A 43,121-nucleotide genomic window follows, 5' to 3' on the forward strand; every position below is an offset into this window, starting at 1 on the left:
TTGAGATTTTTTATGAAAAACATAGATTTTTTATTATGCTAGAATTAGCCTAGATATAAGTACTTTTTTCATAAATAAAGTCATTTATAAAAAAATCACCCTGCTCCGATCACCCTGCTCCGATCATTTTGCTCCCCTTTGCCGGTCTCATTTTCCGGACATTTTCCAAAATCACTCCCCTAAGCCCTAAACTATGAACACTCTCTGTACTCTTTACTAGATACAAAAAAAAACACCTGACCCGTTCCGCCATGCCGATCTCATTAACAGGTAACATAAAACGGGATACCGTCTCCGATATCCCGTTTATGTTCTGACGCTCTATAATCGCTTCAGATCGTCGATAGCCTCCCCAAGCTCATTCCATACCATTTCGCTGATTGTGTCGTGTACAGAGGCGCGTAGCTCGTCTAGCGTCATCTTAGGTGACTGCTCCCCGAGTGCTTCCTCGTATAACCAACGCTTTACCCGTACCCCGATATCCGCGTCCAGTCCGTTCTCGCAAGCTGTGCCGTGATCGTCTAGCCAAGTCTCGATATACGCGCGCTGTTTCTTTGTGAGCATATTAGGCGGTGAAGTCGTCGGGAGTAATATCAGTAAACGTGTCCGCCTGATCGTCATAATTCCAGCCCGTAAGTCCGTCCATTTCTTCCTTGTAAGCGTGGCGCACAAGGCACACGCGGATACGGGGGCTGTTCTTTTTGTTGAGGCAAGCCTTGGCTACTTCCGCATGTTCTAGCGTGTCGTACAGTTCCTTGTTATCCTCGACGCTATCCACGACAAAGAAAAGGCGCGTATCCGTTTCAAGTGCTGGGTAAAGTTGCTTCGTCATATTGATTTCTGTCATGGGGTAGATAGTTCCACCCTCGCAGAAACGGCCTAGAGCGATTCTAAGCCGTTCTGTGCGAGTTTGTGACCGGTGCTAAACAATCCACTCCCCATGTTCGTTGAACCGCCAACCGAGAGAGTCAAACACGGTTGCAGGGGAAATGTCTTTTTTATCCGTTCCCGTTTCTTCAAAATCTAGCAGTTCCGCAATATACTCCTGTACGATTTGATCGTCGCCATATCGTTGCACCACGTAATCTTGCCCGCGCTTGTCCAGCTCGTCGTATTTGTATGTTTGCATATTATTATAGAAGTTCTCGGATATAGAACATGCCTTTTATGTCATTGATCTCCTCGAGCTCAGTCGTCGCTTTCTCAAAACGGTCGAGAGTGTTATCAAGGTTTTTGAGAAGATTTGAAATGTTTACAATGGCTTCATCTGTCCCGCTAATGCGTGCCTTGATTCCCTCGATCAAGTCGGGCATGTCTGCAAACCAAATTGTTGACCGTTCGGCCCATTCGTTGTAAACGGTCAACGTATATTCTCGCTCGCCATAATCTTTTTTTTCTAGCGTTGCGTAGATACATGGGTAAGCTTCTGATTTTGTTTCGTTTTTTTTCGTCTCGCTGTCCCAACGCGTCACCTCTCGAAAGCGTTGGCCGGATTTTTCTTGGATAAACGTACAGAGGCGTTTGTTAATCTGCTTGCCCGTGTACTGCTCAACGATCTCTAGCGTCTTTTCTAGCGTTTTGCGTTCGTTACGGGTCTTTTGTGACTGGGTTTCAAGGGCTTCACGCACTTTTAGCCTGTCTGGTGGATATCGCATAAAGGTATATTTCGGCCCTTTAGATTTGAGCCAAGGGATAAGCCGGAGAGTGTTTCCGGCTTACTGCCTCGGATCACATGGTCGATAACGCCCATGTGCCAGCGGCGACATATTGTGTCCATACTTAGCGCATGAACGCGGGGACAAGTTCCATGACTTCCAGAACGTCGATCTCTGCCATTTCCTCTGGAGACGCTACAAGTTGCCAAGCAACGCCGTCGAGTAAAGCAGCAACGATCTGGAGTTTACGATCTTGTGACATATGAGAATGTGCTAGAGGGCTTAATTTTGCCCTTGTGCGGTGGCCTAGCGAGTAACTAGGCCAACGAGTCAAGAGCGACGATGTGACGGCGTGTCCGTCCGCGTAGAGGCTTCAGCGCGTTCGCGCTTGGCGATCTGCGAGGGGCGGACTTCCGATCCAAGCTGGTCGGTGTTATAGACGTTGTCTTCATCGTCGAAGATAGAGGGAAAGAGCGTATCAAGGGCTTCAGTCATGCTGTTCATGGGTTGTCTCCTTTGACCTCTATATTAAACCATATCTATTAAACCCTGTCAATAGTGTTATCTTAGCCAAGAAACAGGGATAATGTGGATAAGTATTTATCCTATTAAACATAACCCATTTATAGCGTCGTAAAATAACCCCTTTCATGCGTCGTAAAAGACCAGTTATGCGACGCATGCCAAGGACATAGCACAGCATAAGCAAATCCAAACAATAATCTTTTACGACGCATCGCATACATAAACAAGCATGCGTAGCATATCGATATACCCTAGCTTGTGCCCTGCTATGTGACCCCCCCTATTGAATAGATGTTTACTCCTTACTCCCCCTCCCCTACTCCCCTAGTGGCAAAAGTTAGTAAGATGTTTTCTGTATATAAAAAATGGGGGCGGCATCCCCTCTTCTTTTTCCTTCGCCCCTAGTAACGTCAAAACTTAGCCACTTATCTCCGGACACGTCACAAGTTAGTCAAGCAATATGCTACAATCTTTCAATGGAAGCGAAACTCCTAAATATCCCAGTCATCCCGAAAGACAAGATCCTTGTGGAACTCCCTCCCCCGGATCCCAAGTTCTTTTTGTCGGTCTCTGAGGACGATCTACCGCCACCGGAGATCATCGCTGAAACGATCCTCAAATACTTTTGGAGACGTAAGAGCGGTTACGAGGATGTCGAGATCATTTCCCCATCCGGTGAAAAGAAAACACAGACTCAATTCGTCCGTTCCCGTGTCCCTCTTCTCTCCGAAGTCTCCCGCCTCTTTGGTCTCACGAAGCATGAGCTGATCCTCCTCGCGAAAAAATATCCTGATACAATCGGTCGGTCTATTGATGCCGCTCTCGATGTGACGGACGAGAACATGATCCACAACACCCTTGAAGGCGTGTACCACCCGTCCTCTGCTGCACTTGTCGCTCCTAACATCTCACGCATCGTCTCCAAGCAACAGGTGAAGATCGAAGAGCAAAAGAAAATCTCCCCGATCCTCGATCAGATTGAAGCGAACAAAACCCCATATGGAGATCACTCATAGCGAAACAGAAATCGATCCCCGCCTTCTCGATAAGAGTTGGCGGTTAAGGAATCTCTACTGGATCAAGGATCGAAACGGTCTAGTAATCAAGTTTATTCCAAATGAAGCGCAGGATCTCTTTTTCCTGAACCGGCATACAAGAGAAATTATTTTGAAAGCTCGCCAGCTCGGCTATAGCACAGCGACGGCGATCGATATTCTCGATGACGCTATTTTTACTAAGCATCTTGCAACAGCAATCACGGCAGATAAGTTGGAGAACGCGAAAAACATTTTCGATAAGATCGACTTTGCATGGCAGATGTTTCCAAAGGAGTTGAAGGAATATCTTAACATCGAGTCCGAGTCTGATTCTTCCACGGAAATCTCTTTCACGAACGGTTCCTTCATCAAGGTAGGCACGAGCTTGCACTCCGGAACCTATCAGCGTGTTCATGTATCCGAGTACGGCCCTTTGTGTGCGCAGTTTCCAGACAAAGCAGAGAACCTAAAGAAATCTGTCTTTCCTACCGTTTCAGAACACGGACGTATCACAATCGAATCCACGGCAGAAGGTGAAGGAAACGACTTCCACGATCTTTGCGTTGAGGCAGAAGCCAGAGCGACAAAAATCGTGAATCAACCTCTCCATCCGCTTGAGTTTAAGTTTACCTTCGCTCCGTGGTACATGAACACGGAATATCAGACTCCTCCGAGTAGCGTCGATATCCCTGATCGTCTCACCCGCTATTTCGATGATCTCGAAAAGAAAAAAGGTATCGTCATTACACCGACACAAAGAGCATGGTATGCCCTCACGGAACAGAGCCAGAAGGCGAGAATGAGAGAACAGTATCCAAGCACTCCGGAAGAAGCGTTCTTGAGTTCCGGTGACCGTCTGTTTGATGCCGATCTCATTAAAGCGAAACTCGAAACCGATGTCCTCGCACCCGTTCAGATCCTCATGGAAGGGCGACTCCTGATCTATAAACCTTTTGTTCCAAGACATCGCTACGCCGTCTCCGGTGATCCGAGTCAAGGGATCGGGCGCGACTCGGCAACAGCCCAAGTCATTGACTTCACGACGAATGAACAAGTAGCGACGTTCGAGGATCCAAACATTTCCCCGACAGAGTTTGGAGATGTATTGCAGTACATCGGACACCTGTACGGAACGGCCCTCCTTGCACCAGAGAGCAATAATCATGGACACGCGACCGTTGCCCGACTCATCGAACTTGGATATCAGAACCTCTATCGTTTCGTTGTGAAGGGTACTCTCGATGAACATGAAACCGAGCGTATCGGTTGGCTGACAACGATGGTGACGAAGCCGAGGATGTTCTTTGAACTCTCCGAAGCTCTCTCCGATCCCCATTCCCCTCTTCTTGTACGCGATGAAGCGACGTTGAAAGAAGCTCAGTATTACCAGAAAGGCGAGACAAACATCATTTCCCCTCTCTCCCGCAAGAAGCTCTCCCGTCACTATGACCGCCTGACAGCGTTGGCTATTTGCTATCAGCTACGCGATGAAGCGACCGCATCAAACACGATTAGCGAGAAGCAAGATAAGCGCGTGAAGGAACGTAGACAGCGGAACCGGTCGATGCACTAGTAAAAATACCGTAAAATGAAAGCATGGTACAATAAAGGCAATTTTATTATGCCCAACTATAAACCGGCAGAGCGCGAACGCCGCCAAGACGTACAAAATCAAGCTGGACAGTTTGATCCGACGAAGCCTATGCAGTCGCAGGGTCTCTTGAACTTGATCCACGACATGCGCCGTAGCTACGTTGAAGATGATATCCAGATCGTCGAGGGTCTTACATGGAATCAGCGGAAGCTCCTGAACAATATCCATTATTATCTCTTGAGCAAGTTCGAGAGTGGACAGACCGATGAGAACGGGAACGAGCGATATTTCCATAACATCATCAATTCGAGAAACGCCCACGCAAGCAAGAACATTGACCTTGATACGAAGGATATTCTCCTGACCGCCGACTCCGAGAGCGGATGGTTCTTTAGCTTCATCCTCCGGAACGAGATCCGTAGCTGGATGGACAAGAGTGGGTTCGCCTCCCTCCTGAACGATCTCTCCGAGAACCTCCCTAAGTTTGGAAAAGTTATTTGGGAGAAGTGCTATGACGAGGACGGGAACATCAAGATTAAAGAAGTCGATATTCGCGACTGTATTTTTGATCCAAGCGCAAAGACAATTTATCCAAAAGACTCCGGCGCATTTTTGAAGCGCACGATCCTTGCTCCGTGGGAGATCATGGAGAAGGTAGAATACGGGAACTGGGATCGAGATAGCGCAATCGCCCTCATTAACGCCGCTCCGATCAAGCAGGACAAGTTTATTTCAAGCAACGGTTCCGGTTCTTTCGCTTCAACGACGTACTCGATGACAGACACGATCCCGTCCATCGACGTTTATGATTGCTGGGGCTTCTTTCCGGCAAGCGATCTACGCGCGGCCGGTTGCAAGATGAATGGTGAAGAGGACATGGAGGACGGTAAAGACGGCATGGAGACTCCGGAATATCTTTACGCTCACGCGGTTATCGGCGGCATTGAGTCCGGTGCAAAAGAAGGGAATATCCTTTTTGCTGAACTCGCAGAAATGGAAGATTTCCCGTTTAAGGAATGTAACTGGCATCGCAAGATCGCCGGCCGATCTCTCCCGATCTCAAATAGCGAACTCTTGATTGACCTTCAAGCGCGAATGAACGAGTTGATTAACCGCTTCTTCTCCGCGCTCCGCATGGGATCTCTCCATTTGTTCCAGACACGCGGAATGACGGGACTTTCTAACCTATTGCAGGACGCGCAAGACGGAGATGTGTTCGAGGTAAAGAGCGAAATCACGCCTATCCCGACGGAACTCCGCGCGTTTCAGCAGTACGCCGTTGAAGTACAGAACATCGAAGCGCAAGCTGATCGCATCTGTAACACCGTTGAAGTCGTGACGGGTGAGGCTCTCCCGACAAACACGCCGTTCCGACTCGGCGCACAACTCACCGTTTCCGCACAAAAGATTTTCGATAAAGTCCGTGAAGATTGCGGAATCTTTATCACGGAAGTATTCACCGACTGGATTCTTCCGGAGATCATTAGCGAACTTTCCGAAGAGCATGTCCTTGAACTTGTCGGATCCGTCGATGAACTTCGCACGTTCGATGAAATGTACCGCAAGTATCTTCTCGCCCAATCCGTGAAGGATTATGTTTTGCAGATCGGACGGCTTCCGGCTGACGAGGAACTGAAAATGGTTGAACAGACTCTTGCCGACGAACTAAAGAACGCTGATCGCAAGGTAAAGATCGAGAAGAAATACTTTACATTAGAGAAGATCAAGTCCATGCGATTGAGCTTCGACGTGACCGATGAGCGCAAGAACTTCAACGCGCAATCGGAAACGATGAGCAACTTGCTACAGATCATCGCAAGCAATCCGGCAATCATGCAGGATGAAACGGCGAAAAAGATCATCGGTTCGATCCTCGAAGCAAAGGGCATCTCTCCGATCCAGTTCGCAAGCCTTTTGAGCAAACCCGCTGACCCGATGATGGGAGCAGGAGCCGCCGCTCCCGCCGCAAAAGCCTTCTCCGAGAATCCGGGGGACGCGAACAACGGACTGAACACGGAGAACGTCACAAAGAACCTTGAACGCGCCGCCGCATAAATCAATAAATAAAATATGGTATGATACCCAACGGAGATCTTGACATCCAAGCTGTGCAGGAGTTTGTCGCCAAGAACCCCGAGCATCCAGTCGTTCGCGGGATGCGAAAGGAAGTAATGGCCTGTCTCGCTGACTTAGAGAGTGTGCGGAACATTTCTCCGGATGGCGATATTGCAATGCAAGCTCTAGGCAAACAGTATGCTCTCGTGCGGCTCGAAGAGTTGTTCGATCATCTCGGCTTCGGTGTCAAGAAATCTCCGTCCCAAAAGCCTCAATCCTTTCGCTAATTCTTTTTCTATAATCTTATGAAGATGAAATCTTCCAAAGTGCTTTCCAAGGCATCGCCGCGCTCAACGAATTACGAGGGCATGGCTTCCAACATGGGCAAGCATGGTAAGGCCGCTACCGGCGGCAAAGAGGCTCGTACCACCTCATACAGCAAATAATCTCTTCGTCACAAAAGACGGTAAAATGACCTAAAGTCACAAAAGACTCTAAAATGACTAAACCCTCACAGTCACTAAAGACTATAAAATGACCCCATTATGTCTGATGAAACAAAGACAACCGAACCCACGGAAGAAAAGGATGATGAACTCGAACTCGATGATTCTGATCTCGATGAACTCGACCTCGGTGACGAGGAAGAAGAACCGGCAGAAGGCGACGACGATAAAGATCCAGCCGACGGGGACGGAGACAAAGAACCTTCCGATGAGAAGGATCGAACCGCTGCATTAAACATTCAGCGAAAGAAGTTCCGTGATCGCGCTTTGAAAGCCGAAGCTCGTGTTGCAGAACTAGAGAAGAAACAATCTAAACCCACCTCGAAAAAGTCCGACGTTTCCGCCGACAAAGCGGATCGTATGGACTTCCGCTTCGACCATCCGGAACTTTCCTCAAAAGAAGTAGACGAGATTGAAGCGATTGCCAGAGCAAAAGGTGTATCGCTCGAACAAGCGATGAAGTCACCGGTCATCCAAGTCTTTCTAAAAGCGTCAGCGCGAAAGCGTGAACACGCGAAGGCTTCACCGGAGACACGTCATCGTGCCGCGCCGCGTATCAAGGGTAAAGACCCTATGGATATGTCCCCCGAAGAATTTGAAAGCTTTAAGCGTCAAGTGAAATCAGGGCAGTTCAAGCCATAGCACTACTGGCATGAGAGGTTTTAACTAACCTACTATGCCTATTCAAACATCCTCAACAGTCGCACACGCCGTAAACAACTATTACGATCGTGTCATGCTTTCCCGCGCTTTGCCTCACCTTGTTCACACATGGTTCGGTCAGGTGCGCGACATTCCGACCAACAACTCGAATGTCATCAAGTTCCGCCGCTACAACAGCCTCACGGTCTCGACTACGGCTTTGACCGCTGGAACGACCCCTTCGACGGCTTCCCTTTCTGTCACCGACGTAACGGCCACTTTGGCTCAATACGGTAACGTGATTGAAACGTCCGACGAACTCATGCTCACGACCCTTGACCCGTACACAACGGAAGTCATGGAACTCTTGGGCGAGAACGCCGGTCAGACGCTCGATCAGATCTGTCGCGAAATTCTCGTTGCCGGCACAAGCGTTCAGTACGCTTCGTCAGCCACGTCCCGCGTCACGGTCAGCTCGGCCATGAAGCTCACCGCCGCAGAAGTCCGTGAAGCTGTCCGTACTCTGAAAAATAACAACGCTCGTAAGATCGCTTCGATGATCTCTCCGAACCCGAATGTTGACACCGTTCCTGTCGATGCAGCCTTTATCGGCCTCATCCACCCGAACACGACATACGATTTGAAGAGTGATGCCGCGTTCGTCCCTGTCGAGAACTACCCATCACAAGCCAACGTCATGCCGGGCGAAGTCGGAAAGATCGATGAAGTTCGCTTCATTGAAACGACCTACGCTAAAGTATGGACGGCTGCCGGAGCCGCCGGTATCGATGTGTATGGAACGCTGATCCTTGGTGCTGATGCCTACGGTGTCACCCGCCTTGCCGGTCACGCGATGGAAGTTATTCAGAAGGCCCTCGGTTCAGCAGGATCCGCAGATCCTCTCAACCAGCGCGCAACAGCCGGTTGGAAAGCATGGTTCACGTCCGTCATCTTGAACAACTTGTTCATGACCCGCGTGGAACACGCAGCCTCGTAGTCGTAAACGGCTTGTTAATTCAAGGGGAGGTTAAAATCTCCCCTTAAAAACAAACCTATGTCCACTAAAAAAGAACTCGAACTCGACAAGATCCCGGAATCCACAGACGAGGAATCTGCTCCTGAAAAGGAATCGGAAGCTCCTAAGTCTCGTGCGGTCTCTCCGAGGAATGTCGAGGCTCAAAAGAAACTTGCAGAAGAAAAGGTCATCTCTGATGCCGTCATTCCTTCCGGACAGTTTCTCGTAGAAAAGGGTCGTCAATTTATTGCCGCCCTTGAACAGCAACCCCTCATGCCAACGATGGTCATGGCCTCAGCCAACGATCAAGCTGGTATGCGTCAATTTGAAATTCAGGGCGTAAAGATCAATGTCCCAACGGGCAAGCCGATCAATATCCCTGAATCCGTTGCTTCGCTAATTCGTGATAACTTCGGTTACTAACTATGTCTCTTCCTAACCCGGGGGCTGGTCTTTCCAACAAGGATCTGATCGGTCTCCTCAAAACTGTTAAGTGTCGTGGCCTCGCCTCTGCTGGCGTTGTCATCGGTACGTCTTCTGCCGCGCAGGTCAAGTGGGGTTCCTCAATCGTCGCATCTATCCTTGGCAAAATTGTCACGGTCACGACGGATGAAGTCGCCTTTACTGCCACCACGCATGATATCCCTGCATCAGCATCTGCTGTTCAGGAAGCCGTGTACGCCGTTGAAGTCGATGCCGCCGGAACTGTTACCTTGAAAATGGGTGCAATTTCCTCTGGCTCTGGTACGGCTCTCTGGCCTGCCGCTTCGACGGATAAGGCCGTCATCGGTGGCGTTCGCGTCGCTGTCGCCGCTGGCTCGACTCCGTTCGATGCCTCTACCGATCTCTTGTCGGCTAGTCACATTACAGACACGTTCTATAATGTCACTTGCTCTCCGACGGATCTTGGTGAAGTTCTCGCCGCCTAGTCGTGTTATAATACGGGGGACAACTGAAAAGTTCTCCCTCGTACTTACACCATGACATTAACCGAATTACGCGCGATGGCGCGCAGGAAGATCAGCTTCCAGTCAACGGCTTCTGCAAAGTACGGAGATACCGATCTCGATGCTAATTTGAACATGTGGTACCGCATCCTGCTCGGATGGGTCTTTGAGAGTACCGGAGTCTGGGAGTTTAACGGAGAAATGAGTACGACAGGTCTTGTTTCTGGACAAGAGGAATATGTCCTTCCTTCCGATTTTGTGATCTTGAACCGAGTTGAGATTCTGTATCCCGATGCAACGGACTACGTTAAGGCGAACCGTATCGACGACAAGCAAGTAGACGGTAGCGCATTTGGTAATGATGAGATTGCTTTCGGTTCCGCCGGATCTCCCGTTTACCGTACCTTTGGCAATTCCATTTTTATTTACCCATCGCCAACAGCTGCCGTAACAGCCGGACTTCGCATCGAATACCTGACGGATATTACCGAGCTTTCAGCATCCGGCGATGTCCCCACTCTGAATACTCTCGTTCATCATGTCATGGCAATCGGCGCGGCTTACGAATACTGCTTGACAAACGAGCAACCTAGAAAGGCTAAGATGCTTTCCGATCAACTGTTTGGCCGGCAAGGATCTGCCGGAGGCGAGTCATTAAAAGCTCAAGTTCAGTATCTTGCCGCGCAACGTGATCGTTCCGTGAAACAACGTATCATCCCACGTTTCGCTTCATTCCGATAATACCGTGGTATAATATCCCTATGGAAAGAATCTTTGAACATGAAGGAACCAAATATGTTAGAATCAACAAGCACCTAGCTGCGCCCTTTAATGACGTTAATGATAATGGTGTGCCTATCATCAAGTCTGAGAGCGAAGACTTTATTAACGAACACGGCGTGCCAAGCAAACGCATCAAGGTGAACTGCTTAACTATTTCTCCCGCATCTATAAACCCTAATATGGCCTCTGGAATCTATAATCGCTTCAAAGCGAACCTGATGAACAAAGAGTGCGATCTTGAAGCCGACACAATCAAGGTTGCTCTCGTCAACAACAGTCACTCGTTTACGGCGACGCATAACGGGTATTCTGATATTTCCGCGAACGAACTCGCGGCAACCGGCGGCTACACGACCGGTGGCGCGGCTCTTGCTTCAAAAGCCGTCACGCAGGCGGCGACGACAAAATTTGATGCTGCCGACACTTCTTGGACTTCTGCCACGTTTACCGCGTACCACGCAGTTATTTACGATGATACTCTTGCCGGCGATGACCTTATCGCTTCCATTGACTTCGGCGGAGCGCAAGCAGTTTCCTCCGGTACGTTCACGATTCAATGGCACGCTGACGGAATCATCACCTTGGCGTAATAGACTGAGCCGTGGGACGGCCTAGTAATAAAACAATACCTATGCCTTGTTCCGCATATTCAAAGAGGGGCGAGGTTCTCGATTGGATCCAGTCCTCCAAAGAAGATCACGAGCAGTGGATGTCGATACATCCACTGTATCGTGCATATCTAACGGTCGCTCCGGTGTTTATTGTCTCCGTAATCATCGGTGTGTTCGCGTACCTGTACCTGATTTAATATGGCTATTGCCTTTCTACAAGACGGCGAGACATTCGAGCCGGGAACTGGCACATCGATAACGATCGCTTTTGATTCTGGATCAACTGGAAGCGATCGTTATCTTGTTGTAGCTATTTTGGTGCAACAACCGACAAGGTGACAGGTGTCACCTATAACGGCGATGCGATGACGTTGCTAAAAAAACAGGTAGGAACCGCGCAAGGTGGTCTCTACATGTACTTGTACGGCCTCGCGAATCCAGACACGGGGACAAATAATATCGTAATTTCAGCGAGTTCATCTATTGCGAATCCGCCTACCTGGTACGGAGTCTATACAGGTGTTGACGCAACGCAACCTGACGATGATGCGTACAATTCTCGAGGTTCCGGAAGCGGATCGTTTGCTGTCACGCTTACGACGGTTGCTGATAACAGCTGGATTGTTGCGATGGAAATGGATAATAACGGAGCCATGGCAGCAACAGCGGACTGTATAAAGCGTATTGGCTGGTCAAGTGGATATGGAACGCAGGTTTTTGATTCAAATAGTGCAAAAACTCCAGCAGGATCAAATGCTCTTACAGTTACAGGCTCTAACGGAGGTGCCCAAGATCTTTTAGGCATCTCGCTCGCTCCAAAATCCGCCACAATCGTCACTCCGTCCGCATCGCACTCTGCCACTCAACGCTCCAGACCGAACGGGTTATCACGGATACAGTCGCCCCGTCAGCGCAAGCTCTTACGGTCGCTGTCCTCGCTCCGTCTCTAAAAACAGACGATTCTTTGCTCGAGCGCACAGGCTCTCACGCTCACTTCAAGTTCCGAACATCCTTGCGGGAAAGATCGCAACTCCTTCCGCTCTTGCCCTCATCCGCTCTTGCTCCCACGTCTTCGCTCCGGCCGGACAGCGCCAGTTTCAGCAGTCGCTCTGACGAGCGCTGTTTACGGAGTCACCTTTGTCCTTGGGCAGACGGTCTCCCCTAGCCCGCTTGAACTTGCCCTTACGTTGAAGTTGATCGCCGGACGCTGGAACAATCGCGTGAAGCCAACCTCGACGTGGACGAACAGGACAAGACCATCTTAGTCTTGGTCAGATCGCACTCCCCCGACAACAACTTGGTCTTGATTCGTGGTATAATCTAATCATATGCCTTTACTTATCCCCCGAGATGACAACGACGCGATTATTCAACTTGTTCCTCCTGTTGCAGCACTCGCAAGAACTTTAGACACAACGATCAGCTCTGCTACGTCAGTAACGCTAAACGCAGCGACTACGTTGATCGAAGTCACGGCTTTAACGCAAGGTATTTATATGCGCTATTCGGCCGGAGCCTCGAACTCAAACTTCGATGAGTACATCCCTGCAAACAGCACACGACATTATGTTAAGCCTAGCGGAGTAACGGTTGTATCTTTCTTGGAAGCCGCGGCATCAGCAACGTTGATCGTGATCGAGAAGTAAAATTTATGCTGAACCTGAATACCATCGGTTCATTTGGAAGCCTTGGCGGCGGAGATCGCGCCACGGCTTCTTTGCCATTGTTTTCAGGCGGCACCTTCACCCGAAGCACCGAAGGTTCATATCTAACCGGCGCACCGACCGACGGATCGACGGCGTTTTTAGCGTGGGCTGCGGTCGATGCCCGTCGTATCGAGAATCGCGGTGACGGACTTGGGAGCATGTTGTTGTTGGAGGGAGCAAGAACGAACCTCCTCATCCAGTCGCGCGATATAAATACCACTGGCGGTTGGGCTGCCGGCTCAAGCGACACGCCGACGCTAGATGCAGGACCAGGCCCCGATGGAGCAGCACTCGCAGATCGTGAACAGGTATCGTCTGCTGGCTATGGAAGATACAAGGCCACGACGGGAGGCGGGACGACGGTTGAGGTTTCCACCTCTGTCTACTTGAAGCGGATGCCATCTGCCGGTTCAGGCACAGCGCAAGTAAACCCTTACGACTCGGCCTACCGCACCGTACAGTTTGCTATTGACGAGACATGGAGCCGCGCGTCGATTGTTAGGATCCCGTCGTTCGCGACGATTTCGTACATTCCGTGGGAAGGCCGAGTCGGTGCCGCCGGCGTTAACATGGCACTCGACTATTTGTGTGATCTCCACCAGATCGAACAGGGAGCGTTCCCATCCTCTCCTATCCGTACGACCACAGCCGCAGTAACCCGCTCTGCTGACGCTCTTTCATACGCAGACACCGCTTACCCCGCTTCGTTCTTAACGCGCGGTTTCCGTGTTCAGTTCGCTCCTGACGCATCAAGCGCGGAGGTAGTAACGGCTGGTGGAATGAACGTTGTGTATTTCGCCGGAGGAGCGACAAGCCGTCTTGAGTTCTCGTTCTCGGGCGCGGACTGCCAGCTCTATAGCTACGATGCCGGAGGCGCACAGCTCATCGCTACGGTTACATTTTCTCGTGGTCAGCTAATCACAATCGACTGGAAAGAAACGGAGGTCATCATCAGCGGTTGCACCACGGGAGACGGTACTTATCCAAAGACAACGGGAGCGATGTCAGGCGGAACGATGCACATCGGAACGTCGCTTACTTCCCATCCCTTCTTCGGCCGCTTCGGTCAAGCAATCACGGCATTGTAAAAAATTAGTGATATAATAATAAACATATGAAACTCCCTCAACTTCAAATCGCCCCCGAGACAAAGAAGAAGATCATCAAAAGTTTAATGATCGCATCAGCCGGTTTCGCGGTAGGACTCGTCGGTATCCTCATGGCCGACCCGAACGTCATCGCATGGCTTTCGCAGCATCCGATCTACTCGCTCGCGATCGCGACGTACCTACCAATGGTGCTAAACGCTGTGAACGAATGGCGCAAGAACGCGGAGCGTGTTGGAAAACTGTAATCTCCTATGGCATCGAAGACCGCCGACGCTATCGCCGCTCGAGCCGCCTCCGCAGAAACGGCGGCGGCGGCCGCTATAGCTCTTGCGGAAAAGGCGGCACGAACGGCAGACGCTCTCGCTTCTGCTAAGGCTGCAACCGATACCGCGTCAGCTCTCCTCGCTGCTGACCTTGTTAGAATCAAAAATGACTTGGCCGAGATCAAGACGGCCCTTCAAAGCGGGTATGTAACGCAGGAGAGGTTTCGCGCCGTAGAAGCGGACATCTCTGCCAACCTAAAGTTAGCAGAACTCCATGCGGCGCGTATTACGGCCCTTGAAAACTCAAAGTTTGAGAACGTGGGAAAAGGTGATGGGATGAGAGCGATGTGGGGTTGGATCGTCGCGGTCATCTCACTCGTGATAATGGTAGGTGGATTCCTTATTCAAAATTTGAGACTTAAGTAGACCCTCGCTATGAGCTTCCAGCTCGTCCTAGGCCAAGATGACCGCAGGCTCTATGCAGAGGTCGAGATCGTCTACGAAGACGGTTCTACGGTCTTTCGCAGAGTACCCGCCAACAACCGTGTCACGCTTCACTTCGACGAGGTAGCCCAATGCGAGTCCGACTCCACGGTTCAAAATCCGTTGTGACGCTCAAGCACTTCACGATAGTGTAAGGAGCATGTTATAGTAGGTGTATATGCCTACTAGAAAAAATGAGTATCGTCTCCTCTTAAGGAGGGGTGACAAAGACGTTGTATGTAGAGTCGATGCTGATAGTCTACCAATCATCGCTATCTGTGAGTGGACGGTCGGCAACAACGGTTACGCTACAGGATCAATAAGAGGCAAACCTGTGCTTCTGCATCGGTTAATACTTCGTTCAGGGACAGGCGAACAAGTCGACCACATCAACGGCGATAAGCTCGACAATCGGTATTGCAATTTACGCATCGCTGACCAGAGGCTTAACAGCCTCAATAGGCCTCTGCGCAAAGACAACAAGACTGGATATCGTGGCGTAACCTTCACAAGTAAGGGTCGGTATCGGGCCAATATAACTTCGAACAAGAAGACTACATGGCTTGGATCATTCGATACCCCAGAACAGGCCGCCCATGCTTACAATGTCGCCGCGTTGAGACTCAATGGTGAACACGCGAGACTAAATCTTCTCAATCCTGCTGAAGCCGCCTGACAAGAACATATCTCCCTCCTCGTAGGGAGATATGTGTTATAATACTGGTGGACTAACTCCACATATTCATATGCAAACTAAAGTATCCCCACTTTTGAGCAACGGTATTACCGCGCTCATCACAGCTTTTCTCGCCGTCGGTGCAACCGTTGGTGTCATGACAGTAACGACTGCTACGATTACGACAGGGACAATTACCACTCTTGCTGCCGGAACGGTCGCAATCGGAGGCGGTACAGCCGTTGATTTCACGAAGATTCAATCTTCCACAATCGATGCCGCTAGCATCGGCCCCGGATCCGGCACAAGTTCCGCTGTCGCGTTTACCGGAGCCGCACTTGGAGACAACGTGGATGTCGGACTCACCGGGAACTGGGCTGCTCCATCTTCGTCTGTTGTTGTCACGGCTTCCGTGACCGCCGCCGATGTAGTCACGATTCTCTTCCAGAATACTTCCGGAACCGCCGTTAACCTGACAAGTGCTGCTTACAGCGTCAAAGTCACATCACCGTAATAGGTATGTCTTTTCGCTATAAGCTAGAGCTTGTAAGCGAACAGGGAAACCCAAAAACTGTTTCCGCTATCGCTTCTGCAAGCGAGGAAGAAACACTCGCACAAGCAAAAACTCGCGTGAAGCAAGTCGTTCGTAAGATCTACGATAACTATTTGCAACGCGCTTCCACAGACGAGGAGTTCACTAACGCACTTATCGAGGAAAAAGTATGACCACTAGACCCGGACTAATCTTAGACTCACCTATCGCAATTTCCGAACTCCCTGATTTCGAGATCTTGTCTGGCGGATCTGACGAGGAATCCGGGTCTTGGCTTTCCTACGTTCCGAGATTCCGATCACAAGGCCCAACGAGATACTGCACAGCTTTTGCCGGTACCGCGATCGCTTCGATGTTCAATAAGAAAGAACATCCACAAGGGACAGAAGCAACCTTCTCTCCGGCGGAACTGTTCTTTCGTTCCGGCGGTTCTCTCATGGGGAACTCGCTCTTGAACACGATGCTTGCGATGCGGGATACCATGATCTTTGAAAGCGATGTTCCTACCGAAATTCCTGACGGCTGGGGACAAAGCGTTTACAATAGACTTAAGAAGATTTCCTATTCATCAGCGGCTCAAAAAGAGGCGGGGAAGCCTTTTGCAATCAAGTCGGTATCAAACGTCACGCCTACGGATAAATGGCTTAGAGCGGCTCTCAAACAGTCTCCGGTCATGATCGCTATCCCGATCGGTAAGGGATACTCATTCAAGGTTGCGCCTAACCCGACGACGGTAAACGACTATCACGCTGTTGTTCTATTACACATCGAGAACGATGGGACGAAAGTTATCTTCGATTCTCTATCTTTTGCCGGCGGCTTCGACGGTGTCCACAGACTCGCGCCGGACTACGATATCTTGTATGCGCTTTCGAGCATTGATCTCCCGAATGACTGGTACGAGACGCAGCAAAAGGCGAAACAATACCCGTTCATGCACGCGCTCAATCACTACGGTCTACCGCGTAATTACTTTGCTGAACTTGAGAAGGCAAACTTACTCAATGTCACGTTGAAGAGTCATCCGACACTTCTTGCCGGAGCTGGAAAACTTTGGACGGTACTAATCAATGCTATCGTATACGGTTCGTACTCAATACAAGACATTTTGAACGCACTTACGTCTATCCGACGGACAGGTAAAAACCCGTTTGACTTTAATAGGTTGAGAAGCGATCAATGATATGCAAGTAGAGAGAGAGTGTCTATTCTGTAAGAGCAAGTTCCAAACGCGATCTTCAAGCGTTGGTCATTATTGTTCTCGGTCATGCAACAACAAGAACAGGAAACCTCGGGGCAAAAAAAGCCTAGAACGTAGAGAGTGCGGTGTATGTTCCAAAGCATTTTTTGACTTTCCATCTCAAGCAAAACGTTTTTGTAGTGTGGAGTGTGGATATCAATCAAAACGAAAAGGTGATGTGACAAAGAAATGTCTCAATTGCGCTAAAGATTTTATCCTAATCCGAACACAACACAGAGTGAATGATCGTATCTTTTGTTCTAGAAGATGCTCCGGTGTCTCTAAACAGTATCAAGGCGAGAACGTTAGCGCTTCTGGTTATAAGATGTCTGGACATGGTAAATCCATGAAAAAACTTCATCGCGTTTTAGTTGAGAACCTTTTAGGCAGAGAATTGGCCACAAGAGAGACAGTCCACCATATCGACGAGGATAAAATGAATAACACATTAGGTAATCTTTTTCTCTTCCGTCATAAATCCGCGCACCAACGCTGGCACAAATTCCTAGATAGGCACAGTCTGGATGGTAAAATACTAGAATCGAATCTTAATCTTCTAGCCTCTTAATCATGCCCCGCATTACTCTTGATGCCGCTCTCTGGTTTCGAGGTGCAAGCACTTCCGATAACCTTGCAGACGGAGGATTCTCGCCTGACGACAAGGGCGTGAGTCTTTTTATTACAGAAGGAGTATTGAAGCCGGGGCCTCGTGATCTCGGAGTCGGAAGCATTTTTGATGCTAACGGCGTGATCGCGTGGAACGTAGCAAAGACTCTTCTCTCAACGGAGTATGGCTATGCGCTTACAGCGAACGCATCAAACGATGGCGAGGTCATGGCTCTGAACACCGGAGGCGCGGCATCGCATACAAGCAAGTACGGGCCGGATACCGGACGTGACTATAAGGCGGGGATCAGCGATGTCATCAGCTATAAGTCGGGGATCATTTGGACGAGTACCGCCGATATCGCTCTTGCCGGAGACTATGATTGGTGGACAGCGACCCTAAGCCTTGGCGCACTAGCTTCATCGAACGAGGTCACGCACCGCATGTTGATCTACGGAGATATCCTGTACATCGCTGACGGTCGCTATATCCATTCTTGGGATGGAACGACAGGAACGTACAACGCTCTCGATCTTCCGGCTGACTACAACATTACGGATTTTTGCGTATCAAACAACGTGATTGTCATTTCAGCAGAATACTTCTCCAGCAATACTTCCGGAGATCGTTATGGTAAATCAAAGATCTTTACTTGGGACGGTTTCTCGCCTTCATGGATTGATGAAACAGATATCTTTGAACACATCGACTGTCTCTTTCCGTTTGGAGGAACGCTCTACGTTACGACGAAAGACTATTTTGGATACTTCAACGGAAGCGCAATCGCTCCGTTACGCAAGCTCACGTCGCAAGTACGCCGTCACCAGATCACAGGATTCAAGGATCGTATCATGATGATTCAGGGGGACTCGATCCTCTGTTACGGAAACCCGATTCCGGGTCGTCAACGCTTCTTCTCGTACCCGTGGAAGCATGAGGACGGTACATTATCGAGTATCTTTAGCTTTTACTCGACGCAGTTACTTGCATCTCGTGGTACAACTTCCATCGTTATTTCAAACTTCGATACTACAAGCGACGGAAGTGACTTTGTGCGGTATTTCAAGGAGAATCGTATTCCGCTCGGAGACTATGCCTATATCAAGAAGTTCACGTTCGAGCTGGATGCGGCGGTTGCTTCCGGCGATACGCTTGATATCTACTATTTGAACTCGAACGGAGATACAAACACCGTTGGATCAATCAACAATACAGACCATAACGGTAGACGTGAGATCGTCCTTGATGTCGAGAACGATTTTCCGACGTACACGGTACAGCCTCGCTATAAATGGACAGACGGTTCAATCGGGATCCGTCGCGTACACATTGATTATGAGTTCTCCGAAGACCGCCCAACGAAGTAGCCATTACTCGGCTTCTTCCCTTGATCGACGTAAGTTCGAGCCTCTTGCCGATCCGAATTACACGCCGGAAGCTTCTCCCGAAGGTATCCACGGAGAAGCGAAAGATGAGCGTGGCCTGACGTTATCCCGCCACGCTCACACCGGAAGAGGCGACGGAGTTCCGATTAACGTCCTCGATTTAATCGGTCTTATTGAAACGGTCGCGGCTGTCCCGACGATCGTTCCTAAAACACTTTGGGAGTCGATTAAGTTTTATTCCAGCGGCGGGACACGACGTTTGTATGTCTATGTTAATGATTCAGCCGGTACGGGAGCTTGGCGGTATTGTGTTTTGATGTAGGGCGTTTAGATATCGTGTTATAATAAAGCTAATTTATGGCTACAACAACGCAAGACGGCTACGCCTCGAAGGATCCAGACGTGCAAGCACAAATAGCCCTGATGCAAAAAGCCGCATCCGGTCAAGGTGCTTCCCCCGATTCCTTCTCTCTGATTGATCCGGGGGTTTTGCCGTACTCTCCTCCAAAGACTCTCTCTCCGGAAGATGCCGCGAACGCTGCGAAATACTCGACTCCGCTTCCGCCGAATGATCCGGCTTCTTTGCGTGGTTCAAGACAGGATCCTAATTATCTCGGCCCGACGAACTTTGGCAAAATCCAGCAGAGCTATACTCCGTATCAGATCGAACAGGCTACAACGAGGAATGAGAACGGAGATATTTTTTGGAAAGAGGGTGTAGACATTAACAAGATTCCACCGGCCGCGAATGGTACGGGAGCATTGACCCCACCAAAAACAACGGATCCTTTGAGTACGGATAACGCTTCCACATCGGGAGTGAACATGAGTTCAGGCGGTCTTGACTCTACGTTTGGTCGTCAGCAAACGGAAGCCGCCAGCAAGTACCTTGTCGGTATTCAGTCCACGATTGACGGGCTTCTAGCGACCCAGCAGAAGATGTACGAGGATCAGAAGAAGGAATCCGAAATAAAGGTAGGCAGTCTTATGGATCGCTTGCGTGCGAGCCTCGATGGGACGCAGTACAAGAAACAACTCGATCGTGACCGCCAGCTTTTCGAGGTCGAGAAGAATATCAATACATTGAACGTGATCCGCGAGAAGCTATCCGGTGCTACAAGTGCTTTGGAATCCGGTCTCATTTACGAGGAAGGCCGTCCGGTTCGTATGGCGCTCCTTACGGGACGCATGAGTGAGTTAAAGAAGCAGGGCATCGCGCAAATCAATGCTTTGTCGAGTGCTGCAGAAGTCGTGAAGGGAAACATCGATATCGCTCGGGCTTATGCAGATGATTCCTTGAACGCGATCAAGGCTGACAATGCGGAGAAGAACGCCGCCTTGAACACGCTTCTTGATCTTGAGAACGCGAAACTAATTAAGCTCACGGCCGCGGAAAAGGATACAATCGACTCGCGTCGCAAACTTCTTGAAGATGAATCCGCGAGACTTGAAAAAGATAAAGACTCACTTTTCGATCTCGCCGTTAAATATCCATCAGCATTTGCCCAGGGGGGTGTCTCATTCCTTGATGATCCGGCGACAGCTCTCAAGAAGATGCTTCCCAAAATGGCCGCAGATGAGAAGCAACAGTACGATTTGGATATCGCGCAAGCACAGGCGAGTCTTGCCGCGACGAACAGAAGTAATCGTGGCGGATCCGGAGGAGCGGCGGGAACCGGAGGCGTGAGCGAGGCTTCTGATTATATCGCTTGGTTGAAGACAATCGAGGTTCCTGATGAAGAAGCGGCGAAACGCGGATTAAGCAAGGCTCGCAAACTTTCACCGGAAGAGATTAAAGCGGATGTCTATAAAACATTTGGCAGCTCTCTAAAAACAACGGAGATTGATCGCGTGATGACGGATATTCTCGGAAAAGAAGCAGTCCAGAAAACGCTTAGCGCTTCACAACAAGTAGCCGAGATCAAGAATCAAACATGGCTCGATCAATATAATGCCGGAGAAATCGATTACGATCCTAGCTTGAACATGACGATCCCTAAATAACCTATGGCAAGTCTCTACGACCGATATAAGCAGGAGAAAACTCTAGCCCCTACGGTTGCAAAGACAAGTAGTACGGGGGGAGGGGATGGCTCTTTGTATTCTCGCTTCCAGCAGGAACAGAATCGTGCAACAGATGAAGCGAAACGAAAAGAGGTAGCGAGTAAAATGAAGTACACGGAACCGGCTCCGGTAAAAAAGATCGAGCCGGGGCCGATGTCTAAGGCCCCGATCAAACTCGCCGCTCCCGATAAGCCGGATGTCGGCAAATGGTTCACGTCTACGGACACGATGCCAAATATTCCTTCTCCGTCGGATCTGCCAGAGCCGGTGAAGAAGATAGCAAAAATCGGAGCAGGGTTTATTGCGAAAGGGATCAACGAGAAGTTTTTGAGTGGAGGCATGGAGATTCCCGGTATGTCGGCTTCACCGGAACAATACGGTCAAGCTATCAGCGACTCCGTGAAACAGGGCGTGACACAGTATCAACGTTTATTCGGGCGACTGAAAGATTTTGCAGGAGTGTATACGGAAGATATTGATAATACAGAAAAAACGAAACGTTCACTCGACGCGGCTTCTTCTGTTTTGATTGACGCGGGAGGCGCGATTTTCTCCGGCGCATTGAACGTAATTGGATCGACCCCTGCCGGTAAGATTGGTGTAGAAAACTTTGGTAAGTTGCTTGAAGGGACGATGGACGTAGCGGGAGGTGCCGCGTCAAAGGGTTTACAAGCCCTACCGATTGACAATGATTTCAAACAGAAGATCGATCCCTCGATCCGCGAGTTCGCCGGAGCCGTAGCCGTTGGTCTATTGTTCAAAGCGGCACATACGGGAGGTAACAAAGTAAAAGCAAAAGTTGAGAGCATCGGGGGCTTCAAGTCCATGTTTGGTATCGAACAGAATAAGCCGATCACGCCGCAGACGGTAGCCGAGGCATATAAGACGCAGACGGATTCCATTACCGCACAGGGCGATTTGAACAAGGTAGATATTATCAATGGCTTGAAGCCCGTCATGGACGAGATCGCAAGAGTCGGAGAAGCGAACTGGAATCCGGAAACTTCTCCAGCGATGCGAGCGATCAATCAGGCGGTGGATGTTACTACGGAAACATTGAGAGCCGATTCCGATGCTATTGCGACAACAGCGAAAGCCGAGATCGTGGATAGCATTATCAATAAGCCGATCGATGGCGAGACAATCGCGATGCGTAAAGCGATGGACAAGGATATGCAGTTCGCGTTCGAGAACGAGATCTATGACCTGAACGCAAAGAACGATATTGACTTGGCAAAAAAGGTAGAATCGGAAGCGATTAACTTTGAGCGTATTGTCGATCCGTTCGATGAACGCGCCGGCTATTACGACGCGCAAACGCGCACGATCAAGATTAACGAGGATCGTATCCAGACTCTCGTTGATACCCTTGCTGACGGCAAGAAGGCATTGAAGATTCAAGAAGGTAAACTCGTCACATCGTTTCACAAACTCGCTGACGAGACTCTTGCTGAACTCAAGACACGATTAGAAGATACGATCATCCGTCACGAAACGGCTCACGCAAAGACGATCACTCCGGAAGATCTCGCGCGTATGCGCGTCGCGAGTGAGCTTGGTGATACGCCTGTTCTAAAAAAGATTAGATCCGAGATGGAAGGAAAGGCAGACCGCTACACGATTGAGAACGCTTCAAAACTCCTTGACGATAATCTCGTGAAGGATATTAACCGAGCAACGGAGGCGACGTATGCGAGAGACAACATAAAGTCGCAAATGGATTCCCAGAAGTACGCGAACGATGAAATGAACGCGGCTTACGATCAGTACAAAAAGCTCGTCGATAAAAACGACAAGTATTATCAGGCCGGAGAGGAAGCGTTCCGTAGCCAAATGCGTGAAAGCCCGAAGTACCGGAACATGACCGATGTTCAGTTCCGCCAGAAGTGGGACGGAGCGATGCACCGTGGCGTAGACGGAAGCGGATTCATGCGTATCGATGATCTCTTTGATACGTTGCGTAAGCGTTACGATGCCGAGAAGAAGTTGAAGACGCAGTATGATGATCTGAAAAAGAGTCAGAAGGGATTGTTTGCCGGCAAAGAACGCATGGATGACCGTGTTCGTCGCGCCATGCGTGAAGCAATCAAGACGGAGAAGGCTTCACAGAAAACAGCCGGAGAGCGTACAGCCTTCTCAAAGGGACGCATGTTCGAGAACATTCGCGGTAAAGTCGAGAAGGATATTATCCGTGAGCGGATGAAAACGACCGTCGGTAAGGTTCGTGAAAGATATCAGAAGCGTTATTTGCGTACACAGATCAATGACATTGTTAAGCGTTTACTTCCTAAGCGTACCCGTGGAGGGCGCATGACGGGCAAGCTGACACCGGACACGCAGAAGTTCATGATCGATGTATACAAGAATCGCAAAGCGAACGGTGCCGAGGCTGTCTCAAAAGCGATGGACGCGATCATGGCATGGCGTAAAGAGAACCCAGCGAATCAATACGCGGAGATCCCGGAGAATCTTTACCGTGATCTTAAACTTGCCGAGGCTACCGGATACCTGCGGCAAGGAGTCGGAGATCTTAAAAAGACGGTTGAAGCCTTAAAGGACATGCGAAGTGAAGCGATTGCCGCGCGTAAAGCGAAGCGCGATCACGCCGCACAGGTCGCGGAGGGCTATGCCTCGGACATAAAAGAGACTCTGACAGGCGCAGAGAACTTTGAGGTTGATCCGATTAAGAAAGTAAAAACTGAAAACTTTGTTAGCAGAGGAGTCAAGGCATTGATGTTCGGTGGAAAAACATTGAACGCTCTTGTTGATCCGCTCGGACGCAAGATGCGAGAGTTATCAAAACAAGTCTCCGAGAAGGCTGATATTGTAAAGATTAAAGTTATCAAAACGTATGATGGTATCGAGAGCGCGTTCCTAAAAGAGTACGGGTGGAAATGGGAGAATGAGGTAGCAGATAAAATGAAAGCGCAAGTAGAACTTGGTACGTTCATCGATGCAAATGGGAAAAAACAAACACTCCGCGCTTCGCGTTTCGAAGCGATGGAAATCTATTTGAAGTTCAAGGATGCAAAGTTCAAGGAGAATCTGCACCATGCGAACGGCAACGCTTTCACGCCGGAGATGACGGATAAAGTCTTTTCAATTCTTACAGACTTCGATAAAAAGATGGCGGATCAAATTCGGGAGGGGTACAAGAAGCAGCACCAACCGTTCAATGTAGCGTTCAAAGGAAGAACGGGTGTCAACCTTGGGTATACCGAGGGCTACGGTGGGCCGATGCGATACGCCGACGACATCCGTTTACAGAAGGACATTGAGAATGGACAGAACACGATCGACATGGGTTTCGCCGACTACTCGACGAGAAAAGGTATGAGTGTTCAGGGCGGCGCGTCGCGTACCGGACATATCGGAAAGATGCTCATTAGCGACAATCCTATCCGTGACTATTTGGAGTACATTCGGTCAACGGAACACTTTATCCAAATGGGTGATCTCATCGGTACATTGGATCGTGTCATGGCCGATCCGAACGTCACGGGTGCTATGGATCAAAAGTTCGGCATGGACTATGTGAACAATGTTAAATTCCATATCGAAGATGTCCGTCAGGGGGGTATCGTAAGAAGTGGCGGTATCGTTTTCAACAAGATCGTCGGAGCTGTACAGGGCAACGTATCAAAATCTCTCATTCAAAACTTCTCCGTATACGCGGGACAGGTCGCGGATATCGCTACCTTTGCCGCAGAAGCAAAGAACACGGGGACATATTTTAGAGGCGTAAAAGACTGGAAGAAGTGGGTTCCATTCCTAGATAAATATGCGCCGTCTGTTGAAGCGAGAAAAGGAAAAGTGGAAGCATCACTCATCGAGCGCGCCGAGGGAAAAAAGAATAAGTTTTGGCGAACCGTTGATAAGATTGGAGATGTAGGTACGGCTCCTATTGAAAAGATTGATAGCGCAGTGACGACGCGAGCATCCGCCGGATTGTTCGCAGATCGCGTCGAGTTCTATAAGGATCTTGGAGAGAGTGACGAGGGGGCTTACAAGAGAGCCGGCCGTGACATTGGCGTGTTCATCAAAGACAGCCTATCCACACCGGACTATCTCGGGAAATCGAACATGGAGAAACGCGCCGGATACGCGCAACTTATTACAGCTCTACGCAATCAGCCGAACAAGACATTCCATAGGCTAGTAACAAAAGTGACGCAGTTCAAGCGTGGAGATATTTCAGCGCGTGAACTCGGACACTTCCTGTTCTGGAACAACATCGTTCAGCCGACGATGTACTACGGACTCCGTACAGCCGTGAAGCAAACGGTACGAGGAGCGAAAGCAGCTGGACTTCGTTTGGTCGGAGCCGATGAAGCTGCGGATCGCGAGGACGAACGTAGAGAAAGTGAAAACTATGCGCGAGGCGCGACATTCTCCGTTGTGAACAACGCTTTCAGTACATTCGGTATCGGTGATATCGTACAGACGATTGTTCTGGAAAACTTATTAGGAGGCAAAGACTACGAACTGCGTCCGTCCGTAATGTCTGCTGCGTGGGAAGATATCGCGGGAGGTATCGCCGAGTTAAGTGATGGAGACATCGGTTCCGCTATCGGAAAAACAGGACGCGGTACTCTACGCTCCGTCGGTATCGGAGACCCGCTCGACTTCTTCGGGTCGTACCTTGTAGAGATGGCTAAGATAGAAAAGGACAGAAAGAACGCCGAGAAAAAAACTCCGGAAGCGAGGATCGATGCAAAGAAAAAAGCGGCCGAGAAGAAGATTGCGGAAGCGCAGAAGGCAAGAAAAAAGTAGGGGCGATGCCCCTACTTTTTTACAGTTCAAATTCGATTGTTTCCGATTCCACTACTACCGGATCCGTGTACTTGAACTTGCAGACATAGTTACCGGTTCCGAACCCGCTATGAACAACGGTCTGTCGCTCCGTTTTATCCAGTACCGGATCCGCCCATAGGTTCACTCCGTCCGGATTGTTAGGCGTGATGCAATAGAGGCGGTACACGGATCGATGCTGATCCTCGTTCGTTAAGGCTTCCGAGAACTTGATACCGACACGGATCGCGTTCCAGCTTTCATCCGCGTCATGCGGTAAACGAGGCAAAAGATACGGAGATCCTACGAAATGCGGCGTTTCCACCGGAATCGGTACCGGAACGACGCTCTGTACGGGGCTAGGAGCCACGATAACAGGCTGGATGGGACTTTGTACCTCGGGGATCGGTAGCGATGGAGCAGGGCTACCAATTACTCGTTGAGCAATAGGATAGCCAAAGGGATTACCGTAGGTTTCCATTGACCACGCTTCTTTGTCGAGCTGGATCATCCACCAAGGCTTGCCGGTCGGATCGTACAGCTCCTCAAATTTACCGGTCACGCCAAACGGATTACCAAAGGTGACAAGGTTCTGACTCTCGAGAGCAAGTTGTCTACGGGCTTCCGCGTCGGTCATCGTTATCGCTTTTGCCGGTTTAAGGATTAGCATGACGATAACGAACACTAAAAGTGCACCGATTAGATACGCTATTGTCTTTGGTATAGCAAGGTCATTTTTCATATAATTTTATTGTAGCATATCTATTCCACCATCAAACCTTGGAGCTTGGAGAGGATGAGGATTGCGTGGTCGAGGCTAGCGTTCTTAATATCATCCTCCCATGATAGTCCTCTCGTCTTAAGAGACTCTAATTTATCAATACATTCCTTGATGGTGGCGGAACGCATCTCTTTTAGCTTGGCCTGCGTCGCCTCGTATTCCTCTATCCCCGCTCCAGCGTAAGCGACATTTCTCGGCGTTCCATTCTTCTTGCTGATTTCTTTTGCGAAAGCATTAAGCTCTGACTCCCCAGACATACCGATATGATCGTGAGGCGTACCTGAAAGCTCACAGCATTTGTATCTCTGATCTTTGATTTCCGCATCGTCCATGATCACATGTCGTGAATCACTCATATATTCTTCACAATCCCCGTTTTCGAGGAGGTGGATTAACATTAGGGCTTCTTAATGATTTTCTCTATCGCTAGGATCATTTCAGCTCGTAGCGTTGGGTCTTGTCTGATTGCCTCTACGGCTTTTTCAACCGTTCCCTCCAACTTGCTCACCATGGACTTAGCGACCTTGTGCTGGAATTCTTCCTTAACTGTTTTTTCAAAAGCTTTGTCACCTTTAACAAATGATAAACACTCACGAACAAATCCTTTGAGCTGGTTCTGACTATCTTCTTCCTGCATAACCTGCTTCACAATATCGTCGACTGCTTGGAACGAGTATCGAGCTGCGATTCTTTCTTTTAAACCCGCCATTATAATCTGTCTCACCTCTTCTTCTGTTAGATATATTTTGTCCATATTCATTTCTACTTAGTTCTTAATGAGTCCGTTTTCGAGTAAATAAATCAACATTTTGGCACGGGCATCGGCTTCGGTGTCGGCATACTCGCAATGCGTTTTCTGTTCAATGTAACTAGGCGAAATCTCGCAATACCACTTACCTTTAAGACTAGCCCTTGTAAGCAGGTTGGTCTTGCCGGAATGGGCATCCATCATCTCGCCGAGTTCGCTTGCAAAGAAGGCGGAGACACGTTCTAAGCCCTCTATGCCTGGTAAGCCGAAGACTTCGCCTTCCCAACGTCGATGCCATTCATCCTTACCCAAGTTCACATACCAAAACAAACTCTCCTGCTTCACTCCTAACTCCTTCAGCCTTTGGCTAAGAATGAGATTGGAGACGTGGGATTCAGGATGGATCATATGGATTTGGCATCGCGTGATTTTACATAAGCGTCCATGCCCTCTTTAGTCCCCTCAACGTAGGCTTCCAACTCTTTGATGCGCAATGATTGCATCTCCACTCTTTGAAGTGCATCCAGTGCGGTTTGGGCGAGCTTTGGGAGTCTGTCATCGTAGTTCAGCAGGCCACACTCTATTAGCTCTTGGATTTGTTTGGAGGTCATAGGTGTATATCGGTAACGCGGATCGGATAAGTCTTTTTACAAGACGGGCATTCGTAAATGTGTAGTCCTGGCTGTAAATAGATTCCTGTCGGCGGGGCATGTTCAGGATGCTTACAAGCCTCAATATCTTCTGGCGGGATATGTTTAATAAATGGCATATCTATCTCCTTAAAATTTCGTTAAGCTCGGCACATTTCTTTTCGGCGAGGGCGCGTTCGGAGAGTTTCAGCTAAAGCATACATCGGTCTTACATCTCCCTTGTGATGCGCAAAATCAGCGATGCTTACCGCATCCGCTATCGCTTCAATCACCTGGGCTTCTCGGGGTGTGGGGTGGAACATATTATTTCTTAAACATCAAGTCACCATTCAAAATCCAATGCCTAACCGCGCATATTATCTTACTCTGCATGATTCCATTCGATATATCTAACCCCCTTATAACTTGGTTTGGTCGGATTTCATCCAAGAGGAGAGCCTTCACCCATTCTAAATCTTCCTCGTCTACATCATGCAATGCCCGAAGGTGTGAAAGCGTTACTTTTTTTATCTGTTCAAGTTTCTTCATAAAGGATATATCAATCTATAAAGCCATCTAAAGAATCTTTTGTCATGGAATGGTGGACAACGGCACTCATACGTTCTGACGTAGCGACCTTGCGCTGTCGTGTGGTTATAATCGCAGTCATGGTAGTTGGTATGAGGATGGAAGAATGAAGCTGTTGTCTCGGCTTTGCATGGGCCGTTGCCGTCGTTCATGTTATTCCCCGATTTTAATAAAGACGGGTTTGATCTCGACGACCGACTTCAGCAGTTAGTTGGGGTTGGGTGCCCTTTACCCTCCACCGGGGCAAGCCTTTTTCTTGAACGGAAGGAATTCAACCGTGTCCCGTATCGCGCCGGGGGAGAGGGGGTTCCCCAATCGTCCGCGCCCCTTTTTTGCTTTGGAGGAAGGGGCTTATATTTATTTATTTTGTTTGGGGGGGGGGGGGGGGGGGGGGGGGGGGGGGGGGGGCGGGTGGGAGGGGGGGGGGGTAGTTCAATGCACCCGTTGTTGGGGGTGGATCGTCATTTACCACAGTAATCCTCCCCGTTAATCGTACCTTCTGGCCTACTTTGAATTTATTCATACATGTTTCAATCGTTTTTTACATTTAGGACAGAGCTTAGGTTTATCAACTCTCTTAGCCCACTTGTACTCGCACTTAGGACATTGATGTGCTGGATATTTCTTTGTGATGATCATACGGAGACTGTATCATATAAACGATACAAGTCAAGGGTTAGTTATGCACAGATGTTCTTTAGAGATCGTAATTTCTTACGATGTAAGCAAATAGATTTAATCCTACTGCTGGCATGCATGCACCTAGCCAATAACGCCAATCCCTCAAGCTAAGCTCTGCAAAGTGAAGAAACCAAGATGCTATACAGATGTAGCAAAACAGCATGGCTAACAAATACTTTATGAGTTTCATATTTATTTCTCCGGAAGCACCACCACATTGAGTGACGATTAGTTATAAATAAAGAGATACGATGAAAGCCGAAGTAGCCATCGCCACAGAGATGAACACCCCGCTTTTCCCGTCGCGGATTATCGCGAACATGAGCCATGCGCTCCCTAAAAATAGTAATGCTAGTTTTGTAGTCATACGGGACGTGAGCAAACTGTTTTCCTCAAATCCCGCAGGAGCCATTGGCGAGTGGCTACGATCTACCAGACGCACGAACCAGCTTTACGCTGATAAGGTTTCCCGCCAATGGACTACGGGCGGTTCGCACCGCGCTGAAGTGAGTGGGCCAGGATTCGAACCTGCGGCCACCACGAGTATTGATGTCTAGGCCATCACTCGCAGGGGCTATCCTAGATGCTCGGGCTACATCCGAGCTTATCAGTTATAGACCTCTCAACCACCACAATCACTTGCGATAATATAGGGGAGCAGGTCTCCTCCGAGGGCTTGTCGCACACCCTCTGTGAAGAGGTGATGTCTCCCCCCTGCGATCTCCCAACCCCTTACGAGTTGAGATGGCGCGTGGGTTAATTACATCTTTTCCATGCAAGCCTTTTTAATAGCTTGGAACTCCTCATCGCTTACGACGGTTTCTAGCACCTTCTTCTCGATCATTGAATCCGGCGGTCGTGGCACATCGCTATCGTTGCGCATACCGTAGCTCATGCTTCTTTTCTCCTCATATTTCCTTGCTTCCTTTGTTTCCTCAAACCATTCCTTGATAGCAGGGTTAGGTTCAAGTTTTGTGATCTTGATGTGGTACATATCATTATATTGTTACCGGTTCATTCTCTTTAGAGAACGGTCTTACCGAGCATCGAGAACAGGTGAAGCATTCTTGTTCACGTCCACGGAAGCTCTTAGCGGAAGGCCAAGCATCGGTTTCAAGGGAGTCTTTGAGGATGGACTCGGTTCTAAGGACTTCTGCAAGGGCAGATTCGAGCGTGTCACTTGAATACCGGAAGTCTTGTGCAAGGCTTCGCTCTCCCTTATCACCCACCAAGGCATAACAATCGAGTACCTCATATCCATTTTCTTCTACAATGTATTTGTAATAAGCGAGTTGTCCGGCGTAGATCAAGGGATCGAGATCCGTGAGCTTATACGTTGTCTTGATATCGACGATCACGGCTTGCTTATCCTTGACGTAGAGAAGATCGATGATGCCTTTTCGCTCCGCTCCCTCATGTCCGAGAAGGACTTGTTGCGGTGAGCAGATGAAGCCTTTTTCGAGTAGCTCATTGTGCAAAGGGAGTTTCTTGATCTCTTCTGCGGTCGCATGAGCGTTGTCCCAAATAGAAGCCGGCACTTGCATTTTGTCTCCAAAGGCTTTTGCTTCTTCGATCTGTTGGCGCAATTCTACGAGCTTCTTCTGACGGGACTCGATCCCTTTGATCGCCGTTTTGTTACCGGACTGTGCAAGAACCTGTTTCTCATTGATCTCATTCTCGAGGCCGTGGCACTTCACTTCGAGATCAAGCGTGGATCCGTCTACACGGCGCGAGACTCGGATGAAACGCTCATCGAGCGTCTCCGGTTGCGTGACAAGGCAATCAACGAGATGACCATAGATGAAGTAATCACGATCCGGCTCAACGTAGGATTTCTCGATGTACTTCTCAAAATATAAGCGTGGACACTTGGCAAACGTTTTGAGTCCGGAATAGTGGAAAGCGTCTATCGCTTCGTATGTTTCACGCATCATATTCGTTTAGGGAGATCAGAGAGCGAGGATTTTTCCGATGTGTCCGGTGCCGACTTATTCCATACAGCATCGAGCTTTGCTTTTTCGTTCTTGATCGACGTACCGACTTCCGAGATGACGATCTCGTTCAGAAGCATATAGAGTCCGGCGAGTTCTTGCGCTTCCGCCGGATTCACGTTGGCTTCAATCGTTGCTCCATGTTTCAGCCAGACAGAACGCCCGTCCGGTGATTTTAGTTCTATGGTGCGGTCATAAGACCGCGTGATGCGCGTTACCTCCATAAAGCACTTGCGTTAGGAATTAGTACCCCGCTTCGTCAGCCTTTTCGTTAGCGGCCTTTGTGAACGAGGGATTTGCCGGAGCGAACTCGAGATCATAGTCCCAGTAGCCCTTTGTCTTTGAGAAGCCGGTCTTGCCAAATTTCTTTCCGTTGCAAGTAACGCGGATCACGCTTCCGACCGGAACGGGGCGACCATCATCACCTTTGTTAAACTTTTCATCGAGAAGCTGGGAACCCCAGATCGAGTAAAGCTTTTCAGCGACGCGGATAACGTAGATACGCGATTCGTTCGGGCCGATATTCTCTTTCATTTCAACGTAGTCTCCGGTGACTTGCATGCCGAGAAACGCTTTTCCTTCTCCGGCTTCCTTCTCATCGAAGACAAGAGTCGTGGAAAGTGGTACGGCGGCTTTCTTAAAATCGGTCATAATTATTTGTAGATATTAGGATGTTGAATAGGCTTCAAGTTTCTCCATTTGTTCGGTGTCTTTTCGATATATCCTCGTGCGATGAGATCAGCGATAGCCCTTTGAATAGTTCTTGGGGCACTCGGGACAGACCCAGATAGCTCACGCAGAAGCGGAGCGTATCCATGATTCTTCCAGAAGTCATCGATGGCCTCGTACACTTGGATATGGATTGGCCGGATTGTTATCAGCGATTGATTTTTTTCTAGTTCATGTTGGTTCATGGATAAATCTAATAAGTTATGACCTGACTATAGCATGACTATTTCTTGTCGTCAAGAGCCTCTTCAATTTCTTCCAGATCGATATCAAAACTTTGGTGGAAGTGGCTGTCTTTACGCTTATGTGACACGGTACGTCCCTTCTCGTTTTTGCGCTTCATCTTGCAGCCGTCTTTCATGTTCTCTGTCTTGAAGTTCCGGATTCCGATGAACTTGTACTTCTTCCCGTCACCGATATCTACACCTTGGATTTGGGAAACGGCTTTGTTTGCACCGATGATCCCGCTCTCGCTGAACGGGAGATTAACGTGCAGGATTCTGTGGATCGTTTTAATAGGCATAAGGTAAAAAGAAAAACCCTACGGATAAATCAATAAACCGTAGAGCTTCTCTTGTGGCGCGAAAAGGAGGTAACGCGCGATGAGTAATATAGCACATTATTCAGGTTGTTTCAAGTCCTCTTCTTTAATGATTCCCTTAGCGACAGCAACTTTCAAAAGAGCCTCTACTTGTTTCTTCGGGAGGTGACTTGCAAGCCAATCCATCTTCCGGCGACCGGCGCGATTGTGGCCTTCCGAGGGAACGAGAATACGAACCTGACCTTTACGGAGAAGCTGTTTTTCCATCTCTAGTTCCAGCATTTTAGGTGAGGCCATATTAGGTTTTTTGCTGATAATTGAATCTATCTTCTCTCATGAGTAGATCGAGCTGTACTTCCAGATCAACAATCGTCCTTATATATCTACACCCTGCACAATCAAGCGAATCAGCAGAACAAGAAAAAAACTGGGGGCGACTACGCGTTAGTTCGCAAAGAGAATTACGGATTTCTCTCATCCTGTCTAATGTGATTAGTTCATGTGAGGCCATATTAGAGGAGTGTATATCTACCTGTTTTGTGATTAAACCCGATTATATTCCTACGCATAAGGTCGGGGAGAAAAGCCTCGATATCTTGATGCAGTTTTAGGTGTTGGAAACTATTGCACAGAAACAGATTTTCTATCCTATTATCGGACTTTAATCCGTTTACATGGTGTACAAACTCACCCTTCTTCAAATATCTCCCAATACGCCTCTCCATGATAAGACGATGCTCGGGCAACCTACCCGTGCGGTTCGCGGCCGGATGATCCGGCTTATAAAACATAATATAACCGTCTTTTTTGCCGCGCTTGAACGCTCTATCACCGGCAAAATTCCAGCTATTGATGCCTGACGCATTTTTCGAGGTACATTTCTTTGAGCAGCCGACGCGTTTCTGGTGTCTCAAGTTGCTCCTCCACTTCCAAGTGGGCTTACCGCAATTAGAACACTCAACAAGGTCTTTATAATTATTCGTGAATCCATCTTTGTACCTTCTCTTTACGATCTTCGATCTAAGAATATTGAACATAGGTATCGTTACCCATTATACCACATCATCTATGTTCTTGCATCTCTCTTTAATTTTCTCCAAAGATAAAGGGATAGGCAAGCACTGTCTGTCTTTCCATCGTGGACAATTCTTGAACGCGCCGTTCCTTTCCAGTCGTTCTTCGGCCAGAGTCTTACACAAAAATCAGTTGAGGATTTTACGCCGGAGATCGTAGAAGTAAAAACATCTTTCATCCAAACCTGTGGCGGAACGAGAGTGATCGGCATTAGATATCCAGCGCTTATGCCTTCCCAATATCCTGACCAATATCCAAATGTAAAAGATGACGATACACCTTGACCCGGACGGGCTTGATTTTTCTCCACGACCATATAAGTCGGGTTGTGATCCTCGATTAAAGAAATGATTTTTGCTGTATCAAGTCGTGTTTTTGCTCCCTTGATAACGGGCATCGCGTAGCTCTTCACGGACATATCGGACGGGTTCAGGAACGAGAGGCCGCCCTTGAAGCCGGGGTCTACTCCGAGGATGATAAAGCCCTTGTAGTCTTTAGTTTGAAGGTTCATAGAGAAAGATCGTTAATTTTTGTTTTCCAAAGTTTATGGCCTCGGCTCGATCTTCAAAGTAAAGGTCAAACCGTCCATCATATTTACGCGCAGTTCGATCGTCGCAACAAATCTATGTCCCTAAGATGACGGGATTGATTTTTTAATTCTTCGAGGACGCGACAGAGAGGCCACCCTTACTAGGTCGCTGTCCGGAAGCATTAATACAGTTTTCACTTTTCCCTTGCGGACACGTTTCTTTTGGGGAGTAAGCGGTGACGATAGCACTAATCCATTGACCAGATTTTGCTTGCGGAAGTCCATTGGCTTTGGCATAGGGTACGGGTACAAAAAGAATAAAAAGAACGAGGAGTAAGAGAATAATGAAGTGGAATATGTATATTGATTTTTGTTCCATATTTTTATATTATCATCGTTCAAGGATACGGACAACACGGTTTACTTTGTGTCTGGGGAAAACGTACTCGTCGAACAGGAACGTGACCTTTGCTTTTTTCTTTCCCGCGTCGTTCCGGAGGATACGCCCTCGGAGCTGGTGCAGGAGCAATTCATTTGAGTAAGAAGGGGAAGCGATAAACAGATGATCGAGCTTCGGGATGTTTACTCCGGTAGCAAACGTGCCATAAGTTGCGACGATCCCTTTGGTTTTTCCTTCCTGCACTTCCGTACATACGGTACGGGGGTCTTTTACTCCGCCTATTAGGAGGGATACCGGAAGCCCTGCTTCTGCGAGGCGCGCGACTAGGCGTTTACATGGCTCAACATACCTAAAGCCGATAGCAGGAGTCTCTCCGGCCAATATAGAGGCTCGGACAGCTTCAAAAAGGATATTCTCGCGTTGTTCGGAGGCATGTAGCTCGGTATCTATGCGTTTCCAGTAGGCCGTCGGGGATTCATTGTCAGGGCCATTCGTGACCACGGCCTCGGTTTCAAGGAGGTGGACGGTATAGGGAACAGCGCGACCGGCTTCGATGATCTCGTCCTTTGAGACTTCTGCGATGACTTCGCCAAACAGTCCATAGATGTAGAACTCGAGTCTATCTTTGCGTTTAAGCGTACCGGTAAGACCGTAGCGATGCTTGGCCGGAAGGCGTGAAAGAATGGAGGTCATCGTGGGACAGCTTGCGGTGTGAACCTCGTCCACGATGATAAGGCCAAATTTGTTCCGGAGGAGTTCCGGATCATGGGGATTATTCCTTGCCTTCTCGTCCTCGCTCCGGAGGAGTTCTTGCAAGGTCTTGTCGATGGCGAAAGTCACTTGGCCTATTTCTTTGTTCCGGCCGTTCAGAACACCGATGGTGCAGCCGGACAGGTACTTCTCGGCATCTTCAAGGAGTTGATCGAGGAGGACTTGTCGGTTCACAATGATAAGAGCGTTTTGCTGGAGTTTCGCGATCGCGGCGAGGATGATCGCTGACTTGCCGGAGCTTGTTGCCGCGAGAATCAGTCCTTGTTTCTTTTTTCCGATAGCTTCAAGGCATCGGAGTTGGCGTTCATCGAGGGAGAAATCTTCATTGAAATAGAGGACATGCTGATTCCACGCATCGCAGGTCAAATGTTCAATCTTTTCATCAGGAAAATGTTTGAGGACGGTACGAACATGACCGCGCGGGATGTACCACGTTCCCGCCGGAGACTGATAGACGAGTTTTAGGGTTCTTGGGATTGAGAATGTCGAGAAGCCTAATCGCTCTGCTTCTTTGAACTTGGGATTCTCGAACGTGAGATCCTTTTCGAGAGCTTCAAGGAGTCTCGGGTGCCGGTACGGAGAGATATCGGTACGGACACAAAGTTCGATTTGGGAATTGATTTTCATAAAGAGGCTCTAACCGGTTTTTACTTTTGCGTGGACGGAGCGATTCGGCATGAGAGCAAGGTCAAAGGTAAACGATGTCGCGTAGCTGATATCAATCTCTTGGTTTAGATCCGGAATCCATACACGGATGAGGAATGAGTAGGAGCGCGGATCGCTGATAATGGAGCGGATGAACCCTCGGAGAGAGTTTTCGCCAACGATCACGGGAGCATGGATCAGGAGTTCAAAGGCTTTACGGTCAAAATGACTCTGTGCGCGTTCCATGCGATCAAGGAGAACATCGATCGCTTCTTGGTGGAGATGAACGGTGTAAACGGCACTATCACGTTTGCTTGCTTGGCAATTCTCTAAGAACTTCGCGAGAGCGTAGTAGGGGAGGTGGTAGAAGCTCGATTCGTTCAGGTGCATAGGATTTTTGTTATGGATATTAAATAGCTTTTTTAAGACCGAGGACATAAGCCTGACGACCGTCTTTTGCTTCCTCCAGAGTGAGATCAAATGGCTTGAACTTGCTCCGGCGCAATTCGTCGAGGAGAGTGACGGCACTCTTTTGTCCGAGGCCATTTTCACGGGCGAACGTGCTGTACTGGGAGTAGAACTCTTTGAACGGCATTGCGGTAGCCGTGTAGACAGAGGCGTTGTCTTTTGGTACGGGCGCAAAGTTCTGTCCGAGGAAGAAGAGGAGGGAGGAGTTAGAGGTCGTGTATTCAGCGAGGAGAGCTGTGTCGTCGGCAACGGGGAGGAATCCGCCTTCGAGGATCAGGGACTCGAGACCGTCGAGAGCAAAATGAAGGAAGGCTTTACGGGCGCGGTCAAGCTTGAACTCGATTTCCGGATCGAGGTTATTATCGGCAAGGGAGAAATGAGCGTTAAAGCGTACGATCCCAAGGCGACGGTAGTAACCCTCGAATACGTCGTTGACGCGCGGGAGTTGGTTCACGGAGATAATGATCTTCATGCAAGGGATAAAGGAGATCGGATCTTTGTACTTGCGATCAGCCGTGACCATTGACTGACCCGTGATGCGCTTGAACACGTCGGACTCAAAGTAGTTTCCGGAGACTTCTTCCACGAGACCGGCACGTTTGCCAAAGATCGTTCCGGTGAAGAAGTTGTTTTTCAGTTCATTGAACGAGAAGGAGAGGACGCTCGATTGTCCAAGCATCGAGGTTATGGCGTTCTGGAACGTGGACTTTCCGTTCGCGCCTTCACCTAAGAGAAAAAAGGATTTCTGAAAACGGTTATCTGATAGGAGTGTATAGCCGGCAATTTGAGCAAGGCGTTTAGCGCGATCAGGTTCGCTACACGCGATGTCGTTAATGAACTTTTTGATTGTCTGTTCATCTTCCGTAGAGATTTGTTCACGTGGGACGTACTCGGTACGGATAGGAGAGAGGTATATCGCGTTTTCGTCATAGGGGTAGAGGATTCGAGTTTTCAGGTCGAGGACGCCATTTCTTGACGGGGATAAAAGGGCCGGGGGAATTGTGGAGTTCACGGAGCTTGCTATCGGAGTCGATTTCGCGTCCCTCGAGTTGGATATCGGGATAGGCAGCGAGGCGTAGGACTTGAGATTTGGCCGTCGTCACGGTTGCAAGGCGTTGGAGGCCCATCGCTTCAATGAAGGCGATGACCATGATTTCAAGGTCTTTGTCGTGGATGATCTTGAACGGTTCTTCGGGAGTTGGCTGATAGATAAAGTAGCGACCGTTCTGGACGTGACGGAAGCTCGGGAACTCTTTAGAGAACATGGCAGGGAAGCGATCGAGGATGTTCTTCTGCTCGGCAGGAGTAAGAGGAAGAGAGGAAGAGAGGAGTGCTTCTGTCATGTCCTCGGGGATCGGGTTTGTTGCTTGATCGGTCTTTACCTTTTGTTCTTTGAGCTGTTTACGTTTTGCGTCGATGTATTCGATGATCCGGTTCGTGCAGTATTCACTAATGATTGATTTTACTTTCTGTTTCTCGGCAACGGTGACGTGGGAGGAGAAGGTCGGATGATTCCAAGCAAAGTCCCAAGGCTCGGCACGTTGATAGGCGGATTTGATGACGGCTCTAATCTCGTTAGGTTTGAGGCCATTGTAATCGGAGAGAGTTGATTCGGCTTGTTCTTGACTCGCTCCGGCACGACGCATGAGGGAGGCGGCGATGATTAGGGTATTGTTACGCTCACCGTTCGGGATACCTTTTGGAGAAGCAACGGACATGAAGGACGGGCGTTCCATGATCGGGAACACTTTGTCGAGGTGGAGGAGAGCTTCATTGAAAAAGGTTTCCTTCACGCTATCGTCGATTTTTGTTTCCGGAGGTAACGCTTTGCGGAAGGCAGACTTCGCTTCGTTCTTGAGAGTGAGGTCGGGTTCAGGAGCAACAATAGGTTCTAGGATAGGTTCTAGGATAGGTTCTAGGATAGGTGCTACCGGTTCTTGCTCCATGATGACGGACGATAGGATCGCGGCGTACTCACGGAGAGTCTTTCCGGCATCGGATCTGCAAGTCAAAAGACGGATAATGGAATGGAGGTGCGTGTCGGATTGTTTGAGGTCTTTCCGGTACAGGGAGTTCGGGAGACGGAGGACGCGGGGGATGTCGCTCGATTGGTGATCGGCGCCAAGCTCGTCACGGAGGATTTTTAGGAGGGAAAGATACAGTTCTTTTGTATTCTGATCGATCGTTGTGTCCGGTGGGCTTATGCGGAAGTAGACGTGGAATCCGCGTCTTGTCTCGACGAGGATGGAAATGGGGACGATCTTATCGAGTTCCTGAATGCGTTTCAAGGAGTTGTTCTTGAACGTGTTGAGGGATTTGTCGGAGAGGTGGAAGTCGTCGTGCGGCGCGTCGATGTCGCAAAATAAATGCTGCAGAGAGAGAAAGATTTTCTTCCTTCCGGAGCTTCGCGTCACGGAAGCCGTTTACGGAGATGTAGGAAGCATAACCCTGCCCCTCAATTGTTTTAAAAGATCCGCATCAATACGGGGGTAGTGTTTTACAGGGAGAGGAGGCGTTTTCTCTTTGGCTTCTGTCGTCTCTGGAATAAAACAGAAGATCGACTCCGGAAAGAGGTCTAGGAACTTTGGAGGCGGTAATGAGCTAGAAGAGGACATATTGATTTTTGATAAGCTATCGCGGATTCCTCGATTATAAATCAAACGGTTTGAACTGTCAGCCTGTGGGTGTCGGTTTTTGATGTTGAAGTTTTAAGGCGTTGGCTTACTACGATCTCTAAGAAGTAAAGCATTCTCCCATTTCATCCAAGGATGTTCCAGGGGAAAAGGGTTCTCTTCTGTGCTGGCTCGACGGGGGATGCAAGGAGATGCTTTTTCACTCAGCCACTGGTGCCTCGACAAGGGGTGTTGAGGATTTGATTTTGCGTTCTGGGGATTGAGGAAATTTCCTTTGTCAATCTTGTAGTCCTTCTTTGGCCACATTTTTGTCGATCAAAGCAACGAACTCCTTTGAGGCTCAAGAGCTTATCTTTTTCTTTTTCGCTCTTGGATTCTAATGGTGAGGGTCAGTTTACTCTGTTGTGCTTTAAGATCATGATAAAGATTCTTCATTACATTCGAATCGAATCACGACATTATCAGCTCTTTTAGATTAGCGTAGCGAGGGTCAGGTAATGCGCTTCTCATACCCTAGTTGATTGAGATCGGTTGGTTGAAAATCTTGCAAGAAGCGATAGGACGACAGAGGGGTTGGGAAGTGGGGTTATTCGATTGTGATCTCTCGATTGTAGGATCTCAAAATTCTCCACGAAACGAGGAGATTTCGGCGTAAAGGTTGGAACTTTCTTTGCGATAGAAGTTCATGGAGTCTTCGCGGTTGCGGCCGGTCGGATTTGCAAGGAGTACCCTTCCGGATGTTTTTCATTCGCTTTAACGACTAAAGATATTCGCGTTGGCGAGTCGAGGATGGTATACGCTTCTCGCCTAGTTAATAAAAGTCGGTATGAATGAAAAACCTGTCAAAGCGATAGGTGAAAAGGTGGGAGAAGAGACGGGTAGAAAATCCCAAACGGTACTTGTCCTTCTCGGGGAGGATCTCGAAGTTCTTCTCGATGAAGTCTTTGAGATCGTAAGCGTAAAGATCGGAAGCGATCCCAAAACGACGATTTCATCGTGGATTGGTTACCATGTTCGGAAAGGAAGATCGCCCTGTTGGAGTGTACATTGTGGGAGAAAATGGTAGCAAGGAATTAGTCACCAGATAGTCAAAAGTTGGGGTCATTCATATAATCGAGAACTTTTTGAGATTTTTTTATGAAAAACATAGATTTTTTATTATGCTAGAATTAGCCTAGATATAAAGACTTTTTCATAAATAAAGCTGATTTTGGGAGGTAAAAAGTTCAATCCTGATCACCTATGATGATTTTGCTCCTTGCAGTTATTTTGGATATCAAAAATCACTCCAAGCCCTAAAACTATGAACACTCAGTGACAGAAAGTATCAAAAAGAAAAAAACCTGCCTTTTCCTGCATGCCGATCTATAAACAGGTTACAATTGGGTTATACATTCTACAATTCAAGTTTATTCTAATTGCCTAAATGGTTTGAGATCGTCGAAGCCTCCAAGCTCTTCCATACAACTTTCCAAGGTTAGCACAAGGCGCGAGCTCTTCTAGCCGGTCACAGGGAACCCTGCTCCGATCACCCTGCTCCATCATTTAGCTCCCCCTTGCCGGTCTCTTTTCCGGACATTTCCAAAATCACTCCTAAGCCCTGAACTATGACCGTGCTTGTCTCTTTTCAATGATCAAAAGACGCCTGACACGTTCCGCCATGTGAGCTCATTAGGCGGTGAAGCGTCGGGAGTACGTTTCCGAAACCGTTTATGCTGTGACGCTCTATAATCGTTTGAGAGCCTCGATAGCTTCCCCAAGCTCCTCCTTGCAATGTGGCTGATATCATCGCGGTACAGGGGCTGTCATTTGTCGAGGCAAGTCCTTGGGACTGCTCCCCGCATGCTTCCTAGCGTGTCGCTTGACAGTGCCCCGATATCCTCGACGCCATCCGTTCTCGCAAGAAATGGCGTGATCCGTTGAGCCAAGTCTCGATATACGCGCGCTGTTTCTTTGTGAGCATATTGATTTTCCTGTCATGGGGTAGATAGTTCCACCCTCGCAGAAACGGCCTAGGGGCATATAAAGCCTTGTCCTAAGCCGTTCTGTGCGAGTTTGTGACCTGATTAAGCGATCCGCTCGCCGTGTTCGTTGAAGCGTACGCCGTTAAAAATGCTATCTAGGATTAAGTTATCAGGCGTTCCAGCATCTCGCATTTCGTTTATTCCCTCTTCGATTAGTTGCGCATTATAGAGTTGACCACGTAGTCCTGCCCTCGCTTGTCCAGCTCGTCGTATTTGTACGTTTGCATATTATTATAGAAGTTCTCGGATATAGAACATGCCTTTTATGTCATTGATCTCCTCGAGCTCAGTCGTCGCTTTCTCAAAACGGTCGAGAGTGTTATCAAGGTTTTTGAGAAGATTTGAAATGTTTACAATGGCTTCATCTGTCCCGCTAATGCGTGCCTTGATTCCCTCGATCAAGTCGGGCATGTCTGCAAACCAAATTGTTGACCGTTCGGCCCATTCGTTGTAAACGGTCAACGTATATTCTCGCTCGCCATAATCTTTTTTTTCTAGCGTTGCGTAGATACATGGGTAAGCTTCTGATTTTGTTTCGTTTTTTCGTCTCGCTGTCCCAACGCGTCACCTCTCGAAAGCGTTGGCCGGATTTTTCTTGGATAAACGTACAGAGGCGTTTGTTAATCTGCTTGCCCGTGTACTGCTCAACGATCTCTAGCGTCTTTTCTAGCGTTTTGCGTTCGTTACGGGTCTTTTGTGACTGGGTTTCAAGGGCTTCACGCACTTTTAGCCTGTCTGGTGGATATCGCATAAAGGTATATTTCGGCCCTTTAGATTTGAGCAGGGATAAGCCGGAGAGTGTTTCCGGCTTACTGCCCTCGGATCACATGGTCGATAACGCCCATGTGCCAGCGGCGACATATTGTGTCCATACTTAGCGCATGAACGCGGGGACAAGTTCCATGACTTCAGAACGTCGATCTCTGCCATTTCCTCTGGAGACGCTACAAGTTGCCAAGCAACGCCGTCGAGTAAAGCAGCAACGATCTGGAGTTTACGATCTTGTGACATATGAGAATGTGCTAGAGGGCTTAATTTTGCCCTTGTGCGGTGGCCTAGCGAGTAACTAGGCCAACGAGTCAAGAGCGACGATGTGACGGCGTGTCCGTCCGCGTAGAGGCTTCAGCGCGTTCGCGCTTGGCGATCTGCGAGGGCGGACTTCCGATCCAAGCTGGTCGGTGTTATAGACGTTGTCTTCATCGTCGAAGATAGAGGGAAAGAGCGTATCAAGGGCTTCAGTCATGCTGTTCATGGGTTGTCTCCTTTGACCTCTATATTAAACCATATCTATTAAACCCTGTCAATAGTGTTATCTTAGCCAAGAAACAGGGATAATGTGGATAAGTATTTATCCTATTAAACATAACCATTTATAGCGTCGTAAAATAACCCCCTTTCATGCGTCGTAAAAGACCAGTTATGCGACGCATGCCAAGGACATAGCACAGCATAAGCAAATCCAAACAATCATCTTTTACGACGCATCGCATACATAAACAAGCATGCGTAGCATATCGATATACCCCTGCTTGTGCCCTGCTATGTGACCCCCCCCTATTGAATAGATGTTTACTCCTTACTCCCCCTCCCTACTCCCTAGTGGCAAAAGTTAGTAAGATGTTTTCTGTATATAAAAATGGGG

Annotated in this window: 54 protein-coding genes; 28 read left to right on the plus strand and 26 right to left on the minus strand. The window is 48.7% G+C overall.

Annotated features, from left to right (window positions below; genetic code table 11):
- Nucleotides 1–321: 321 nt before the first annotated feature.
- The 6 genes from IPL32_18835 to IPL32_18860 all read right to left on the minus strand — a co-directional run bounded on the left by IPL32_18835 (nucleotide 322) and on the right by IPL32_18860 (nucleotide 2,159).
- Nucleotides 322–621 carry a hypothetical protein gene (locus IPL32_18835; protein MBK8467873.1) on the minus strand — a complete coding sequence of 100 codons (300 nt, stop codon included), beginning with the start codon at nucleotides 619–621 and terminating at the stop codon, nucleotides 322–324.
- A complete protein-coding gene (locus IPL32_18840; GenBank protein ID MBK8467874.1) occupies nucleotides 566–847 on the minus strand; it encodes a hypothetical protein in 282 nt (93 codons plus the stop codon). Before IPL32_18840 ends, IPL32_18835 begins: the two co-directional genes overlap by 56 nt.
- Before the next feature lie 75 nt (nucleotides 848–922).
- Complete coding sequence (locus IPL32_18845; GenBank protein ID MBK8467875.1) at nucleotides 923–1,129, minus strand: hypothetical protein; 207 nt, start codon at nucleotides 1,127–1,129, stop codon at nucleotides 923–925.
- Between the two features lie 4 nt (nucleotides 1,130–1,133).
- Nucleotides 1,134–1,655: a hypothetical protein gene (locus IPL32_18850; protein ID MBK8467876.1), complete on the minus strand. Its 522-nt coding sequence runs from the start codon at nucleotides 1,653–1,655 to the stop codon at nucleotides 1,134–1,136.
- 124 nt (nucleotides 1,656–1,779) lie between these two features.
- The gene (locus tag IPL32_18855; protein MBK8467877.1) at nucleotides 1,780–1,917 is read right to left on the minus strand and encodes a hypothetical protein; all 138 of its coding nucleotides are present in this window, start codon (nucleotides 1,915–1,917) and stop codon (nucleotides 1,780–1,782) included.
- A 68-nt stretch (nucleotides 1,918–1,985) separates the two neighbouring features.
- Nucleotides 1,986–2,159: a hypothetical protein gene (locus IPL32_18860; GenBank protein MBK8467878.1), complete on the minus strand. Its 174-nt coding sequence runs from the start codon at nucleotides 2,157–2,159 to the stop codon at nucleotides 1,986–1,988.
- 497 nt (nucleotides 2,160–2,656) lie between these two features.
- Here IPL32_18860 and IPL32_18865 point away from each other — a divergent pair, with 497 nt between their 5' ends.
- From IPL32_18865 to IPL32_18990, 26 genes are all read left to right on the plus strand, one after another.
- Entirely contained in the window at nucleotides 2,657–3,196 is a 540-nt protein-coding gene (locus IPL32_18865; protein ID MBK8467879.1) for a hypothetical protein, read from the plus strand.
- A 151-nt stretch (nucleotides 3,197–3,347) separates the two neighbouring features.
- Nucleotides 3,348–4,790 (plus strand): hypothetical protein, encoded by a 1,443-nt coding sequence (locus tag IPL32_18870; protein MBK8467880.1) that lies wholly within the window; start codon nucleotides 3,348–3,350, stop codon nucleotides 4,788–4,790.
- A gap of 48 nt (nucleotides 4,791–4,838) precedes the next feature.
- Entirely contained in the window at nucleotides 4,839–6,866 is a 2,028-nt protein-coding gene (locus tag IPL32_18875) for a hypothetical protein (protein MBK8467881.1), read from the plus strand.
- 20 nt (nucleotides 6,867–6,886) lie between these two features.
- The gene (locus tag IPL32_18880; protein ID MBK8467882.1) at nucleotides 6,887–7,153 is read left to right on the plus strand and encodes a hypothetical protein; all 267 of its coding nucleotides are present in this window, start codon (nucleotides 6,887–6,889) and stop codon (nucleotides 7,151–7,153) included.
- A gap of 18 nt (nucleotides 7,154–7,171) precedes the next feature.
- Nucleotides 7,172–7,312: a hypothetical protein gene (locus IPL32_18885; GenBank protein MBK8467883.1), complete on the plus strand. Its 141-nt coding sequence runs from the start codon at nucleotides 7,172–7,174 to the stop codon at nucleotides 7,310–7,312.
- A 99-nt stretch (nucleotides 7,313–7,411) separates the two neighbouring features.
- Nucleotides 7,412–8,014: a hypothetical protein gene (locus IPL32_18890; protein MBK8467884.1), complete on the plus strand. Its 603-nt coding sequence runs from the start codon at nucleotides 7,412–7,414 to the stop codon at nucleotides 8,012–8,014.
- A gap of 34 nt (nucleotides 8,015–8,048) precedes the next feature.
- On the plus strand, nucleotides 8,049–9,011 hold the full coding sequence (locus tag IPL32_18895) for a N4-gp56 family major capsid protein (protein MBK8467885.1): 963 nt from the start codon (nucleotides 8,049–8,051) through the stop codon (nucleotides 9,009–9,011).
- A 57-nt stretch (nucleotides 9,012–9,068) separates the two neighbouring features.
- Nucleotides 9,069–9,452: a hypothetical protein gene (locus IPL32_18900; GenBank protein MBK8467886.1), complete on the plus strand. Its 384-nt coding sequence runs from the start codon at nucleotides 9,069–9,071 to the stop codon at nucleotides 9,450–9,452.
- 2 nt (nucleotides 9,453–9,454) lie between these two features.
- The gene (locus IPL32_18905) at nucleotides 9,455–9,958 is read left to right on the plus strand and encodes a hypothetical protein (protein ID MBK8467887.1); all 504 of its coding nucleotides are present in this window, start codon (nucleotides 9,455–9,457) and stop codon (nucleotides 9,956–9,958) included.
- A 51-nt stretch (nucleotides 9,959–10,009) separates the two neighbouring features.
- Nucleotides 10,010–10,717 (plus strand): hypothetical protein, encoded by a 708-nt coding sequence (locus tag IPL32_18910; protein ID MBK8467888.1) that lies wholly within the window; start codon nucleotides 10,010–10,012, stop codon nucleotides 10,715–10,717.
- Nucleotides 10,718–10,737: 20 nt separating this feature from the next.
- Nucleotides 10,738–11,349 carry a hypothetical protein gene (locus IPL32_18915; protein ID MBK8467889.1) on the plus strand — a complete coding sequence of 204 codons (612 nt, stop codon included), beginning with the start codon at nucleotides 10,738–10,740 and terminating at the stop codon, nucleotides 11,347–11,349.
- Between the two features lie 356 nt (nucleotides 11,350–11,705).
- The gene (locus IPL32_18920) at nucleotides 11,706–12,320 is read left to right on the plus strand and encodes a hypothetical protein (GenBank protein MBK8467890.1); all 615 of its coding nucleotides are present in this window, start codon (nucleotides 11,706–11,708) and stop codon (nucleotides 12,318–12,320) included.
- Between the two features lie 378 nt (nucleotides 12,321–12,698).
- The gene (locus tag IPL32_18925; GenBank protein MBK8467891.1) at nucleotides 12,699–13,016 is read left to right on the plus strand and encodes a hypothetical protein; all 318 of its coding nucleotides are present in this window, start codon (nucleotides 12,699–12,701) and stop codon (nucleotides 13,014–13,016) included.
- 5 nt (nucleotides 13,017–13,021) lie between these two features.
- Nucleotides 13,022–14,164: a hypothetical protein gene (locus IPL32_18930; protein ID MBK8467892.1), complete on the plus strand. Its 1,143-nt coding sequence runs from the start codon at nucleotides 13,022–13,024 to the stop codon at nucleotides 14,162–14,164.
- 26 nt (nucleotides 14,165–14,190) lie between these two features.
- Nucleotides 14,191–14,430: a hypothetical protein gene (locus tag IPL32_18935; protein ID MBK8467893.1), complete on the plus strand. Its 240-nt coding sequence runs from the start codon at nucleotides 14,191–14,193 to the stop codon at nucleotides 14,428–14,430.
- A 6-nt stretch (nucleotides 14,431–14,436) separates the two neighbouring features.
- Nucleotides 14,437–14,874: a hypothetical protein gene (locus IPL32_18940; GenBank protein ID MBK8467894.1), complete on the plus strand. Its 438-nt coding sequence runs from the start codon at nucleotides 14,437–14,439 to the stop codon at nucleotides 14,872–14,874.
- Nucleotides 14,875–14,883: 9 nt separating this feature from the next.
- On the plus strand, nucleotides 14,884–15,060 hold the full coding sequence (locus IPL32_18945) for a hypothetical protein (GenBank protein MBK8467895.1): 177 nt from the start codon (nucleotides 14,884–14,886) through the stop codon (nucleotides 15,058–15,060).
- 49 nt (nucleotides 15,061–15,109) lie between these two features.
- On the plus strand, nucleotides 15,110–15,607 hold the full coding sequence (locus tag IPL32_18950; GenBank protein MBK8467896.1) for an HNH endonuclease: 498 nt from the start codon (nucleotides 15,110–15,112) through the stop codon (nucleotides 15,605–15,607).
- A 70-nt stretch (nucleotides 15,608–15,677) separates the two neighbouring features.
- Nucleotides 15,678–16,121 carry a hypothetical protein gene (locus tag IPL32_18955; GenBank protein MBK8467897.1) on the plus strand — a complete coding sequence of 148 codons (444 nt, stop codon included), beginning with the start codon at nucleotides 15,678–15,680 and terminating at the stop codon, nucleotides 16,119–16,121.
- A 5-nt stretch (nucleotides 16,122–16,126) separates the two neighbouring features.
- The gene (locus tag IPL32_18960; protein ID MBK8467898.1) at nucleotides 16,127–16,333 is read left to right on the plus strand and encodes a hypothetical protein; all 207 of its coding nucleotides are present in this window, start codon (nucleotides 16,127–16,129) and stop codon (nucleotides 16,331–16,333) included.
- Nucleotides 16,330–17,343: a hypothetical protein gene (locus tag IPL32_18965; protein ID MBK8467899.1), complete on the plus strand. Its 1,014-nt coding sequence runs from the start codon at nucleotides 16,330–16,332 to the stop codon at nucleotides 17,341–17,343. Before IPL32_18960 ends, IPL32_18965 begins: the two co-directional genes overlap by 4 nt.
- Nucleotides 17,344–17,746: 403 nt before the next feature.
- A complete protein-coding gene (locus tag IPL32_18970; GenBank protein MBK8467900.1) occupies nucleotides 17,747–17,968 on the plus strand; it encodes an HNH endonuclease in 222 nt (73 codons plus the stop codon).
- Nucleotides 17,969–17,970: 2 nt separating this feature from the next.
- Complete coding sequence (locus IPL32_18975) at nucleotides 17,971–19,374, plus strand: hypothetical protein (GenBank protein MBK8467901.1); 1,404 nt, start codon at nucleotides 17,971–17,973, stop codon at nucleotides 19,372–19,374.
- Nucleotides 19,343–19,714: a hypothetical protein gene (locus tag IPL32_18980; protein ID MBK8467902.1), complete on the plus strand. Its 372-nt coding sequence runs from the start codon at nucleotides 19,343–19,345 to the stop codon at nucleotides 19,712–19,714. Before IPL32_18975 ends, IPL32_18980 begins: the two co-directional genes overlap by 32 nt.
- A 35-nt stretch (nucleotides 19,715–19,749) precedes the next feature.
- Entirely contained in the window at nucleotides 19,750–21,396 is a 1,647-nt protein-coding gene (locus IPL32_18985; protein ID MBK8467903.1) for a hypothetical protein, read from the plus strand.
- Between the two features lie 165 nt (nucleotides 21,397–21,561).
- Complete coding sequence (locus IPL32_18990) at nucleotides 21,562–26,229, plus strand: hypothetical protein (GenBank protein MBK8467904.1); 4,668 nt, start codon at nucleotides 21,562–21,564, stop codon at nucleotides 26,227–26,229.
- A 19-nt stretch (nucleotides 26,230–26,248) separates the two neighbouring features.
- Here IPL32_18990 and IPL32_18995 read toward each other — a convergent pair whose 3' ends face one another.
- The 6 genes from IPL32_18995 to IPL32_19020 form a co-directional block, all read right to left on the minus strand.
- Nucleotides 26,249–26,989 (minus strand): hypothetical protein, encoded by a 741-nt coding sequence (locus IPL32_18995; GenBank protein MBK8467905.1) that lies wholly within the window; start codon nucleotides 26,987–26,989, stop codon nucleotides 26,249–26,251.
- Between the two features lie 20 nt (nucleotides 26,990–27,009).
- Nucleotides 27,010–27,384 (minus strand): hypothetical protein, encoded by a 375-nt coding sequence (locus tag IPL32_19000; GenBank protein MBK8467906.1) that lies wholly within the window; start codon nucleotides 27,382–27,384, stop codon nucleotides 27,010–27,012.
- A 41-nt stretch (nucleotides 27,385–27,425) separates the two neighbouring features.
- Complete coding sequence (locus IPL32_19005; GenBank protein MBK8467907.1) at nucleotides 27,426–27,782, minus strand: hypothetical protein; 357 nt, start codon at nucleotides 27,780–27,782, stop codon at nucleotides 27,426–27,428.
- Nucleotides 27,783–27,794: 12 nt separating this feature from the next.
- Nucleotides 27,795–28,184 (minus strand): hypothetical protein, encoded by a 390-nt coding sequence (locus IPL32_19010; GenBank protein MBK8467908.1) that lies wholly within the window; start codon nucleotides 28,182–28,184, stop codon nucleotides 27,795–27,797.
- Nucleotides 28,181–28,387, minus strand: coding sequence for a hypothetical protein (locus IPL32_19015; GenBank protein ID MBK8467909.1), 207 nt, complete (start codon nucleotides 28,385–28,387; stop codon nucleotides 28,181–28,183). The genes IPL32_19010 and IPL32_19015 overlap by 4 nt, the downstream gene beginning before the upstream one ends.
- Before the next feature lie 342 nt (nucleotides 28,388–28,729).
- Entirely contained in the window at nucleotides 28,730–28,954 is a 225-nt protein-coding gene (locus IPL32_19020) for a hypothetical protein (protein MBK8467910.1), read from the minus strand.
- 971 nt (nucleotides 28,955–29,925) lie between these two features.
- Between IPL32_19020 and IPL32_19025 the strand changes: the two genes are divergently transcribed.
- Nucleotides 29,926–30,231 (plus strand): hypothetical protein, encoded by a 306-nt coding sequence (locus IPL32_19025; GenBank protein MBK8467911.1) that lies wholly within the window; start codon nucleotides 29,926–29,928, stop codon nucleotides 30,229–30,231.
- Nucleotides 30,232–30,434: 203 nt separating this feature from the next.
- Here IPL32_19025 and IPL32_19030 read toward each other — a convergent pair whose 3' ends face one another.
- The 12 genes from IPL32_19030 to IPL32_19085 all read right to left on the minus strand — a co-directional run bounded on the left by IPL32_19030 (nucleotide 30,435) and on the right by IPL32_19085 (nucleotide 38,768).
- Nucleotides 30,435–30,668, minus strand: a complete 234-nt coding sequence (locus IPL32_19030) for a hypothetical protein (GenBank protein ID MBK8467912.1) — start codon at nucleotides 30,666–30,668, stop codon at nucleotides 30,435–30,437.
- A 4-nt stretch (nucleotides 30,669–30,672) separates the two neighbouring features.
- Nucleotides 30,673–31,608 carry a PD-(D/E)XK nuclease family protein gene (locus IPL32_19035; protein MBK8467913.1) on the minus strand — a complete coding sequence of 312 codons (936 nt, stop codon included), beginning with the start codon at nucleotides 31,606–31,608 and terminating at the stop codon, nucleotides 30,673–30,675.
- Nucleotides 31,605–31,889, minus strand: a complete 285-nt coding sequence (locus IPL32_19040; protein MBK8467914.1) for a hypothetical protein — start codon at nucleotides 31,887–31,889, stop codon at nucleotides 31,605–31,607. Before IPL32_19040 ends, IPL32_19035 begins: the two co-directional genes overlap by 4 nt.
- A 19-nt stretch (nucleotides 31,890–31,908) precedes the next feature.
- The gene (locus IPL32_19045; protein MBK8467915.1) at nucleotides 31,909–32,316 is read right to left on the minus strand and encodes a hypothetical protein; all 408 of its coding nucleotides are present in this window, start codon (nucleotides 32,314–32,316) and stop codon (nucleotides 31,909–31,911) included.
- 301 nt (nucleotides 32,317–32,617) lie between these two features.
- Nucleotides 32,618–32,917, minus strand: a complete 300-nt coding sequence (locus tag IPL32_19050) for a hypothetical protein (protein MBK8467916.1) — start codon at nucleotides 32,915–32,917, stop codon at nucleotides 32,618–32,620.
- 96 nt (nucleotides 32,918–33,013) lie between these two features.
- On the minus strand, nucleotides 33,014–33,217 hold the full coding sequence (locus IPL32_19055; protein MBK8467917.1) for a hypothetical protein: 204 nt from the start codon (nucleotides 33,215–33,217) through the stop codon (nucleotides 33,014–33,016).
- A gap of 230 nt (nucleotides 33,218–33,447) precedes the next feature.
- On the minus strand, nucleotides 33,448–33,849 hold the full coding sequence (locus tag IPL32_19060) for an HNH endonuclease (GenBank protein ID MBK8467918.1): 402 nt from the start codon (nucleotides 33,847–33,849) through the stop codon (nucleotides 33,448–33,450).
- Between the two features lie 152 nt (nucleotides 33,850–34,001).
- On the minus strand, nucleotides 34,002–34,520 hold the full coding sequence (locus IPL32_19065) for a hypothetical protein (GenBank protein ID MBK8467919.1): 519 nt from the start codon (nucleotides 34,518–34,520) through the stop codon (nucleotides 34,002–34,004).
- A 409-nt stretch (nucleotides 34,521–34,929) separates the two neighbouring features.
- Nucleotides 34,930–36,336 (minus strand): DEAD/DEAH box helicase family protein, encoded by a 1,407-nt coding sequence (locus IPL32_19070; GenBank protein MBK8467920.1) that lies wholly within the window; start codon nucleotides 36,334–36,336, stop codon nucleotides 34,930–34,932.
- Between the two features lie 9 nt (nucleotides 36,337–36,345).
- Entirely contained in the window at nucleotides 36,346–36,744 is a 399-nt protein-coding gene (locus IPL32_19075; GenBank protein ID MBK8467921.1) for a hypothetical protein, read from the minus strand.
- A 19-nt stretch (nucleotides 36,745–36,763) separates the two neighbouring features.
- A complete protein-coding gene (locus tag IPL32_19080) occupies nucleotides 36,764–37,834 on the minus strand; it encodes a hypothetical protein (protein ID MBK8467922.1) in 1,071 nt (356 codons plus the stop codon).
- Complete coding sequence (locus IPL32_19085) at nucleotides 37,749–38,768, minus strand: primase C-terminal domain-containing protein (GenBank protein MBK8467923.1); 1,020 nt, start codon at nucleotides 38,766–38,768, stop codon at nucleotides 37,749–37,751. Before IPL32_19085 ends, IPL32_19080 begins: the two co-directional genes overlap by 86 nt.
- A gap of 270 nt (nucleotides 38,769–39,038) precedes the next feature.
- Between IPL32_19085 and IPL32_19090 the strand changes: the two genes are divergently transcribed.
- Nucleotides 39,039–39,188 carry a hypothetical protein gene (locus tag IPL32_19090; GenBank protein ID MBK8467924.1) on the plus strand — a complete coding sequence of 50 codons (150 nt, stop codon included), beginning with the start codon at nucleotides 39,039–39,041 and terminating at the stop codon, nucleotides 39,186–39,188.
- A 2,522-nt stretch (nucleotides 39,189–41,710) separates the two neighbouring features.
- Here the strand turns inward: IPL32_19090 and IPL32_19095 are convergent.
- Both IPL32_19095 and IPL32_19100 read right to left on the minus strand, forming a co-directional pair.
- Nucleotides 41,711–41,941, minus strand: coding sequence for a hypothetical protein (locus IPL32_19095; protein ID MBK8467925.1), 231 nt, complete (start codon nucleotides 41,939–41,941; stop codon nucleotides 41,711–41,713).
- A gap of 604 nt (nucleotides 41,942–42,545) precedes the next feature.
- Nucleotides 42,546–42,731, minus strand: coding sequence for a hypothetical protein (locus IPL32_19100; protein MBK8467926.1), 186 nt, complete (start codon nucleotides 42,729–42,731; stop codon nucleotides 42,546–42,548).
- Nucleotides 42,732–43,121 lie beyond the last annotated feature (390 nt).

This window comes from Chloracidobacterium sp. (assembly GCA_016711345.1).
Taxonomy (GTDB): domain Bacteria; phylum Acidobacteriota; class Blastocatellia; order Pyrinomonadales; family Pyrinomonadaceae; genus OLB17.

Coding starts and splice junctions, on each gene's coding strand:
- IPL32_18835 (MBK8467873.1), bottom strand. CDS start 621: ATGACGATCAGGCGGACACGTTTACTGATATTACTCCCGACGACTTCA.
- IPL32_18840 (MBK8467874.1), bottom strand. CDS start 847: ATGACAGAAATCAATATGACGAAGCAACTTTACCCAGCACTTGAAACG.
- IPL32_18845 (MBK8467875.1), bottom strand. CDS start 1,129: ATGCAAACATACAAATACGACGAGCTGGACAAGCGCGGGCAAGATTAC.
- IPL32_18850 (MBK8467876.1), bottom strand. CDS start 1,655: ATGCGATATCCACCAGACAGGCTAAAAGTGCGTGAAGCCCTTGAAACC.
- IPL32_18855 (MBK8467877.1), bottom strand. CDS start 1,917: ATGTCACAAGATCGTAAACTCCAGATCGTTGCTGCTTTACTCGACGGC.
- IPL32_18860 (MBK8467878.1), bottom strand. CDS start 2,159: ATGAACAGCATGACTGAAGCCCTTGATACGCTCTTTCCCTCTATCTTC.
- IPL32_18865 (MBK8467879.1), top strand. CDS start 2,657: ATGGAAGCGAAACTCCTAAATATCCCAGTCATCCCGAAAGACAAGATC.
- IPL32_18875 (MBK8467881.1), top strand. CDS start 4,839: ATGCCCAACTATAAACCGGCAGAGCGCGAACGCCGCCAAGACGTACAA.
- IPL32_18880 (MBK8467882.1), top strand. CDS start 6,887: ATGATACCCAACGGAGATCTTGACATCCAAGCTGTGCAGGAGTTTGTC.
- IPL32_18885 (MBK8467883.1), top strand. CDS start 7,172: ATGAAGATGAAATCTTCCAAAGTGCTTTCCAAGGCATCGCCGCGCTCA.
- IPL32_18890 (MBK8467884.1), top strand. CDS start 7,412: ATGTCTGATGAAACAAAGACAACCGAACCCACGGAAGAAAAGGATGAT.
- IPL32_18895 (MBK8467885.1), top strand. CDS start 8,049: ATGCCTATTCAAACATCCTCAACAGTCGCACACGCCGTAAACAACTAT.
- IPL32_18900 (MBK8467886.1), top strand. CDS start 9,069: ATGTCCACTAAAAAAGAACTCGAACTCGACAAGATCCCGGAATCCACA.
- IPL32_18905 (MBK8467887.1), top strand. CDS start 9,455: ATGTCTCTTCCTAACCCGGGGGCTGGTCTTTCCAACAAGGATCTGATC.
- IPL32_18910 (MBK8467888.1), top strand. CDS start 10,010: ATGACATTAACCGAATTACGCGCGATGGCGCGCAGGAAGATCAGCTTC.
- IPL32_18915 (MBK8467889.1), top strand. CDS start 10,738: ATGGAAAGAATCTTTGAACATGAAGGAACCAAATATGTTAGAATCAAC.
- IPL32_18925 (MBK8467891.1), top strand. CDS start 12,699: ATGCCTTTACTTATCCCCCGAGATGACAACGACGCGATTATTCAACTT.
- IPL32_18930 (MBK8467892.1), top strand. CDS start 13,022: ATGCTGAACCTGAATACCATCGGTTCATTTGGAAGCCTTGGCGGCGGA.
- IPL32_18935 (MBK8467893.1), top strand. CDS start 14,191: ATGAAACTCCCTCAACTTCAAATCGCCCCCGAGACAAAGAAGAAGATC.
- IPL32_18940 (MBK8467894.1), top strand. CDS start 14,437: ATGGCATCGAAGACCGCCGACGCTATCGCCGCTCGAGCCGCCTCCGCA.
- IPL32_18945 (MBK8467895.1), top strand. CDS start 14,884: ATGAGCTTCCAGCTCGTCCTAGGCCAAGATGACCGCAGGCTCTATGCA.
- IPL32_18950 (MBK8467896.1), top strand. CDS start 15,110: ATGCCTACTAGAAAAAATGAGTATCGTCTCCTCTTAAGGAGGGGTGAC.
- IPL32_18955 (MBK8467897.1), top strand. CDS start 15,678: ATGCAAACTAAAGTATCCCCACTTTTGAGCAACGGTATTACCGCGCTC.
- IPL32_18960 (MBK8467898.1), top strand. CDS start 16,127: ATGTCTTTTCGCTATAAGCTAGAGCTTGTAAGCGAACAGGGAAACCCA.
- IPL32_18965 (MBK8467899.1), top strand. CDS start 16,330: ATGACCACTAGACCCGGACTAATCTTAGACTCACCTATCGCAATTTCC.
- IPL32_18970 (MBK8467900.1), top strand. CDS start 17,747: ATGAAAAAACTTCATCGCGTTTTAGTTGAGAACCTTTTAGGCAGAGAA.
- IPL32_18975 (MBK8467901.1), top strand. CDS start 17,971: ATGCCCCGCATTACTCTTGATGCCGCTCTCTGGTTTCGAGGTGCAAGC.
- IPL32_18980 (MBK8467902.1), top strand. CDS start 19,343: ATGAGTTCTCCGAAGACCGCCCAACGAAGTAGCCATTACTCGGCTTCT.
- IPL32_18985 (MBK8467903.1), top strand. CDS start 19,750: ATGGCTACAACAACGCAAGACGGCTACGCCTCGAAGGATCCAGACGTG.
- IPL32_18990 (MBK8467904.1), top strand. CDS start 21,562: ATGAAGTACACGGAACCGGCTCCGGTAAAAAAGATCGAGCCGGGGCCG.
- IPL32_18995 (MBK8467905.1), bottom strand. CDS start 26,989: ATGAAAAATGACCTTGCTATACCAAAGACAATAGCGTATCTAATCGGT.
- IPL32_19000 (MBK8467906.1), bottom strand. CDS start 27,384: ATGAGTGATTCACGACATGTGATCATGGACGATGCGGAAATCAAAGAT.
- IPL32_19005 (MBK8467907.1), bottom strand. CDS start 27,782: ATGGACAAAATATATCTAACAGAAGAAGAGGTGAGACAGATTATAATG.
- IPL32_19010 (MBK8467908.1), bottom strand. CDS start 28,184: ATGATCCATCCTGAATCCCACGTCTCCAATCTCATTCTTAGCCAAAGG.
- IPL32_19015 (MBK8467909.1), bottom strand. CDS start 28,387: ATGACCTCCAAACAAATCCAAGAGCTAATAGAGTGTGGCCTGCTGAAC.
- IPL32_19020 (MBK8467910.1), bottom strand. CDS start 28,954: ATGAAGAAACTTGAACAGATAAAAAAAGTAACGCTTTCACACCTTCGG.
- IPL32_19025 (MBK8467911.1), top strand. CDS start 29,926: ATGAAAGCCGAAGTAGCCATCGCCACAGAGATGAACACCCCGCTTTTC.
- IPL32_19030 (MBK8467912.1), bottom strand. CDS start 30,668: ATGTACCACATCAAGATCACAAAACTTGAACCTAACCCTGCTATCAAG.
- IPL32_19035 (MBK8467913.1), bottom strand. CDS start 31,608: ATGATGCGTGAAACATACGAAGCGATAGACGCTTTCCACTATTCCGGA.
- IPL32_19040 (MBK8467914.1), bottom strand. CDS start 31,889: ATGGAGGTAACGCGCATCACGCGGTCTTATGACCGCACCATAGAACTA.
- IPL32_19045 (MBK8467915.1), bottom strand. CDS start 32,316: ATGACCGATTTTAAGAAAGCCGCCGTACCACTTTCCACGACTCTTGTC.
- IPL32_19050 (MBK8467916.1), bottom strand. CDS start 32,917: ATGCCTATTAAAACGATCCACAGAATCCTGCACGTTAATCTCCCGTTC.
- IPL32_19055 (MBK8467917.1), bottom strand. CDS start 33,217: ATGCTGGAACTAGAGATGGAAAAACAGCTTCTCCGTAAAGGTCAGGTT.
- IPL32_19065 (MBK8467919.1), bottom strand. CDS start 34,520: ATGAACCTTCAAACTAAAGACTACAAGGGCTTTATCATCCTCGGAGTA.
- IPL32_19070 (MBK8467920.1), bottom strand. CDS start 36,336: ATGAAAATCAATTCCCAAATCGAACTTTGTGTCCGTACCGATATCTCT.
- IPL32_19075 (MBK8467921.1), bottom strand. CDS start 36,744: ATGCACCTGAACGAATCGAGCTTCTACCACCTCCCCTACTACGCTCTC.
- IPL32_19085 (MBK8467923.1), bottom strand. CDS start 38,768: ATGGAGCAAGAACCGGTAGCACCTATCCTAGAACCTATCCTAGAACCT.
- IPL32_19100 (MBK8467926.1), bottom strand. CDS start 42,731: ATGAACAGCATGACTGAAGCCCTTGATACGCTCTTTCCCTCTATCTTC.